The 56619-nt window shown below is 70.7% G+C and carries 54 protein-coding genes and 1 CRISPR repeat array (2 of these 55 only partly in view); of the genes, 28 read left to right on the plus strand and 26 right to left on the minus strand.

Annotated features, from left to right (window positions below):
* The 11 genes from AB0I60_RS04995 to AB0I60_RS05045 all read right to left on the minus strand — a co-directional run.
* On the minus strand, nucleotides 1–118 hold the 5' end (the start) of the coding sequence (locus tag AB0I60_RS04995) for a glycosyltransferase (RefSeq protein ID WP_360725913.1). It extends 959 nt beyond the left edge of the window; the window shows 118 of its 1077 coding nt (coding positions 1–118); its start codon is at nucleotides 116–118; the stop codon falls past the left edge of the window.
* Nucleotides 103–564: a DUF6884 domain-containing protein gene (locus tag AB0I60_RS05000; protein ID WP_360725914.1), complete on the minus strand. Its 462-nt coding sequence runs from the start codon at nucleotides 562–564 to the stop codon at nucleotides 103–105. Before AB0I60_RS05000 ends, AB0I60_RS04995 begins: the two co-directional genes overlap by 16 nt.
* Nucleotides 561–1118: an SUMF1/EgtB/PvdO family nonheme iron enzyme gene (locus tag AB0I60_RS05005; RefSeq protein ID WP_360725915.1), complete on the minus strand. Its 558-nt coding sequence runs from the start codon at nucleotides 1116–1118 to the stop codon at nucleotides 561–563. The genes AB0I60_RS05000 and AB0I60_RS05005 overlap by 4 nt, the downstream gene beginning before the upstream one ends.
* Before the next feature lie 5 nt (nucleotides 1119–1123).
* Nucleotides 1124–2089 carry a Retron-type reverse transcriptase gene (locus AB0I60_RS05010; RefSeq protein WP_360725916.1) on the minus strand — a complete coding sequence of 322 codons (966 nt, stop codon included), beginning with the start codon at nucleotides 2087–2089 and terminating at the stop codon, nucleotides 1124–1126.
* 15 nt (nucleotides 2090–2104) lie between these two features.
* Complete coding sequence (queC, locus tag AB0I60_RS05015) at nucleotides 2105–2809, minus strand: 7-cyano-7-deazaguanine synthase QueC (protein ID WP_360725917.1); 705 nt, start codon at nucleotides 2807–2809, stop codon at nucleotides 2105–2107.
* Between the two features lie 6 nt (nucleotides 2810–2815).
* Nucleotides 2816–3298: a hypothetical protein gene (locus AB0I60_RS05020; RefSeq protein WP_360725918.1), complete on the minus strand. Its 483-nt coding sequence runs from the start codon at nucleotides 3296–3298 to the stop codon at nucleotides 2816–2818.
* Between the two features lie 225 nt (nucleotides 3299–3523).
* Entirely contained in the window at nucleotides 3524–3769 is a 246-nt protein-coding gene (locus AB0I60_RS05025) for a hypothetical protein (RefSeq protein ID WP_360725919.1), read from the minus strand.
* 1776 nt (nucleotides 3770–5545) lie between these two features.
* The gene (locus tag AB0I60_RS05030; RefSeq protein WP_360725920.1) at nucleotides 5546–6043 is read right to left on the minus strand and encodes an NUDIX domain-containing protein; all 498 of its coding nucleotides are present in this window, start codon (nucleotides 6041–6043) and stop codon (nucleotides 5546–5548) included.
* A 68-nt stretch (nucleotides 6044–6111) separates the two neighbouring features.
* Nucleotides 6112–6951: an endonuclease/exonuclease/phosphatase family protein gene (locus tag AB0I60_RS05035; protein ID WP_360725921.1), complete on the minus strand. Its 840-nt coding sequence runs from the start codon at nucleotides 6949–6951 to the stop codon at nucleotides 6112–6114.
* Entirely contained in the window at nucleotides 6942–7595 is a 654-nt protein-coding gene (tmk, locus tag AB0I60_RS05040; protein WP_360725922.1) for a dTMP kinase, read from the minus strand. The genes AB0I60_RS05035 and tmk overlap by 10 nt, the downstream gene beginning before the upstream one ends.
* Nucleotides 7592–8725: a radical SAM protein gene (locus AB0I60_RS05045; protein ID WP_360725923.1), complete on the minus strand. Its 1134-nt coding sequence runs from the start codon at nucleotides 8723–8725 to the stop codon at nucleotides 7592–7594. Before AB0I60_RS05045 ends, tmk begins: the two co-directional genes overlap by 4 nt.
* 232 nt (nucleotides 8726–8957) lie before the next feature.
* Between AB0I60_RS05045 and AB0I60_RS05050 the strand changes: the two genes are divergently transcribed.
* Nucleotides 8958–10016: a LysR family transcriptional regulator gene (locus tag AB0I60_RS05050; RefSeq protein ID WP_360725924.1), complete on the plus strand. Its 1059-nt coding sequence runs from the start codon at nucleotides 8958–8960 to the stop codon at nucleotides 10014–10016.
* 331 nt (nucleotides 10017–10347) lie between these two features.
* Here the strand turns inward: AB0I60_RS05050 and AB0I60_RS05055 are convergent, their stop codons facing one another.
* From AB0I60_RS05055 to AB0I60_RS05070, 4 genes are all read right to left on the minus strand, one after another.
* Nucleotides 10348–10671: a DUF6355 family natural product biosynthesis protein gene (locus AB0I60_RS05055; protein WP_360726810.1), complete on the minus strand. Its 324-nt coding sequence runs from the start codon at nucleotides 10669–10671 to the stop codon at nucleotides 10348–10350.
* A 373-nt stretch (nucleotides 10672–11044) separates the two neighbouring features.
* Complete coding sequence (locus AB0I60_RS05060; protein WP_360726812.1) at nucleotides 11045–11629, minus strand: Scr1 family TA system antitoxin-like transcriptional regulator; 585 nt, start codon at nucleotides 11627–11629, stop codon at nucleotides 11045–11047.
* A gap of 195 nt (nucleotides 11630–11824) precedes the next feature.
* Nucleotides 11825–12151: a hypothetical protein gene (locus AB0I60_RS05065; protein WP_360725925.1), complete on the minus strand. Its 327-nt coding sequence runs from the start codon at nucleotides 12149–12151 to the stop codon at nucleotides 11825–11827.
* Nucleotides 12148–12432 (minus strand): zinc finger protein, encoded by a 285-nt coding sequence (locus AB0I60_RS05070; protein WP_360725926.1) that lies wholly within the window; start codon nucleotides 12430–12432, stop codon nucleotides 12148–12150. Before AB0I60_RS05070 ends, AB0I60_RS05065 begins: the two co-directional genes overlap by 4 nt.
* A 298-nt stretch (nucleotides 12433–12730) precedes the next feature.
* Here AB0I60_RS05070 and AB0I60_RS05075 point away from each other — a divergent pair, with 298 nt between their 5' ends.
* Nucleotides 12731–13615, plus strand: a complete 885-nt coding sequence (locus tag AB0I60_RS05075; RefSeq protein ID WP_360725927.1) for a helix-turn-helix transcriptional regulator — start codon at nucleotides 12731–12733, stop codon at nucleotides 13613–13615.
* Nucleotides 13612–13818, plus strand: a complete 207-nt coding sequence (locus AB0I60_RS05080; RefSeq protein WP_360725928.1) for a DUF397 domain-containing protein — start codon at nucleotides 13612–13614, stop codon at nucleotides 13816–13818. Before AB0I60_RS05075 ends, AB0I60_RS05080 begins: the two co-directional genes overlap by 4 nt.
* 17 nt (nucleotides 13819–13835) lie before the next feature.
* On the opposite strand, the gene AB0I60_RS05085 is transcribed toward AB0I60_RS05080, so the two are convergent.
* Both AB0I60_RS05085 and AB0I60_RS05090 read right to left on the minus strand, forming a co-directional pair.
* Nucleotides 13836–15131, minus strand: coding sequence for an FAD-binding protein (locus AB0I60_RS05085; RefSeq protein ID WP_360725929.1), 1296 nt, complete (start codon nucleotides 15129–15131; stop codon nucleotides 13836–13838).
* Nucleotides 15132–15140: 9 nt separating this feature from the next.
* Nucleotides 15141–17417: a tetratricopeptide repeat protein gene (locus tag AB0I60_RS05090; protein ID WP_360725930.1), complete on the minus strand. Its 2277-nt coding sequence runs from the start codon at nucleotides 17415–17417 to the stop codon at nucleotides 15141–15143.
* A 249-nt stretch (nucleotides 17418–17666) separates the two neighbouring features.
* Here AB0I60_RS05090 and AB0I60_RS05095 point away from each other — a divergent pair, with 249 nt between their 5' ends.
* A complete protein-coding gene (locus AB0I60_RS05095; protein ID WP_360725931.1) occupies nucleotides 17667–18323 on the plus strand; it encodes an A24 family peptidase in 657 nt (218 codons plus the stop codon).
* A 174-nt stretch (nucleotides 18324–18497) separates the two neighbouring features.
* The gene (locus AB0I60_RS05100) at nucleotides 18498–18938 is read left to right on the plus strand and encodes a hypothetical protein (RefSeq protein WP_360725932.1); all 441 of its coding nucleotides are present in this window, start codon (nucleotides 18498–18500) and stop codon (nucleotides 18936–18938) included.
* Nucleotides 18939–19170: 232 nt separating this feature from the next.
* On the opposite strand, the gene AB0I60_RS05105 is transcribed toward AB0I60_RS05100, so the two are convergent.
* Nucleotides 19171–19560, minus strand: coding sequence for a hypothetical protein (locus tag AB0I60_RS05105; protein ID WP_360725933.1), 390 nt, complete (start codon nucleotides 19558–19560; stop codon nucleotides 19171–19173).
* Between the two features lie 79 nt (nucleotides 19561–19639).
* Here AB0I60_RS05105 and AB0I60_RS05110 point away from each other — a divergent pair, with 79 nt between their 5' ends.
* The 10 genes from AB0I60_RS05110 to AB0I60_RS05155 all read left to right on the plus strand — a co-directional run bounded on the left by AB0I60_RS05110 (nucleotide 19640) and on the right by AB0I60_RS05155 (nucleotide 26524).
* Nucleotides 19640–19774, plus strand: a complete 135-nt coding sequence (locus tag AB0I60_RS05110; RefSeq protein WP_360725934.1) for a hypothetical protein — start codon at nucleotides 19640–19642, stop codon at nucleotides 19772–19774.
* Between the two features lie 123 nt (nucleotides 19775–19897).
* Nucleotides 19898–20605, plus strand: coding sequence for a hypothetical protein (locus tag AB0I60_RS05115; protein ID WP_360725935.1), 708 nt, complete (start codon nucleotides 19898–19900; stop codon nucleotides 20603–20605).
* Nucleotides 20605–21507 (plus strand): chromosome partitioning protein, encoded by a 903-nt coding sequence (locus AB0I60_RS05120; RefSeq protein ID WP_360725936.1) that lies wholly within the window; start codon nucleotides 20605–20607, stop codon nucleotides 21505–21507. The genes AB0I60_RS05115 and AB0I60_RS05120 overlap by 1 nt, the downstream gene beginning before the upstream one ends.
* Nucleotides 21508–21602: 95 nt before the next feature.
* Nucleotides 21603–22976: an ATPase, T2SS/T4P/T4SS family gene (locus tag AB0I60_RS05125; protein WP_360725937.1), complete on the plus strand. Its 1374-nt coding sequence runs from the start codon at nucleotides 21603–21605 to the stop codon at nucleotides 22974–22976.
* Nucleotides 22964–23890, plus strand: coding sequence for a type II secretion system F family protein (locus tag AB0I60_RS05130; protein ID WP_360725938.1), 927 nt, complete (start codon nucleotides 22964–22966; stop codon nucleotides 23888–23890). Before AB0I60_RS05125 ends, AB0I60_RS05130 begins: the two co-directional genes overlap by 13 nt.
* Before the next feature lie 5 nt (nucleotides 23891–23895).
* On the plus strand, nucleotides 23896–24789 hold the full coding sequence (locus AB0I60_RS05135) for a type II secretion system F family protein (protein WP_360725939.1): 894 nt from the start codon (nucleotides 23896–23898) through the stop codon (nucleotides 24787–24789).
* Entirely contained in the window at nucleotides 24779–25030 is a 252-nt protein-coding gene (locus AB0I60_RS05140) for a hypothetical protein (protein WP_360725940.1), read from the plus strand. Before AB0I60_RS05135 ends, AB0I60_RS05140 begins: the two co-directional genes overlap by 11 nt.
* A 5-nt stretch (nucleotides 25031–25035) precedes the next feature.
* Nucleotides 25036–25485, plus strand: a complete 450-nt coding sequence (locus AB0I60_RS05145) for a TadE/TadG family type IV pilus assembly protein (protein WP_360726813.1) — start codon at nucleotides 25036–25038, stop codon at nucleotides 25483–25485.
* A 119-nt stretch (nucleotides 25486–25604) separates the two neighbouring features.
* Nucleotides 25605–26012 (plus strand): TadE/TadG family type IV pilus assembly protein, encoded by a 408-nt coding sequence (locus AB0I60_RS05150; RefSeq protein WP_360725941.1) that lies wholly within the window; start codon nucleotides 25605–25607, stop codon nucleotides 26010–26012.
* An 86-nt stretch (nucleotides 26013–26098) separates the two neighbouring features.
* A complete protein-coding gene (locus AB0I60_RS05155; RefSeq protein ID WP_360725942.1) occupies nucleotides 26099–26524 on the plus strand; it encodes a hypothetical protein in 426 nt (141 codons plus the stop codon).
* A gap of 97 nt (nucleotides 26525–26621) precedes the next feature.
* On the opposite strand, the gene AB0I60_RS05160 is transcribed toward AB0I60_RS05155, so the two are convergent.
* Nucleotides 26622–27668 (minus strand): hypothetical protein, encoded by a 1047-nt coding sequence (locus AB0I60_RS05160; RefSeq protein WP_360725943.1) that lies wholly within the window; start codon nucleotides 27666–27668, stop codon nucleotides 26622–26624.
* Nucleotides 27669–27922: 254 nt separating this feature from the next.
* Here AB0I60_RS05160 and AB0I60_RS05165 point away from each other — a divergent pair, with 254 nt between their 5' ends.
* The 12 genes from AB0I60_RS05165 (at nucleotide 27923) to AB0I60_RS05220 (ending at nucleotide 42255) form a co-directional block, all read left to right on the plus strand.
* A complete protein-coding gene (locus tag AB0I60_RS05165) occupies nucleotides 27923–28345 on the plus strand; it encodes a hypothetical protein (protein ID WP_360725944.1) in 423 nt (140 codons plus the stop codon).
* Nucleotides 28346–28506: 161 nt separating this feature from the next.
* On the plus strand, nucleotides 28507–31566 hold the full coding sequence (locus tag AB0I60_RS05170; RefSeq protein WP_360725945.1) for a transcriptional regulator: 3060 nt from the start codon (nucleotides 28507–28509) through the stop codon (nucleotides 31564–31566).
* A gap of 1301 nt (nucleotides 31567–32867) precedes the next feature.
* On the plus strand, nucleotides 32868–33026 hold the full coding sequence (locus tag AB0I60_RS05175; RefSeq protein ID WP_360725946.1) for a hypothetical protein: 159 nt from the start codon (nucleotides 32868–32870) through the stop codon (nucleotides 33024–33026).
* A gap of 32 nt (nucleotides 33027–33058) precedes the next feature.
* The gene (locus AB0I60_RS05180) at nucleotides 33059–33319 is read left to right on the plus strand and encodes a hypothetical protein (RefSeq protein ID WP_360725947.1); all 261 of its coding nucleotides are present in this window, start codon (nucleotides 33059–33061) and stop codon (nucleotides 33317–33319) included.
* Nucleotides 33316–34539, plus strand: a complete 1224-nt coding sequence (locus tag AB0I60_RS05185; protein WP_360725948.1) for an AAA family ATPase — start codon at nucleotides 33316–33318, stop codon at nucleotides 34537–34539. Before AB0I60_RS05180 ends, AB0I60_RS05185 begins: the two co-directional genes overlap by 4 nt.
* A 49-nt stretch (nucleotides 34540–34588) precedes the next feature.
* Entirely contained in the window at nucleotides 34589–36385 is a 1797-nt protein-coding gene (locus AB0I60_RS05190; protein ID WP_360725949.1) for a VWA domain-containing protein, read from the plus strand.
* 77 nt (nucleotides 36386–36462) lie between these two features.
* On the plus strand, nucleotides 36463–36720 hold the full coding sequence (locus AB0I60_RS05195; RefSeq protein ID WP_360725950.1) for a hypothetical protein: 258 nt from the start codon (nucleotides 36463–36465) through the stop codon (nucleotides 36718–36720).
* Entirely contained in the window at nucleotides 36717–37451 is a 735-nt protein-coding gene (locus tag AB0I60_RS05200; protein WP_360725951.1) for a hypothetical protein, read from the plus strand. The genes AB0I60_RS05195 and AB0I60_RS05200 overlap by 4 nt, the downstream gene beginning before the upstream one ends.
* Complete coding sequence (locus AB0I60_RS05205; protein WP_360725952.1) at nucleotides 37448–37795, plus strand: hypothetical protein; 348 nt, start codon at nucleotides 37448–37450, stop codon at nucleotides 37793–37795. The genes AB0I60_RS05200 and AB0I60_RS05205 overlap by 4 nt, the downstream gene beginning before the upstream one ends.
* 78 nt (nucleotides 37796–37873) lie before the next feature.
* Nucleotides 37874–39142 carry a hypothetical protein gene (locus AB0I60_RS05210; RefSeq protein WP_360725953.1) on the plus strand — a complete coding sequence of 423 codons (1269 nt, stop codon included), beginning with the start codon at nucleotides 37874–37876 and terminating at the stop codon, nucleotides 39140–39142.
* Between the two features lie 950 nt (nucleotides 39143–40092).
* Nucleotides 40093–40477: a CRISPR direct-repeat array (repeat unit 37 nt; unit sequence GCAGCGCCAGCCCTTCGGGGCTGGCGAGGATCGCAAC).
* 632 nt (nucleotides 40478–41109) lie between these two features.
* Entirely contained in the window at nucleotides 41110–41817 is a 708-nt protein-coding gene (locus tag AB0I60_RS05215; protein ID WP_360725954.1) for a DddA-like double-stranded DNA deaminase toxin, read from the plus strand.
* Nucleotides 41818–41820: 3 nt separating this feature from the next.
* Nucleotides 41821–42255, plus strand: a complete 435-nt coding sequence (locus tag AB0I60_RS05220) for an Imm1 family immunity protein (RefSeq protein WP_360725955.1) — start codon at nucleotides 41821–41823, stop codon at nucleotides 42253–42255.
* 327 nt (nucleotides 42256–42582) lie between these two features.
* Here the strand turns inward: AB0I60_RS05220 and AB0I60_RS05225 are convergent, their stop codons facing one another.
* Nucleotides 42583–43176 carry a hypothetical protein gene (locus AB0I60_RS05225; protein ID WP_360725956.1) on the minus strand — a complete coding sequence of 198 codons (594 nt, stop codon included), beginning with the start codon at nucleotides 43174–43176 and terminating at the stop codon, nucleotides 42583–42585.
* A gap of 720 nt (nucleotides 43177–43896) precedes the next feature.
* On the opposite strand from AB0I60_RS05225, the gene AB0I60_RS05230 reads away from it, so the two are divergent.
* A complete protein-coding gene (locus AB0I60_RS05230) occupies nucleotides 43897–46008 on the plus strand; it encodes a tetratricopeptide repeat protein (protein WP_360726814.1) in 2112 nt (703 codons plus the stop codon).
* Nucleotides 46009–46447: 439 nt separating this feature from the next.
* On the opposite strand, the gene AB0I60_RS05235 is transcribed toward AB0I60_RS05230, so the two are convergent.
* The 6 genes from AB0I60_RS05235 to AB0I60_RS05260 all read right to left on the minus strand — a co-directional run.
* A complete protein-coding gene (locus AB0I60_RS05235; protein ID WP_360726816.1) occupies nucleotides 46448–47437 on the minus strand; it encodes a bifunctional lytic transglycosylase/C40 family peptidase in 990 nt (329 codons plus the stop codon).
* Between the two features lie 57 nt (nucleotides 47438–47494).
* Nucleotides 47495–48565: a replication-relaxation family protein gene (locus tag AB0I60_RS05240; protein WP_360725957.1), complete on the minus strand. Its 1071-nt coding sequence runs from the start codon at nucleotides 48563–48565 to the stop codon at nucleotides 47495–47497.
* A gap of 92 nt (nucleotides 48566–48657) precedes the next feature.
* Nucleotides 48658–51195, minus strand: coding sequence for a DUF87 domain-containing protein (locus AB0I60_RS05245; protein WP_360725958.1), 2538 nt, complete (start codon nucleotides 51193–51195; stop codon nucleotides 48658–48660).
* Between the two features lie 123 nt (nucleotides 51196–51318).
* On the minus strand, nucleotides 51319–53265 hold the full coding sequence (locus AB0I60_RS05250) for a DUF87 domain-containing protein (protein ID WP_360725959.1): 1947 nt from the start codon (nucleotides 53263–53265) through the stop codon (nucleotides 51319–51321).
* Nucleotides 53265–54524 carry a PrgI family protein gene (locus AB0I60_RS05255; protein WP_360725960.1) on the minus strand — a complete coding sequence of 420 codons (1260 nt, stop codon included), beginning with the start codon at nucleotides 54522–54524 and terminating at the stop codon, nucleotides 53265–53267. Before AB0I60_RS05255 ends, AB0I60_RS05250 begins: the two co-directional genes overlap by 1 nt.
* Nucleotides 54521–56619 carry the 3' portion of a hypothetical protein gene (locus tag AB0I60_RS05260; RefSeq protein WP_360725961.1) on the minus strand. 112 nt of this gene lie beyond the right edge of the window, so 2099 of the gene's 2211 nt are visible here — the last part of the coding sequence; the start codon falls outside the window, past its right edge; the stop codon is at nucleotides 54521–54523. Before AB0I60_RS05260 ends, AB0I60_RS05255 begins: the two co-directional genes overlap by 4 nt.

Genomic DNA, 56619 nt, shown 5'->3' on the forward strand with positions numbered 1-56619 from the left:
CGGCGAGGGCCTCCCAGGCATGGGTACTGGAGCTGTGGTTGTTGCCATGCCGCAGCAACTCCTCCCGCAGCGGCAGAGGGCCAGGGACGAACTCGGACGTGGTCACAGCCAGCCCCACCCGGACAACACTGCGCTCGTCCCGGCCCAGTCGACGGGGTCGGGCAGCACCGTCAAGGTCAGCGGCGGTGCATGGTCGAACAGGCACTCGGCGGCGGCCAGGTACAGCGGCTTCAATACCACCAGCACGTGCCGCAACGCCTCGGCCCGCAGGTCGGTGGTCAGGCGTGCGGACACACGAGCCCGGAGCGCCTGTGCTTCGCCGCGGGTACGCAGCTTGTGCTCGTAGGTGCCCACGAGGTCGTCGGGGTGCAGCAGGCCGCATGCGCCGGACAGGATGCGCAGCCGTGCCCGATGCTCGGGTGCGAGGTGGTCGCGCAGCCGGGGCGTGAGCGCGCCCTGGTACAGCTCCAGCGCCGGGACCGGGGTCGTGGTGACCAGCTTCTCCCGGCTGCAGGAAACGATGATCAGTCCCTGCTCGAGGTCGAGCCTGCCGGTGGGAGTCATGGCTGACGCACCACCCGCAACCCGATGCCCGGCGAAGCCAGTTCGGCGGGCGCGGCGTTGCGGAAGGTGTTACGCGCGTACAGCACGGACGAGGCATAGGAGCTGCCGCGCAGCGTGACGCCGCCGCCCATCGTGACGCGGGCGGTCCACTCCCACACGTTGCCCGCCACGTCCAACAGCCCCTCCGGGGTCGCCCCGTCGGGGTGGGCGTCGACCGGGCAGGTGGTGTCGAGGCCGCAGCCACGCAGATTCGCCAACTCGGGCGTCCAGTCCTGGTCGCCCCACGGCCAGCGTCGCCGGGCGGGGCCGCCTGCCATCCACTCCCACTCCACCGAGGTCGGCAACCGCCCACCCAGGACGCGGGCGATCTCGGTGGCCTCGGCATGGGTCATCCCGGTGACCGGGTGCAGCCCGCGTTCACCACCGGGCTCCCCGCGAAGCTGGGCGCGCGTGATCGGGGTGCACGTCCACAGCAGCGTGCCGACCTCGACCGGCCGGGCATCGTCGCCGAATCGACATGTCCCGCCGGATACCTCGACCCACTCGATCTTCATGGTGCTCAGCCCCCGATCAGGAACAGGTCTTCGACGTTGGCGCGCGCCCGCACGCGGCTTTTGGACTCGTTGGGCCGCATCCCGAATCGGACGAGCGCCTCGGCGATGACGGTGAAGGCGACGCGGGCTTCGGTCTCGTCGGCGACGAAGGCGGCATAGTTGTCGGCGAACCGCACCACGCGCAGCCCGCCCAGCAGGGCGTCGGGCCGGGACAGGCGCAGGTTGATCAACAACGGCGCGAGCCCGGAACCCGGCGCGATCGGGTACGGCATCGCGGCCAGCGCGGTGCGCACCCGATCGAGGAAGGTGCCGTCGTGGACGTGCTGGGCACACCAGTCGACAACCTGCTCGACGGTGGCGCCCTCGGACACCGAGGCCACGTCGATGTCGGTGACCGCCCGCAATCCGGCCGCGACGTGAGCCGCGGCGTGGCGCAGCGCGGTGATGCGGTTGCGGCGAGGCCGGTAACCGGACACCCAGTCGGCCAGCACCTGCGTTTCCAGGATCGGCTCGATCGCGTTGCGCAGCGCGCGGTGCACCAGCCGGTCGATCATCGTGGGCACGCACGCCGTCATCGACTTGCCGGTGTAGGTCGGGAAGGCCACCTCCCGTACTGGGCCCGGTCGCCAGGTGCCCTCGGCCAACTGCTCGGCCAGCCGGGGCAGCAGTTCGGAAGCACGCCGCCGCAACTCCCCGAGCGTCATCCGGTCCGCGCCGGGCGCTGAGGTGCGCCGTCCGCACTGCCGCAACGCGGTACGCAGGCGCTTCTCGTCCAGCAACGGCATCAGCGAGTGCGTCTGCAGGACAGGGGTTGGTGCCACAGCGGGCGGGTGCGCTAGGGTCGGCTCCGCTTGAGCGGCAGGCACGATCCCTTGATCACCGAGAACAGGCTCGCAACCCAACACGCGCGAGCCCTGGACGAGGGAAAGACGGCCCCGTTCAAGCCCAGGGTCGGCGGGCTTCGCGTCCACGATTCCCACGCTCCTTCACGCGGCCCGGTACACGGTGGGGTCGGTGATGCCGTTGTCGCGGAAGGCTTCTTGGCGTTCGGTGCACGTTCCGCAGGTGCCGCAGTGCACCTCTCGTCCCCGGTAGCAGGACCACGTGCGGGCGAACGGCACCGCCAGCGCCTCGCCGAAGCGCACGATGTCGGTCTTGGTCAGCGTCAGGAAAGGGGCAAGTACCTGGAACCCCGGCACCAGCAGGCCCTCGTTGGCCGCCTGCACGCTGCGGGCGAACCGCTCCACGAACTCCGGCCGGCAATCGGGGTAGATGGTGTGGTCCCCGGCGTGCGCGCCGAAGGCGACTGCGTCCGCGCGCACCGCGACAGCGACCGCCACGGCGATGTCGAGCATGATCGCGTTGCGGTTCGGCACCACCGTGGCCGCCATCGACTCGTCGGTGTAGTGCCCGTCGGGCACCGCCACCGAGGCGTCGATCAATGCCGAACCGGTCAGCAGCGCGCCCAGGCTGGTCAGGTCGATGATCCGGTGCGGGCTCAGGAGCAGCCGTGCGATCTCGGCGGCGTGATCGAGTTCGACGCGGTGGCGTTGTCCGTAGTCGAACGAGACCAGCGTCAGGCGGCTGTGGCGGGCGGCCAACCAGTAGGCCAGCACGGTGGAGTCCAGGCCACCGGAGGCGATGACGACCGCGTGTTCAGGGTGCCGGTGCTCGGAGTGGTCGATCGTCATGGCCGGTCACCACGTCCGCGTGAAGGTACGCCGAACCGCGCCGACAACGGCTCCCCAACTCGGGAGTTCCTCGCCCGGCTCGGGGCGCTGCAACCAGCACATGCCGCCCTCGGTCGTGCCGGAAGCGGGCAGCGCGACCGTGTCGCCCGGCTTGTACCACCCGACCTGGGCGGCCATGAGGTCATCGACGGTCGACTGGCGCATGGGCGTGCGCGGCTGGGTCAGGAAGACCCAGTCGGCCGCCTTCTTGCCGGGCACGACGATGATCGGCGCGCACATCATCGCCCGGACGAGCTCGTGGTTCACCTCGCTGCCGAACCCGGCCCGCATCACCAGCGCGTCGACCGTCTCGCCCAAGCGCAGCTGGACTTCGCCGGTTTGCGAGTCGATCGTGGTCGGCCAGCTCAACAGGTTGGTGTAGTACCGCAGGAGGACGCTCGGCGCGATGACGTCAGGCTGCCGGGTGTCGGTCGCGGTTGCTGTGGTCATGAAAAGGCTCCCGTCGTGCAGGGGATGGTGCGGCGGAGCCGAGGCGCCTCAAAGGGAAAACCCCGGCCCCGCCGTGACGAGGACGCGGCACTTCATGGCCGCGCGGATCGCGCTGATCAACAGTCGGCGCGAGTTCGTGAATCAGAGGAAGTCAGGCATCGCTCCGACCTCGTACCAGCCGACCTGACGTGGAGCGCGCGGTCGTTGGCCGGTTGCCGAGACGGCTCACGCGGCTTCGCTTTCCCTGATGAAGCCCAAGCCGTGCGTGCCGACCGTCGCCAGCGCGTGCGACAACACCGGTGACGGCGGCTGCTTCGGCTGACGCCAATGCCTACCGACGTAGGGCGACACGGTCTGGCTGTGTCTGCCGGACGTGGTCTCGGAGCGTCGTTGCCGGAACATCCGCCATAGCCGGCAACCGACGAACATCACAGCGGCGATCGCCGTGATGACGGAAGCCAGGGGAATCACGTGGACCCACCTCGCAGGGCGGGGATCGCGACGGAACCAGGTATCGGGGTCGTGGTTCCGCCGCGACATGGCGGTGAAGCGGGGCGCTCCGCGTCGGCTGGGGGTTGACCGCCGCTGTACTGCTTCACCGTGCTCGCTGTACCGGTCTCCTCGGAGAGGCCAGGCCCACCGGGGGTAGGGGTGGCGGCCACCTCAAGGGCCGTGGCGAGAACGGAGCGGAACTGCCCGGCCTCAGCGGCACCGAGCCTGGCGACCTCACCTGGGGGTGCCATCACTACGACGTCCGAGCCACGCACGAGCACCGTCAGGCTCCGAGGGCGGCCGGTGATATCGCGGCACGTCACCACCCAAGGTCCATGGTCGTTCATCGTGCGTCACCGCCTCGTGCGGTGGTCCAACTCCGTACCCACACCGGCTGCACGAGAGATTTTGCACAGCGAGCTTTGTTTGTGGGCATCGCGGAACCGCGGGTTCCGCGAATCGCTGGGAGAGCGTCATCATCTACCCCGTAACTCAGCGAGTCCCGATTTACTTTTGTCCCTAACTGCCGCTACTCCCATAGCGTCGAGCGCTCGGTTGTTCACCGGCCGAACCGGAGCGACGGGCAACGGTGCAGGTAGAACCGCTGTTGACCCGCCAACGCAGCTAAACGTCCGCCGCGTGGCGCGAACCAGAGCGGGGACGCAGCGGCGATGGGGCGTCCAATGGGCGGCGGGGCATGTGACCTGCGGATTTTCCAATCTGGCACGTTTGTGTCAAATGGGTGAATCCGTGTAACACGCTGCGCAATGGCCCAGAACTGCGGGGCATGATGGGACAACTTGCGATGGCCGCAGTCAGTGTCGAACCACACGAACAGGGACACTCCGCAAGCCGACTCGCTTCAAACTGGTCAAGATCTTGAGATCCTGGGTGCCCTTGACGCGAGTCGCGCTTGACCTGCGCAAGCTGCAGCGGGCGATCCTGGAGCCACCTGCGCGGAGGGTGTGGCATGACTGTGCGGCGACAGAACCTCGCGGAACGTTGTGAAGCCCTGGGGGTACACCATGAGGCACTCACTAGCAGGATGGGGCCGACCGTTCCACGATCGCACGCTGGGAGCGAGGCGGTCATAAGCCGCAGCCTTGAATGCGGCTGAACTTGGCGAAGGCACTCCAGCGCCACTCGATCGCCTCGTTGCCCTTCCGGATGGAACAGTTCCACAGCACACAATCACATCAACGGTTGCGCCCCGAACCCCAGCGGGGCTGAGCCACCTTTACGGTCAGCAAGTCGTCGACGGCATCTTTGCAACGGCTCAATAGTGGAGGTCTCCGACCGTACAATCGGCGGCGGTGCCCTGTATCCGTCGGCGGCAGCGATCGGACACGAAGCCTGCGATACAACCGCTTCGTTGCACTCGGCGAGGATGGCCCATCAGCTCCGGGCACTCGGTAGCGTGTCGACCCTGACGCCGAAGACGAGGAACTGTCCTCTTTCCTTGCTGCTCTGGCCGGCCTCTCGGACTCCTCCAGGGAAGCCACTAGCGTGGTGTCGTCGTGGCCGGTATGAGCGACGACGAGGCGAGTCCCCTCTACGTCGCGGAGGACCCTACCGTCGCGTTGAGGAGGTCGGCGAAGTCCCCGGCCCCGTCCTCGGGGCACTCCCGCCGCCAAACGATGATCGACGGTGCGAGTTCCTCGGTCGGGAGCAGCCCGCGTGGTGACGTTGCGGTATGCACTTGCTCGGTCGTGCCGCCCGGTCGGCGAAGCCGGGTGGGGTCGGCGTGCCTGCTGGTCAGCCGGCGAGGGTGAGAGGTGTGGGGCTGAACCGGTCGTCGAGCAGGTCGTCGAGCAGGGCGGGCAGTTCGGCGGGCAGCAGTTTGTCGCGGCACTGCCGCAGCTCGTCGGCCGGCCACCAGCGCCGTTCGATCAGCCCGGCTTTCTCGTTGTCGGTGGGTTGGAGTGCGGCTTGCGGGGCGGTGCCGGGGGTGTGGCCGAGGAAGACGTGCTCGATGCGGTGGTGGTCGCGGCCTTGGTAGCGGAAGCGGGATTCGCGCACCCATAGCTTGCGGCCGAGGGCGGGCAGGATGATCCCGGTCTCTTCGGCGAGTTCGCGTCGCGCGGCATCGTGCAGGTCTTCGCCTTCGTCGAGGCCGCCGCCGGGTAGTTCCCACCAGTGGTGGGCGGGGTCGGCGGGGTCGAGGGCGTGGATGAGCAGTACGCGGTCGGCGGGGTCGAGCAGCAGGACGCGGGCGCCGATGCGGGGTGTGACGGTGCCGGGTGAGGCGGTCATGGGGCGGCTGGTCCTTGCGGTCTGGGCTGACGGGTGGTCCGGCGGCCGACCGTGGACCGGCCGGTGGGTCAGAACAGTGTGGGCTCCGGCTCGGCAGGTGTGGCCGCTGTGGCGGGGTTCGACGTTAGCAGCGTGTCGGTGGCGGTCAGCGCCAGGCGCACGGCGAGTCCAGAATGGTCGGTGAACCGGTAGCCGTCGGCCGTGGGTTCCCTGGTCTCGTGGATGTACTGGCAGCCGGTGAGCCGCTCGGCCAGGGCGGTCGAGCCGTGGGCGTGGTCGTAGCGGTAGCCCAGGTCCGCGCGGCGGGCCCAGCTGTGCTCGACCCGGTCGGGGTGCAGGTGCCGGAACAGGTCGAGCAGGCCATGTCGCGTGGTGAGGCCGGTGTAGAAGGCGTACTCGAACGGCGCGAACTGGCCCCGGTGTGCCGGGGTGTGGGTGGGCTCGAGCACGTTGAGGTCGCCGAGCAGCAGCAGCGGCGTCTCGCTTGCGGTGGCGTCCAGGGCGCGGTCGAAGTGGTGAAGCCAGGTCTTCTTGCGTTCGGTCTTTTCGGCGGTGGCGTCGCGGGAGGGGACGTAGGCGGCGACGACGCGTACCGGCCCGTCGGTGGTCTCGATGGCGACCCCGGTTGCGCGGGCGGGCAGGTAGTCCAGCGCCGCGCCGAGCGGGTCTGGTGTGGTGGGCAGCCTGCTGACGATCATCACGCCGAGTTCGCCGGGCGCATGGGCGGGGAAGGTGACCGCGTACCCGGCGGTGGTGAACGCCTCGGCGAGCAGCCGGCTGCCTGCGGTGGCCTTGGTCTCGGTCAGCACCAGCACGTCCTCCGGCCGCTCGGCCAGCCAGCGGAGTTGGCGCCGGGCGCGGTCCAGCGAGGGGGCGCCGACGTTAACGGTGATCAGGCTCAAGGACATGCCGCACTCTTCCCGGTCAGGAGCTGGTGGATGAGGGCCACGATCGTCGCGGCGATCGGTGAGGGCGGGTCGGCGGTGGCGTCCAGCGAGGCGACCGGCCAGCCCCGCTGTCGCAGGTCGGCCACGGCGTGAACGTACAGGTCGGTCTCCAGCCCGCTGTTGTCCTCGGCGCGCTCGAATCGGCTGTGCCCGCCGCGGGTCCGCAGCCGGGCGTCGATCACGACCGGATCGCCGGTGAGGACGACCGACAGGTCCGGCCGGTAGACGCCGTGGTTGAGCTGCCACACCACCTGCGGGGACAGTCCGTCGAGTCCTTGCAGCACCAGCGAGGAGGCGACGTAGCGGTCGCACACCACGACCCGGCCGTCCTGCAGCGCGGGCAGGATCTCGGTGGCGAGCTGGTGGTGCCGGTCGGCGGCGCACAGGCAGGCCAGGGCCATGCCCTGGTAGGTGTCGGTGCCGTGCCGGGCCAGCTCGCCCAGTGGGGCGCGGGACGGCTGGGCGGTCGCGTGCACCGGCACCCCGGCGGCGGTCAGCGTCTCGGCGACCAGGCGGGCGGCGGTGGACTTCCCGACCCCGCCGGGGCCGTCCAGGGTGATCAGCGATCCCGGCAGGCGACGCTCGTGCACGATCAGGCCGGTCATGCGGGCGTCAGCGGCAGCAGCCGACGTCCCTCGCCGTGGTCCTTCACGCGGTCGTCGACGACCGGGCACTGCCCGGTGTCGACGTCGCCGACACGGCCGCCGTTCGCGACGACGGCGGCCGGGCAGCCCTTGCCGCAGCCGGAGTCCATGGGGCACGCCGTGCAGGTGGGGTTCGCGCCTACCTGGTAGCGGTCGTGGAAGCGGTAGTCGTCCAGCCGGGCCGCGATGTCGGGGTCGGGGTCGGTGAGGATGTTGCCGACGATGAACTCGGTGTCGGCGTGCCGTGATCGCGGGGTGCGGGCGGCGAACACCAGGTACGGGCACACCGTGACCTCGCCGGGGGTGAACACGTAGATGATGGTCCCGGCCTCGCACCCGGCCAGCGGCCGGCCGTCGGTGTTCGGGAAGCGGATGTGTGCGATGTCCATGTCCGGGCCGTCGAACGGCACGGTCAGCTCGAAGATCTCCCGCATGTGCAGGGTGGTCTTGGCCAGCCTGTCCTTCGACTTGACGCCGCGGCCCATGCTGCCCAGCGGGTTGAGCAACACGTAGCGGGCCCCGTTGGCGCGGGCGAACGCGCACAGCCGGGCGTACTCCTCGTTCTGGGCCAGGGTGTTCGGTGTGCACAGCAGCCCCTGCAGGATGCCCGCGCGGCCGAGCTCCTCCACGGTGGCCACGGTGACGGCGAAACTGGCCCGGTCGCCCCGGAACCTGCCGTGCGAGTCGGCGGCGAACCCGTCCAGGGACACGTTGCAGTGCACGCCCAGCTCCACCAGCGCCGCGATCTGGATCGTGGTGAGAGTGGTGGCGTTGGTGCAGATCCCGACGTCCATCCCGGCCGTGCGGAAGGCGCGCACGATGTCCAGGAAGTCCGGGTGGATCGTGGGTTCCCCGCCGGTGAGGGTCACCCGGCGGACGCGGCACTCGGCCAGGCGCGGGATCACCTTCTCCACGACCTCGGCCAGCGGCATCTGCCTGCCGACCCGCGTGGCGGACACGAAGCAGTGGGCGCAGCGCAGGTTGCAGTCCTCGTTGATCTGGACCAGCGCCTTGCGGAACGGCTGCTCGACGGTGGTGCGGAAGTAGCAGGACGAGGCCACCTCGCCGGTGGCGATGCTGCGAGCGATCACGCGGAACCTCCGCCTTCCCCCGGACGCTCCTCGTCGGGCGCCACGGTCGGCGAGCCCGGCCGGACCCACCACACAGATGTTCGGTCGAACAGCACCGGGTCTTGAGCTTTCCGTGCGAACATTGACAAGACAGTTCGGCGGGACGGGCGAACAACAACAGTCCGACTGTCCGAGCGGACAAGTGCCCTGTCAGACCGGGTGCGTGAGAGCTGTGGCGAAGCGGGGAGGCGTGGTGCCGGACACCGGAGACGACGACCAGGCGGCGGAGCTGCTGGCGGCGCTGCTGGGCTGCCCGCCGGAACTGCTCGACATCAGCCTGGACCAACTGCGCACTCTGGCCGTCGTGCACACCACGGGCACCGCCCAGCGCGCCGCCCGCGCACTGGGGCGCGAGCAGTCCAGCGTGCAGAAGCAGCTTGACAACCTCAACAAGGCCGCGACCCGCTTGGTGGGCGAGGCGCTGGTGGTCAAACAAGGCCGGGGCAAGGACTTCCTGTTCACCCCGTCCGGCGAGCAAATCGTCGAACTCGCGCGGGAAACCCTGCTGTCGTGGACCGACAGCCTGCACCGCACCCGGCGCCGGGTCGGATCCACCGTCACCTTCGGCACCACCGAGTTCACCGTGCACTTCCTGGGCGCGGTGTGGCCAGCGCTGCGTGAGGACTTCGAGCGCAGCGGCGTGCAGCTCAACATCGAACACGTCCGCACCCGCGACCTGTGGCGCAAGCTCGACGGCAAGAAGGTCGACCTGGTGTGCGGCAGCTTCGCCGCCGAACCCGGCCACCCACCCGCCCTGGACTACGACTTCCTGGAATGGCACCGCGAACGCGTCGCCCTGCTCACCAACCTGTCCGCCCGCGAACTGCCCGACATCCCCGTCGGCGCCGGGCGGCTGCCCGACCTGCCGCTGCTCGCCCCGACCGCCGGACTGCTCGCCCAGTTCCTGGGCCGCTGGTACGGCCCCGACTACCGCGGCGTACTGCACATCATCGCCGACATCGACTCACTCAACTACGGCCTCAACCTACTCACCAGCGACCTGCTGCACGGCTGCCTGCTTACCACCGAACGCGTCGCCGACGCCGCCCTCGAAGGCCGCCTGCCCGGTCAGGGCCTACGCAAAATCGACCTCGCCGAGGACTACCAGCCCCGCCTCGAGATCGTCACCGGCCTGTTCGCCCGCACGGGCGAACGCGACCGCTACGCCGCCGACCACCCGCTCAACCTGCTGTGGAACGCCTTCGCCGACGCGACACCCACCCGCACCCTCCCCACCGCCCTCCCCGGCTGAGCCCATGCCGCCCGTCCCCACCCGGACAGAACCGGCTCGTCATCGGCGACAACCCGGCCCAAACCACAGCAGGACCGCAACGACCCCAGACGACGACTGATCCCTCGACTCGGCGGGGCAGGACGGAACGATCGTCCTGCCCCGCCGCCTCACGTTCGAAAAGGTGTTCCGCCGGCGGGCCCACGAGTTCGTGCCAGCGCGTAAGCGGCGATGCTGGTGCGTGAGCACGGCCGCGACCTCCGACGCCATGATGGTGTCGGCGGCGCTCACCGCGTGCTCGGTCCAGTCCGCTGCGGCCCGGATCCACCGTAGACGGTTTAGCACCATGGTCCTACACGTCCGGCTGGGTAAGCGAGCACATCGTGCGCCCGTCGACGACCAGCAGTCGAGGCGGCGTTGGGACGTAGTACGCGTTGGCGACGACGTCGCCGTCACCGGCTCGGAAGAAGGGCCTGGAAGCCCAGGGCGATACGCATTCAGCGTGATGCCGCCCGCTACGCCAGTCAACTCGGATCAGGATGAAGGAGTCGCCGCAATGCCCGTACCGGGACAACGCGCCTTCCGGATCATTGGGTGTGCGGTGGAAGCCGCACGTTGAAGAAGCGGCTGACCGCGCTGCTTGTGGCGACGCGGGCGGAGTTGCTACGACGAGCATCGTCACTGTGGCTATCGCAGGAAGAAGTGTGCTAACGATTCGTTTCACGGGTACCTCCTTGGAAGCTTTTCTGGTGAGCTTCCGATTCTGAGGCGTTGTCCCGCGAGAGTTGAACGGTTTTCTCGATTCGAAAACAAAAATATAGAATAGAAATCAGAACATGGTGGCGAGTAGTCCGACCCGCTCAAGGTCGAGCCCGGTCGATGCGGGCGCGCTGCGAACCGTCCAGCACGTCGACCTCGTCCGGCGTCGTCATTCCGTGTGTGCAGTGGTGCCGCGCTCGCGTCGGGCAGCACTCATGAACAACTTGCCACCGAGCTAGGTGGCAGCGCCAAGCATCATCGATGCGATGCAGTTGCTGCTATCAGTTGGATTAGCGGGGTCGTCTATGCCGGGTGAACTGGGCGAGCTGTTCGAACAGCGTGTGCGCCGCCAGGAGGTGGTCTGGCTCTTGGGTGAAGCGTGCCGCGTGGACGTAGGCGTAGAAGACGACCGCTGTGCCGTCGGGCAGGGAGAAGCGGGTCAGTGGGTGGTGCTCGATGCCGGGGTATACGCCTGCTGCGTGCTGAAGCACCCGGAGGGTCACGTCGCGGCGGTCGACGGTTGCGCTTTCGAGGACGTAGGCTGTGCAGCGATCGGCATCAAGACGTCCAAGGGCGGGGTTTATGCCGAGCGGCGCGAAAATATCGATCCGTTCTGAGGCGCGACACAGGACGTCGACCATGCTCGTAGCCAGGGGGCCCCACGCGCACTGCACTGTCGGGTCGGTCACCAACTCATTCGTGAGCCCTTTCTCTAGCCGATTTACGACGGCGGGAAACTGGCTGCTGCGCGCTGCGAGGTCTGCCATTGTGAAGCCGGCGGCTTCGCGGACGCGACGCAGTTCGATTCCGAGGAGGCGATTGCACAATGATGCCTTAGGTGTCGGGGAAAGCAGATGCTCATCGCGCCCGATCATGTTCACTCTCCGGTGTTCGTGGATCGATGCCGAAGGCAACGTCTAGAGAATGGGGCGGCAGGCACGGGCTTCCTGCCGCCCCGGTAGCCGACTCTGTTCGGCGCTCTGCGCACAACGTTCACGCGGGGGCGGCGTGTCGGCTGTGCGTGGCGGCGTGCGAACCGAGCCGGATGGTCTCGAGTAAGCGAGCTGTGTTCAGTGATTTCGAAGCCGGTGGCGTGGACGGCGGTCGATCGTGTCGCCCTGGGCGAGCTGGAACTCGAGCAGCACACGACACGGAACCGGTGTTCGGCGCCACCAGCGGCCGACGCGGCACTGGCGGCAGTGGCCGTTCGCGTCGGGTGTGTGTTGTGCGAGAAGGGCCCGCAAGCCCGCGACCAGTCCAGGAAGCCGGTCTCGTGCGACTCCTGCGGCGGTGTGGTCGTCGCCGTCAAGCACGATGTCGCATGTCGTTTCGAGGTCGGACCAGAGTTGATCCTGGATTGCCGCGAACACCACGTGGTTGTTCTGTACCACGATCATGATCGACCTCGACGAGAACCGTGTTGCCCCGCGGTGGTCGGTACGGTGTCCGCCGCCTTGCGAGGCCAAAGGAAGACGGGGATGCCCTCCTGTTCCCGCCACGTCCGATCGCAGTCGCTACAGGTGGGCCAGCAGCCGTCAGGGCAACGTGGCGGAGGGTCGTGGGGCACCTTTATGGCCACTCCGCACAACGTCTGGCCCTCGTCGTTGGCTGCCATGGAGTCCGGGATCGCGTGACGACGGCCCTGGAAGGGCAGCCAACGGAACGGTCGGATGCCCATCAGGCACGACCTGGAAGGGAAGTCGAGTCGAGGTTCGCCGTCGCTGTTGGTCGGCTGCGGCCGAGTGCAGAGGTGACAGCGAAGAGGTCAGTAGCCATGGTGATCGTCACTTCGGGTCTCCTCGTTACGCTTGGTCCTTCGGTAGTCACGTGGCGCAGCACCAGGGTTGGTCGCAACTTGCGCATACCGCAAGTGCGAAACCCGCAACTTGCTGATTGTTCACCCGGTTGGGCTACCTGCTGCGGTGAGTGGCGGCCGTAGGCTGCTGTTCGAGGAATTCGGTGAGGGAAGGGTCGGCGTGGCCACGGAGAACATCCCGCCCAACGTGCGCAAGCGGCTGGCGGCCAGGCTCAAGGAACTGCGCGGCGACCGCCGCCAGGAGGACGTCGTCCGTGCGCTCCAGGCGGTTCCTGGCAGTGGCAAATGGTCAGTCACCAAGCTCAGCCGCATGGAGAACGATCAAGCGCGGGTGCAACCCGATGTGGTCGAAGACCTCCTGGCCATCTACAAGCATGACGACCCTGAGGAACTGACGAGGCTGAAGCTGTGGGCGCGAGCAGCCCGGGACAAGGGCTATTGGCAGAAGGGGCGACGAGGTCTGCCGGACAACATGGCGGACTTCGGCGAGTACGAGGAACGGGCGACCGTACAGCGGGTCTGGGAGCCGATGCTCGTGCCCGGCCTCTGCCAGTCGGAGGGCTACGCCCGCGCGGTGATCGCCGGAGTCGAGCCGAGCATCGAGAACGATGAGTTGGAACGGCGCGTGGCCACTCGGATGGCCCGGCAGGCGGTTCTCACACGTGAAGATCCGCAAGAGCTCTGGGTGCTGCTGGACGAGCGCGTACTCCGGGCGCGGATCGGCACGACCGACGTGCGTGTCGAACAGCTTCGGCGCCTGGTCGAGCTGGCTTCCTGGAGCAACGTGTCACTGCGAGTGGTGGGACCTGACGCCGGTGCGCACCCCGGTCTGTCCGGCTGGTTCACGATCTTCGAGTTCTCCGACGACACGGCAGACGTCGGGTACACCGACGGCCCTGGAGGGAGCCTGTATCTCGAGGACTCCGAGGACGTGCGGCGCTGTACGCTGACGTTCGGGCACCTGCTCGGTATCGCCCTCAACCCGGCCGACTCGATCGCGTTGATCGACAAGGTGATCGAAGAGTTGGAGCGTGAGCCTCGATGATCGAAGACGCGGTTCTGTGGCGCAAGAGCAGTCGAAGCGGTGGTAGCAACGGCGGCGGTGGGTCGAACTGCGTCGAGGTCGCGTTCTTCGACGGCTCGGTTGGATTGCGGGATTCGAAGCACCCTTACGTCGACATCGTGTTCGGCACCGACGCTTTCGGCACGTTCGTCGCCGTGGTGAAGCGCGACGGATTCGAGCAGTAACTCGACCTGCACAGGCTTCAGTCTGCGATGTCGTCGACGTAGACGGTCCCTCCGACGGCGACGACCCGCTGCTTGAGCCGCAGGTTGTGAGCCAGCATTCTCGCCAGGGCGTTCGTGTCGCCTGACGGCGCGGTCTTGAGCAGAGCGAACAGGAACGCGGTCGACGTGTCGGGGAGTCGGAACTGTGGTGTGGTGATCCGAGCCCGAAGTATGGGGTAGAGCAGGACGTGGCCGGTGTCGCCGATATCCTGGGCCGTCAGTTCGGTGAGTGTCTCGGACACGATGTGCTCGGCGGCGTGGTCGGGCAGGAACAGGTTGATCCACGGATGGGGCTGTTGCCAGGGTCCTGCTGCGCGCAGCCGGCTCACGTCCTCGGCCAGACGGTTCTGGAAGCCGTGGTAGGTGAAGTCGGTGATCTCCAAGGCGTCGCGTCGGTCGCTCAGTCCGCCCAGCAGGCGTTCCTCGGAGGGCGCGGTGGGCGGGGTGAAGTAGCTGACGCCGTCGATGAGGGGCACCCATGTTCCGTCGATCGCCTTGATCTGGCCTTCCAGGTGGTGGAATCGCCCCTCGGTCATGAGGGCGCGGTGGTCGGTGAGGAAGGTGCCGATGTCGTCGTAGCGCAGGCGGTGGAGGCGGGCGTGGGTGTACGCGGCGACCAGCCGAAGGGCGGCGCGCACGATGACGCCGCGGCGGCCCCGTCCGGCGCGCAACGCGTCGAACAGCTCCGGCTGGTGCGTCGGTGAGCAGGTGACATGTGTGCCGTCGGGCGTGACGACGTCGAGTTCAGTGATGTTGTCGGTCTGCAAGCCGTGGTGGTGAGTGGCGCCGCTGATGCCGCCTACGGACAGAGTGCCGCCGACCGATAGGTCGAGGTAGTCGGTCAGAACCGGTGGAGCCGCCCCTGCCGGCAACGTCGCCTCCAGCACATCGCTCCACCGGGCACCCGCGTCGACGATGATCTCGTGGCGGGTGACGTGGTGGACCGTGGTGAGCCCGCGCATGTCCAGCACGAGCCCGCCGGGCGCTTGGGCCTGCCCCCCGGTCGAGTGCCCTTCGGCCCGCGGCACCACCAGAATTCCGTGCTCGTGCGCGAACCGGAGCACTGCAGCGACATCCCGGACCGAGTGGGGACGCGCGACGCCGAGTGGTCGAGGGTGGTCCGTACCGCGGCCGAAGTCGTCCACCGCCCACCTCAGCGCCGATTCAGCGGTCGTGACGATGCCGTCAAGGACGGGGAACGGCAGGAATCCAGCTACGTGGTGCTCGGACAATCGGTGATTGACGAGGTCGAAGTACCAGGTGTGATGGGTCACGGCACCCTTTCAGGGCTGAGGTTCCGGGCGTGGTGCCGGAACCGGTCCGTTGTGCAGCGCGGCCAGGCGGGCACGGATTCCCCTTGCTCGAGCGTCACCGAGATCCTCGAACATCTGAACCGCCTCTTTCCACGCGCGACGGGCGTCGTCGTCTTCACCGAGTTCGTGCTGAACGTCGCCCAGCTTGCGCAGCAGAGCGGCCCGGCCCCACAGATCGACCACCGACTCGCTGGCGGCCAACGCTTCTTCAAGGTAGGCAACGGTGCTGCGCAGGTTTCCCATGTTGCGGTGGACTTCCCCGATTCGGTCCAGGGCACAGCTCTCGGCTTGGCGGTCGCCCAGCTCGCGCAGTACGGTGACGGACTTGTCGAAGCCGTCGAGCGCAACGTCGTACTTGCCGAGGGCACGATAGGCGTCCGACAGGTACGAGTTGACGACGGCCCACGACCACCGCTCCCCGATCTCTCCGGCCAGGTCCAATGCCCAGCGGTAGTGCTCGACCGCTTCGTCGTGCTCCTCGTGCGCTTGGAGGACACGCCCGATGCCGACATGCGACCACAGCCGGCCCTGAGGGTTCTTCAGGCGCTGGCAGATCTCCAGAGCCTCAGTGACGCACTGCATTGCCTCCTCGAACCTGCGCTGGTCGATGTAGCCGTTGGCGAGGTTGCTCAGCAGGAATGCCTGCGCGGTGACGTTTCCCTGTCGCCGCGCCTGGTTCAGGCTCGCCTTGAGCGGCACCAGCCAGGTACTCCAGGGGTTGCGCCAGTACAGGTAGTCGGTCAGCACGAGCGGTAGGCCGACGGCGACTGTGTTCAGTTCCAGGGCTGTCGCCTGCCAGGTGGCAGCAGCCAAGTTCGTCAGCTCGGTCTCGCACCACATCACGGCGTCACCGGGAGTGGCGAAGTGCGGTGGGGCGTGTCCAGTGTCTACGGACTTGAGCTGGGCGAACGGACGGTCGGGTGACATGGCGTGGCTCGCCGCGGTCGCCGCTTGTAGGTACCACTCCAGCAGGTGCCGGCGAGCGGCGGCGATCTCCTCGACCGACTCCGTGGCCTCGACCTGCTCGGTCGCGTAGTCGCGCAGCAGGTCGTGGAACCGGAAGCGGTGAGGGCCGACTTCTTGCAGCAGGTGTCCGCGAGCGAGCATGTTGAGCAAACGTGCGGTCTTGGACGGTTGGCCGGGGGAGAGCACCGTCGGACAAGCGACGCCGAACTCCCGGCCGGGATGGAGGCTCAGCAATCGGAATAGGCGGGCGGCGTCGGCGTCGAGCGCTCGAAACGACCAGGAGAACACCGCGCGGACCGCCGCGTCGACGTCGTCGTCGGACGAGAGCACGTCCAAGCGCTGGTCGACATCCGACAGCTCCTCCGCGAGCCCGGTGAGGGTCAGGTGTCGGCTGGAGGCGATGCGCTCGGCGGCAATCCGAACCGCCAACGGCAAGCCACCGCAGAGTTCGACGATCTGTTCGGCGGCTTCTGGTTCCGCGTCGACGCGGGTGCCGCCGACGACGTCGCGCAGCAGCGCCAGTGCATCGGCCCGGTCGAACGGATCGATCGTTACGCAGAATGCGCCGTGCCTCACGGCCAAGGCCGCCAGCCGCTGCCTGCTGGTGACGAGCACCAGGCAGCCGGGAGCGGCGGGGATGAGAGGTCGAACCTGGTCAGCGTGGCTCGCGTTGTCCAGGACCAGCAGGGTGCGGGTGTCGGCGAGCCTGGTCCGTAGCAAGGCGGAGCGGCTCTCTGCGGTGGCGGGCATCGCGTCCGGTGGGACACCGAGCGCCTTGAGGACGTTCTCAAGCACGTCGGTGGCGTCGACCGGCTCTTCGTCCGGCGAGAAGCCGTGGAGGTCGGCGAAAAAGGCGCCGTCGGGGAAGAGGTGCTTCACCTCGTGTGCCCACCCCAGCGCCAGCGAGGTCTTCCCGACTCCGGCTTGGCCGTCCAAGGCCATGACCGTGGCCGAGGTGAGGTGACGGCGGTGATGAAGCTGGTCATCGAGTGCTCGCAGGACGGCGTTTCGGCCGATCAGCTCCGGTGACGGCGGAAGCTGGGCGGGGCGTGGGCTCCGTCCATGAGCTGCGCGCTTGGTGGTGACCTGCACCAGGGCGGTCAACGCGCCATCGGTGGCCAGCGCCGCATCACACGCTCGGGCGAACGCCTCCGTCGGAGGCTTCGTACCGTTCTCGACGTTGCTGATGTGGCTCGAGCTGAAGTGACTCAACTGGGCCAATGCGCGCAGCGTCATCGTGCCGCGAAGCCTGCGCAGTTCCTCGCCGAAGGCACCCGGCATGGCAGGTGTCTGCTCTGTATTCGCTATTCCGTTCATCCGAATACGCCTCCCCCCTTGTCCGCCCCCAGAGCGCCTGGTCACCGTGGATATCGGCAGCCGTGTCGTAGTCAGTGATCAATGCAGGACTTGAGGATATGCGTGCAGAGCATGGACCGACGGGTGAAGCGGTGCTACGACACCACTATCGAGTGAACGGCGAGCTGCTTGAGGTGCAGTCGGTCACTTTCCGTCACTGGGAGAAGGTGTGAGATGGCAGATCCGTTGGAGTGGTCGGCCTGGGGGATCGTTTGTGGTCCGATGGCCAGGGCTCAGCTGATGGCGGTGATTCGCCAAGACGATGTCGGATACCAGCCCTCGGGCGTACGGCAGATCGTTGCTTCCCGAGACAGCGTCACGACCGGGTTGGTCTTCGCGGCCGGGTTGGCAGTGCTCACCCACCGGCTCGCCGGGGCCTTGCCGATGGTTGCCTCGGCGTGGCTGGTGACGGTCGGAGGTCAGTTGATGTTGATCGACTGGGTGTTCCACCGGCTGCCCAACCATCTTGTGGTCGCGTTGTTCTTGGGCGGTATGGTGATCTTTTCCACCGCAGCGGTGCACGGTGGCAACGTGACGGCATTCGTGAGGGCTGTCCTAGCCGCGACGGTCGTGTTTGCTGCGGCATTGATGACCGCGCTCATCTTTCCTGGATCTCTTGGAGCGGGTGACGTCAAACTGCTGGGAGCGGTCGCGCTCTTCCTCGGCTGGGCCGGTTGGCTACAAGTGCTGCACGGGATCGCGCTCGCGCTACTTCTGGGGGCCGCAGCGGGCGCGGTTCTGTTGGCCACCAAGCGGATCTCTCGTGACGACCGCCTCGCTTTCGGCCCAGCGATTCTGGGCGGAGCCCTGCTGACCATCGTCACGCTCTGAGCGACACGGAGGCCGTCGATGTTCCTCGGAATTCAAACTAAGATCAATAGGACGAGTGCGCGCGGTTCGTTGTTGGCCGCCCTCGTCATCTTCTCTGTGACCGCTTGTGGACCGTCGAGCTCTAACCTGCAGACAAGTGCAGCAACTGGAGTGGGCGCTTCCTCCGGACCTTACGTGTCCACCTACACGCCTGATTCAGCGGACGAAGCCAAAAAGTCGGCGCTCGACGTCTATCGAGCGATGTGGCTTAGCTATGCCGAGGCCGCCATGACCTCCGATTGGCAGTCTCCGAAGCTGGGGCAGTTCGCTACCGGGACTGCGCTATCCTCGATGACTCGCGGCTTGTACGGCGACCACCACAAGGGCGTGGTTTCCCGAGGTCGGCCGGCCCTCAACCCTTCCGTCTCGTCCAGCAAACCTGCCGGAACTCCGACGAAGATCATCGTGACAGACTGCGGTGACTCGACGCACTGGACGAGGCACTACGCCGACAGCGGTCAACCGGCTGATGAAGAACCCGACGGCAAGCGGCGTATCAACGCCGTGGTGGAGAAGCAGACCGACGGTTCGTGGAAGGTCGTCGAGTTCGGTGTGCAAGAGGTGGGGTCGTGCTGAAGCGAGCGTTTGCAGTCGTGGCGGGGATGCTTCTCGGCAGTGCGGCCCCTGCCTTCGCAGGCCCGTGGGGGAACGTGGACTGCAGTCAGGCGCCAGTACCGGTGTGCGATCTTGAAGCAGGCAATAGCCAGAGGCCGCAGCAGGGTTGGGAGCCTGATCGTCCCTTCGGGACGGACCTGGCTGCAGGCGATGGTGATAACCCCTTCGCTGGATGCAACTACAAGCCGGTCGACTACCAAACGCCGGAGGGACAGCCAGAAGGGCCGGGTGGTTGGTTCATGGTGTTGTGCTCGCCTGATGGCAAGGACCCGTTGTCACACGGGCCGGTTTGGGTGAAGAAGGCGGGTGTCGCGGCGGTCTCGCCGGCCGAGTTGGCGAAGACCGCCCACAGCAGGTTGCGTTTGCCGGCGGCGGTGATCGCGGCCAGCCCTGCAGGCGACCAGTTGGTCAACCTGCCGACGTGGTTGTGGTTGCAGGGTGGGTGGAGCGAGGTCTCGGCGACGGCGTCGGTGCCGGGCGTCTCGGTGACTGCGGTCGCGGCTCCGACCTCGGTGACCTGGACGATGGGTGATGGCTCCACAATGGCCTGCAGGGGTGCGGGAACGCCATACACGGCGGGCACCGACCCGCAGACTTCCTCACCTGACTGCGGTCACGTCTACCGTCGATCGTCGGCGAGCCAGCCGGGGCAGGTATACCCGGTGACGGCGACTGTGCACTGGACGGTGACCTGGTCCGGTGCGGGCCAGGGCGGGACGTTCCCGGACATGACCACGACGGGCAGCGCAATGTTCCGCGTGGCGGAGTCCCAGGTGCTCAACAACGGCGGCGGCTGACCGCGCCATTGTCTCCTGGCGAGGCATCTCCGCATAGCTCGTAAAGCGATGACCACCTGTTCCGCTCGCTGGCAACCCACTGGCGACGCGGCGCACTACCCCCATGCCTTTGGAGGTACCGGCGTGAGTACCGACACCACGACCCGGCCCGGCACCGACCGAGCCACGAGCATGGCCAACGGCCCCTGGATCAGCGACGGCAAGCCTTCCGCCTCGCGGTTGCGCATGACAGGGCGCCGCCGCAGCGTGCCGTACCTGCTGCTCGGCGTACTTCTCGTCCTGTCCTGTGTGGGCGGCTTCGTGCTGATCTCGCTGAGCTCCGGCGATCGGCAGGCCGTGCTCGCGTTGGCCCGTAGCGTGCCGGTGGGGCATGAGCTGACCACGCGGGACCTGCGGCAGGTCAACGTCGCGGTCGACCCCGGTGTGGCGGTCGTGGACGCGGACCGGGCGGCCACGGTGGTCGGCCGGCCGATGGCCACCAGCGTGTCGGCCGGGGCGCTGCTCACCCCGGATGCCGTCGGCGGCGCCGCGCTCCCGGCGAACGGGCAGGCCATCGCCGCCCTCGCGCTCAAACCGGGTCAGGTTCCCGCGGAGGTCGGTCCGGGAGTGCGGGTGTCGGTGGTGGTCGTGTCCGGCCAGGCGGGAACCGCGACCGGTCCGCCGGCAACCGGCGGCACGGTCTGGCCGGCGGTGGTGACCAGCGTGACCACCCCGGCGACCGACCAGAACACCGTGGTCTCGGTGCAGTTGTCCGAGGCCGCCGCGCGCCAGGTCGCCGCGGTGCCGGCCGGTCAGTTGTCGATCGTGATGCTCTCCGCTGGAGGTCGCTGATGTTGATCTCGATCCTGTCCCTGAAAGGTTCACCGGGCGTCACCACGCTGGCCGTGGCCTTGGCCGCCCGCTGGCCCGCCCCGGCACGCCCTCTGGTGGTCGAGGCAGACCCTTCCGGTGGCGATCTCGGCCTGCGGGTCTCCCTGTCCTCGACTCCGGGCCTGGTGAGCCTGGCCGCCGCTGCACGCCGTGGCGGCGACGCCGACCTGGTATGGCGGCACACCCAGCACCTGCCCGGCGGCCTGCCGGTGGTCTCCGCCCCGCCCGATGCCGACCAGGCCCGTGCGGCGCTGGCGGCCCTGGCTCCGGACCCGACCGGTGGGCTCGGTGTGCTGCGCGCGGCGGCCGACCGGCCGGGCGTGGTGGTCATCGTCGACTGCGGGCGCGTGGACCCCGGCTCGCCCGCGCTGCCGATCGTGCGCGCCTGCGACGCGGTCGTGCTGCTGTCGCGGGCCCGCGCCGACGACCTCGCGCACCTGCCGCGCCGGCTGCCCACGATCGCCCGCTGGAGTCCGAACCCGGTTCTGCTGCTGGTGGGCGAGGGCTACTCGACCGCCGAGGTCGCCCGCGAACTCGGCGTGCCGCCGCTGGGGCGCGTGCCCGACGACCCGAACGGCGCGGCCGTGCTGTGCGGACGGCCGAACACGCTGCGCTGGGGTCGCAGCGGCCCCTCACATTCGGCGCTGGGCCGCTGCGCCCACCGCGTCGCCACCGAACTCGCCACCCGCGAGCACCCACCGGCCGGCCGGCCACAGCCCAGGCCCGCTGAGCCGATGCCGCAGGTTCCGATCCTGCGCGCGGTCCCGGGCGTGCCACCCGGCGCGGTCTCGTCCAACGACGTCCGCGTCGCACCGGGCCAGGCCACCGACCCTCGTGACCAGCAGGGAGGGCAGGCGTCGTGACGTACCCGACCGACCGGTACCCGGTGCCGCCGCGCCCCCACCAGCCGTCCAAAACCGCCCCGTCAGCTAGCGCCGCACCGGGACCCGACGCTGGTGTGCCGCCGCTGGGATGGACCATCGACGAGGACACGGCCGGCCTGTCGGCCGCCACCACGCGGCTGCGGCAGCACCTGCGGGACCGGTTGACCGACGAACTGCCGCAACAGGTCGCCGATCAGCAGAACCGCACCGGGACGACCGCCACCCGCGAGGCTCGCCGCGAGCTGGCGCGCGGCATCCTCGACGAGGCACTGCGCGTGCACACCGAGACCGAGCTGGCCGCGGGCCGGCGACTGCTGCCCCGCGAGGTCGAGCAGCGGGTCGTCGGTGAGGTCGTCAACGAGCTGTTCGGCATGGCCGGGCTGCAGCCGCTGCTGGACGACCCGACCGTGGAGACGATCAACGCCAACCGTCACGACCGGGTGTTCGTCCAGTACGACGACGGCCGCCGCGCCCCGGTCGCCCCGATCGCGGGCTCGAACGAGGAGCTGACCGACCTGGTGCGGCTGCTCGCGGCCCGTGCCGGCAGCCAGGAGCGGCGGTTCGACCACGGCTCCCCGGCGGTCAACCTCCAGCTCCCCGGCGGTGAACGGTTGTTCGCCGTCATGGGGCTGACCGCGGGCGGGGTGACCGCGCTGTCGATCCGCCGCCACGGCTACCTCACCGTCACCCTGCCCGAGCTCCGACGCCGAGGAACCCTCGACCCCGGCCTGGAGGCGTTCCTGCGGGCGCTGGTCAAGGCCCGAAAGAACATCCTGATCACCGGCGGCACCGGCGCGGGCAAGACCACCCTGCTGCGCGCGCTCGCCAGCGAGATGGACCCGCTGGAGCGCATCGTCACCATCGAGGACGCCTTCGAACTCGGCCTGGACCACGACCCCGGCATCCACGCCGACGTGACAGCCTTCCAGGCCCGCGAGGCCAACGTCGAAGGCGAGGGCGTGATCAGCCAGGCCGAACTCGTCCGGTGGGGCCTGCGGATGAGCCCGGACCGGGTGATCGTCGGTGAGATCCGCGGTCCGGAAGTCATCCCGATGTGCAACGCCATGAGCCAGGGGAACGACGGCTCGATGGCCACCCTGCACGCCTCGTCCTCGAGGATCGCGTTCACCCGCCTCGCCTCCTACGCCGCCCAAGGCGTCGAGCGGCTGCCGCTGGACGCCACGAACCTGCTGGTCGCCTCGGCCGTGCACTTCGTGGTGCACCTGGCCCGCGCCGAGGACCACCGCACCCGTGTCGTGTCCTCGGTCCGCGAGGTCGTCGGCGCCGACGGCCCACAGGTGATCTCCAACGAGGTCTACCGCCCCGGCCCCGACCGCCGCGCCCGCCCCGTGGCCGGAGCGCTGCGCAGCGACACCCTCGACGACTTGGTCGACGTCGGCTTCGACCCCGGGGTGCTGGATAACCCCGAGGGCTGGTGGACGCCGTGAACATCACCCTCAGCCCCACCACGGCCGCCGCGGCGCTGCTCGGTGTCGGCACCGGGCTCGGCCTGCTACTGGCGGTCCTCGGCTGGCGCGGAACCGGCCTCCAGCGTCGGCGACGCACCCGTACCCGCGCGGCGGGGACCGTCGACCAGCGCCGCGGTCTGCGGATCGCGCTGGCCGTGACCGCCGGGGTGGTGACCGGTCTGCTCACCGGCTGGGTCGTCGGCGCCGTCCTGGCCGGCCTCGCCGCATGGGCGCTCCCGCGAGTGCTGGGCCGCGACCCCGAGCACGCCCGCAGGGTCGTGCGGATCGAGGCCATCGCCGCCTGGACCGAGATGCTCCGCGACACTCTGTCGGCCGCCGCCGGGCTCGAGCAGGCCATCCTCGCCACAGCGCCACTGGCGCCCACGGCCATCCGCGGCGAGGTCGGCGAACTCGCCGCCGGGATCGAGAACGGCGACCGGCTCGCGCCCGCGCTGCGCCGTCTCGGCGGACGCCTGGACGATCCGGTCGGCGACCTGGTCATCGCCGCCCTGCTGCTGGCCGCAGAACAACAGACCCGTCGGCTCGTCGAGCTGCTCGGGTCGCTGGCCGACGCCGCCCGGGGGCAAGCCTCGATGCGGATGCGCGTCGAGGCCGGCCGCGCCCGCACCCGCACCTCGGTGCGCGTCATCGTCGGCACCACCGCGGCTTTCGCCGTCGCCGTGGTGCTGCTCAACCGCGATTACATGGGTGCCTACGACAGCGCCGCCGGTCAGATCGTGCTGCTGGGCGCCGGCGGACTGTTCGCCGTCGGGTTCGCGTGGCTCAACCGCATCGCGCGCGTCGCCCGGCCCGACCGGTTCCTGTCCACCGCCGTCCACCAGGACCCGGCGACCGGACCGGCACGGGGTCTCGTCACCGCGAGGCAGGAGTGACCGCCGTGATCACCTCCATCGCCCTGGGAATCGGGTCCGGGATCGGCCTGTGGGCCGTGGCGGTCTACCTGTTCCCGCCACGACCGGCCCTCGGCGCGGTCCTGGCCCGCGCCACCGCCCCACCCGCTCCGGCACCCATCCTGGTCACCGACGACACCGGCTGGGCCGCCCGGCTCGGCCGACCCGCCGTCGCCCCGCTGCGCGCATCGGGACTCCCCGGCCCACGGTTGGCCAAGGATCTGGCGGTCATCGGCCGCTCGACCTCGACCCACCTGGCGGAGAAAGCCACCCTCACCGTCGCCGGGCTGCTGCTGCCCGTCCTGCCGACCGTGGTCCTCGTCGTGGCCGGGCTCGGACCCGGCTTCGAGTTCCCGGTCATCGCCGGACTCGTCCTCGCGGCCGTGGGGTTCGTTCTGCCGGACCTGCAGGCCCGCTCCGACGCCGCGAAGCTGCGCACCGGGTTCCGCCACGCGCTTTCCGCCTACCTGGACCTGGTGTGGATCACCCTCGCCGGAGGAGCCGGGGTCGACAGCGCGCTGGGCGCCTCGGTCAACATCGGACGAGGGTGGGCGTTCGAGCAGATCCGCCGTGCCCTGGACACCGCCCGACTGACCCGAACGACGCCGTGGGCGACGCTGCGCCAACTCGGCGAAGAACTCGACGTGACCGAACTCGCCGAACTCGCCGCGTCGGTCAGCCTGGCCGGCACCGAGGGCGCCAAGATCCGCACCTCCCTGGCCGCCAAGGCCGGAGCGCTGCGCACTCACCAGATCACCGAAGCCGAGGGCGACGCCCAGGCCGCCACCGAACGCATGAGCCTGCCGGTGATGGCGCTGTTCCTCGGCTTCCTGACCTTCATCGCCTACCCCGCGCTCACGCAGGTCCTCAATGGACTATGACGATCCCGTGCGGACAACGACCGAACCTGAACGGCAAGGGAAGGACAACACGATGCGCACACACGTGGAGGCATTGTGGACAGTGCTGCAGACACGGTGGGAGGAGCTGCGCCGCCAGCCGGAGGCCGGGTACTCGACCGAGACAGTCCTGGTGACCGCGCTGCTGGTCGTGGCCGCGCTCTCGGTGATCGCGATTGTCATCGCAAAGGTCGCCGAGAAGGCCAACGGCATCAGCATGTGATCACCATGAGCCATACGCGCAGTGAGCGGTGCCCGGCGACCCGCGCCGGACGGCGCCGGGTCCGCCGAGCGCTGCGCGGTGACCGCGGCTCGGTCAGCGCGGAGCTGGTGATCGCCATGCCGCTGTTGTTGCTGATGCTGCTGGCCATTGTGCAGTTCGCGCTCTGGTCGCACGCCACCCACATCGCCCAAGCCGCCGCTTCGCAAGGGCTCGCGGCGGCACGGTCCCAGAACGGAACCGCCGCGGCCGGCGCAGCAGGCGCGCGGCACCTGCTCGACCAGCTCGCGAGCGGCCCGCTCACCGGTTCCACCGTCACCTCGGATCGCAACGCCGCCTCGGCCTCGGTACGGGTCAGCGGGACCGCGACCTCGGTCGTGCCGGTGCTGAGCTTGACCGTCCACGCCGAAGCCGTCGGGCCCGTCGAGCGCTTCGTCCCCGATCTGGACGGAAGGTGATCGCCATGGCCCGACAGACCATGCCCCCTATACCGCACACGCACCCAGCACGGTGCCGCGACCGCGTACGCCCCGGTCGGGGAGGGTGGGCGGCCTGGTGGCGTGCCGACGACGGCTCGGTGGCCGCCGAAACCGCCATCGCCGCGCCGTTCCTGGTCATGCTGCTGGTGTTCATCGGGGTTGTGATCCACCGAGGGGCGGACGCCCGGATCCGTATCGACGACGCCGCCCACCAGGCGGCGCGCGCCGCCAGCATCGAACGCACCCCCACGGCCGCGACGACTGCGGCCCGGTCGACCGCGGCCGGCGCGCTGTCCTCGGCGGGGGTGGCGTGCGCGTCGTTGTCGGTGAGCACGTCGACCGGCGGCCTGCGTCCCGGCGGCGCGGTCAGCGTGACCGTGTCCTGTGCCGTCGACTTCGGCGACGCGCTCATCCTCGGCGTGCCCGGCGGCACGACCCTCTCGGCCACCTCCGTCGAACCCGTGGACCTCTGGCGGTCGACACCGGACACCGGGAGCGAGACATGAGTTGGCGAGCCCGGCACTCGCGGCGCAGCCGGTGGTCGACCCGGTGGCGCACACGCCTGCGGTGGTGGCGTGCCGACGAGGGCCGGGTGACCGCGTTCGTCCTGGCCTTGACCGCCGCCATCCTTGCCTTGGCCGGCCTGACCCTCGACGGCGGCCTCGCGCTGGCGGCCAAAGTACGGGCAGGCGGCCAGGCCGAGGCCGCCGCCCGCGCCGGCGCCCAGGCCATCGACCTCGTCGCCTACCGCGCGACCGGCACCCTGCAGCTCGTGCCTGCCCAGGCGGTCGCCGACGCCCAGGCGCACCTGGCCGCCGAGGGCGCCTCCGGCACGGTCACCGTCTCCGGCGACACCGTCACGGTCACCGTGACCGCGTCGCACACCACTCAACTGCTCGGCCTGGTCGGCATCGGATCACTCCACGTACACGGGCAGGGCAGCGCGCACCCGCAACAAGGAGTGGCGGCGGAAGATCGCGGGTTCCCGAACCCCGAAGCAGGGATCGGCAGGAATTGACGTGAGAGACATCAGGGAAGCCACAGCAGATGGACAGAAGCCCCCGACCGGCGTGTGCTGTGGCCGGCATCGTCCGGCCACAGCGTCGCCATCCGGCTCAGTGGATCGGTTTCCCGGGGATGTCGTCGATGTGGAGCCGCCACCAGTTGTCGTCGACAAGCAGGTGCAGGTCGGGGCCTCTGCCGTGGACCCGGGCTGTGCCGGGCAGTGGCTGCCCGTCGGGTCGGACCAGCCGGTACTCGCCGGTCACGTGCAGTCGGTCGTCGCTCAGGACACCGACGACCAGCCTGTCGTGGTCAGGCCCGTAACCGCCGTACAGCGCGATGCGGGAACCCCCGACAGCAAGGGCCTTGGCCCCTTCGATGTCGTTGTGCCATCCGGTCACTGTGCCGTTGTGGATCCGTACGACGGGAAAATCGGTGTAATAGCAGGTCCACGCTGTGTCGCCGTCGACGTTGAGCGCGTAGCAATCGCTGATCCCACCCCACGTGCGGGCCGCCTGCGACGGGTATCGCCAGTCCTGGGCGAAAGCGGCGGAGAACCGGGTCAGCCCATACGACCCCAGGGGCTCACTGCCCTCGTCGCCCCAGCCGAAGTTGCCGAAGATCCCTTCGTCGAAGTAGCCCACCCAGATCTCGCCCCGGGCAGTGGCCTGGACGTGCTCGATGCCGTCGCCGAAGGTGTGTTCGGCCAGCACCGCTCCGTCGGAGTCGTAGACGATCGCGTTGCGGTCCGGGCCCTCCGGCCGCCACCGGCACCGGGCACCCACGACCAGAAGGTTGCCGTCGGGCAGCGGCTGCACCTCGGGATGTGCCAACGGCAGACCGGCAAGCCCAGCGGCGACGACCGTGTCCGGTGCGTGCACGGTCACTCGTGCCGTGACCGGCCGCGGCGCTCGGGCGTGGGGGAGGGTCGCCCATCCCTGCTGTGTCGTGACCGACCTCAACGCCGACAGGTCCTCAGCCGCCGACCACAACACCACAGCCTCGCCGGACGGGCCGACCGACACGGATACCTGCACATCGTTCTGCTGTGGCGCGACAAGTCGCGCGTGATGACGGACCCGGACCGCAGGCAGCGCCATCACCACCGCACGCCGCGCCGCGTCCCTCTGCTCACGCTGCCGAGCCCGATCGTCATCCACCGGCGCATTCGATCACGCCGCCGGCGGGACGACCCACTGGAATTCCGCGGTCGGCAGCGATGGCGCTGGTCCCCCCGAAGCCCGCCCGGTCCGCGAGGTCGCCCGAACCGCAACCCACCCTGCCCAGACGTCGCCGGTGACCACCCCCGTTCCGGCACGGCAGATCGTCAACGAACCCTCGGCAGTCCGAAGAACCGACCCGTGACCACACCCTCTTCCGTCATGGACACGGCAGCGCAGAAAGGGACAGCAGCATGGCAACCCCTGAACAGATCCGCCGTCGCGTCGAGGAGACCGACCTCGCCCGCAGTGCCCGCAGGGCCGCCGCCGCGCAGCAGGTCGGCGAACTCGCGGGGCACCGGGCCGCCATCCTCGCCCAGCTCGCCGAGGTCGAACGCGCGCTCGGCGAGGTGGTGGCCGACGCCCGGGACGTCATCGACGTCGACGAGTTGGCGACGTTCACCGACCTCAAGCCATCCGATCTCACCGGATGGCTCGCGGGGCACAAGCCCGGCCGCGGCAGGCGAAGGAAGGCCGCGACCACCGGCGCGCAAGGTGACGTACCCACCCCGTCCGGATCGAGATCAGCAGCACCCGAGCGGAGCCGCGACTCCGGCGAGGGATCGGCCGCTGGCGGAACGGACACGTCCGACCAGCCCATCGTCCGCGCGAGCTGACCCGTGCCCACCTTCATGCCACTTGCGAGCCACCCGAAGCCTTCCAGGAAAACGAGCACGTCATGGCCGCGTCACCGCAACCCTCCAGAAGCAGGCAGCACACATCGTCGCAAGGTGCTGCCGGACGGACACTCGGCGCGCTCGGCCGGCTGGTGCGCGGCGTGCCAGCGGCCACCGTGCTGGCCGCGCTGCTGGCCGGGCTGCCGTGGGCGTTGACGCACTTCGTCGGCTGGCCCCTGCCCGACCACCTGCCCTCCTGGGCCGAAGTCCAGGATGTCCTGCTCGGCCCGATGACCCCCACGTTCCTGCTGGACGTCCTCGCCTGCCTGACCTGGCTCGTGTGGGCCTTGTTCACCCTCGACGTCGCCCGGTGCGCGGCCGGGATCGCCCGCGGCACCCGGATGCCCGACCTGTCCGCGGCCGGACCGGTGCACCGCATCGCGGCCGTGCTCGTCGGCGCGGTCCTGATCTCCCTGCTCGGTCACCGCGCCGCACTGCCCGCCACAAGCCCCACAGCGGGCGGTCCCGCAGCCGAGATGGCGGCGGCTCCCGCCTGGAGCACACCCTCGGAACAGGGGGGATTCGCGGTGGCGCGACCGGCCGCCCACCGCGCGCCGGACCATCGGGGTGCGACCGTGGCGGTCGGGCAGCCCGGCCGCGCGAAATCCGCCGTGGTGCGTCCGTACGACCCCGACACCGGCGTGTACGACTCGCTGTGGCGGATGTCCGACCGCACCCTCGGCGACGGCGACCGCTGGCCGGAGATCTACGCGCTCAACAAGGGCAAACCCCAACCGGACGGCGGCACCTTCACCCGCCCCGGCCTGATCTTCCCCGGCGAGGAGATGGTCCTGCCCGACGACGCCACCGACGGCACTCCACCAGCCACCGCCCCGGTGCCATCGCCGACAACCCTGCCCCCTGCCCCCGAGCCACCGCCCGGCAGCACCACGACACCGCCTCCTCCCTCCACGACCCGACCACCCGCCACCACCGGAGCCCCACCGACCGCGCAGGCACCACCGGCGACCCCAGCGCCGCCGAGCACCGACGCGGCGGGCGAGCCGGGGATCGGCTGGGGCGAGGACCTGTTCGTCGGCCTCGGCCTGGCCGCGGCGGTCGGCACCGCCCTGGTCGCGGCCCGGCGGCGGAATCGACGCCGTTACCGGCCGGGCAGCGGCGACCGCAGCGACCTGCCCGTCGCTCCGGTGGTCTACCGGCTGAGGCTGGCGCACCTGCGCGCCGACCACGACACCACCAGCGCCGACGACGAGGTGGGGCTCGACTGGCCGACCGGACGCCCACCACGCGTACCGGCGCCGCCGCTCGTACTCGGCACCCATGCCGCCGACATCCTCGACGACCAGGCACCGGTCTTGCCGGTCGGTGTCCGCGACGGCCGCGAGATCGCCGTGGACCTGGCCTCCGCGCACGGCCTGGGCCTGCTCGGCGCGGGCGCGACCGCCGCGGTCCGTGCGCTGCTCGTGGCCATCCTGAGCACGGCCGTCAGCACCACCCGCAGGCGGGCCACGGTGATCGTGCCGGTCGAGGACCTCGCGATCCTGCTCGGCCGGCGCGTGGCGCAGGCACCGCTGCCGGCGGGCATGCGGGTCGTGGCCGACCTCGACGCCGCGCTGGACATGCTGGAATCCGAGACCCTGGTGCGCGTCGGACAACGTCCGCCCCCCGGCCATCCTTGGGGACCTGTCGTGTTGGCGGCCCGTGCACCCGGCCGCCAGGCCCGCAGGCTGCAGGCGGTCGTGGACAACGGCTCGACCGTCGGCGTGACCGGGCTGCTGCTGGGCCAGTGGAGCGCCGGGGTGACCGCCTACGTCCGCGACGACGGCACCGTCTCCGCCACCAGCCCCGGCCTCGGCGAGCCGCTGCGGGGCGCGCGTGTGTTCCGGCTGGGCGACGATCACCTCGCAGACCTGCTGGACCTCCTGCGTCACGCCGACCCCGGCGACGAGCCCGAGTGCACCGACACCGCCGGCGACGAACCGGATCCGGCTGTCGTGCCGCGTCCTCACGTCGTCGTGGCCGATTCCGCTGCCGTCACCGTCGAGCCCTCGGACACCGTGGTCGACCTCGGCGCGCGCACCGCCGATCGCGGACACGCGGTCACCGAGGACACACTCGCCGAGGCCACGACCCAGGCACCGGCCACCGCCGGAGACCTGGAACTGCTGGCAGTGAGCGGGGACCAAGACCGGCCCGGTGCCGGTGAGTACGAGATCCCCAGGCCGGACACCGAGCCCGGTTTCGGGCGGCATCCCGTCCGGCCTGTCCGACCCGACGTCGCCGACCCGGCGACCCGGAATGCCGGTGGAGGCCACCGGCACGACCGGCCGGCGGGGAGCCGGTTCCAAGGCCCCGCCGGGCCGCACGAGCGGTGGTCCGCGCCGTTGCGAGTCAGCGTGCTCGGGCCGGACAGGGTGTGGTGGCGTCCCCCTCCGGCGACACCCGGCGGCGAGGCCGCCGAACGTGAGATCACCTCGGCATTCCAGCCGCGGCTGCGCGAACTGCTGGTCTTCCTGGCGCTGCACCCCGACGGCGCCAGCCGGGAGACGCTCATCGCCGCCCTGTGGGCCACGAGCCCGCCGGAGCGGACCACCAACGCGATGAACACCGCGCTCTCGCGTCTGCGCCGCGCTCTGGCCGCCGCAACCGGCAACGCGTTGTCCGACCTCGTGGTGGTCGGTGACGGCCGCTACCGGCTGGACGCCGCCCTGGTGGAGGTCGACTACCACCACTTCGCCGCCGCCGTGACCGCCCGCCGCTCCGCTGTCACCGACGCCGACCGGGTCGAGGCGTACCGGCGGATCGTCGACAGCTACACCGGCCCCCTGGCCGACGGACTGAGCACCGACTGGATCGAGACCGCACGCGAGGCCATCCGCCGCGACGCCATCGACGCCGTCGCCGCCCTGGCCCGCGCCCTGGTCGAGGACGACCCACAACAGACGCTGGACCTGCTCGAGATCGCGCGCGCGTTCGACCCGCACAACGAACTGATCTACCGCGACATCATGCGCCTGCAGGAACGCCTCGGACAGCTCGACGCCATCCCACGCACCCTGACCCTGCTGACCGCACGGCTCGCCGAGATCGACGACCGGCCCACGCCCCAGGCCGTCGACCTGGCCGACCGGCTACGTCGCCGCCACGACGCCCCCGGCGAACCGAAACGGACGGACCGCGGAAACAGCCGGGCCGGATGAACCCCGCAGCCACCCCCGCGCGCCGCGTCGGGCCACCCGACTCCGCCACCGGCACCAGGCCGACATCCGGGGGAGTGGAACCGGCCGTCACCGGCCGGAGGGCCGAGGACCACGACATCCTCGGCAGTGGCCGCCTCCGCACCGTCGGGACGGCCGTGCTCGTGGGTCTGCGAGAGCAATCCCGGACGGTCACAAGTCCACTCACTCGAGGACTCTGCCGGCGTCGACGAAGTTTCATTCCAAGTATTTTGGAGGCGAGGGTTCTGATCAGGCGTATTTTCCGCTGTGCGCACGAGGATGCTATCGTGCGGTACGGCCTGTTTGTGCCCCCTGATTATCGCGGATGGAATACGAGTCGATTGTGGAAAGAGTCTTCGTCCGCTGCGGCGTATCATTCCGGAGTGCCGGGGCGATGGACACTCGCCGGCCTTCGAGAAGGTCCTCCGGTTCGGGCGGTCCACCGCAGATCCTGTCGTTCCGGTCCGTCGCCGCGTCCCCCGTGTGCACGGACCGGGTCCCGCCGCACGCCCGCTTGTCACGCACTGCGGCAGCCCTGTTTTCCGAGGCCGGCGTCGCGGGGAACACTCGTGCTCGGCGCGAGCACTTCGTCGAGCCTGTCCGCCTCCGGCTGCGGAGTCGCGCTTCACGCGCCGCGCCGAACGTCCGAACTCGCCGATCGCGTACCTGCTCGCCCCACCGTCGGCGAGGAGTCACTGTGGGTAGCCGATATGGAGATCGACACTGCGTACGGTCACTTCCGTCGGGGGTGCACACGGGGGATCACATGGGGGATCAGGTTGGGGATCCTGTTAGAACGCCACCCCCTCCGATCGGCGACGATGCCGGTCAGGTGGCCTACAGGGGAATCAGCTGGTATCCCAGACTCGCTTGGCCACAAGCCGGTGGACACATCGGGGCGGGCGTGGCCGGTCGTCGTCCCGCGCGTGCGTGCGGCCCCGCCTACTGTTCTGCGGTCCCGTCGCCATTCCGGCCGGCCCGACTCCTTCGTCGGCTGGTTCTTCCCTCCTGAGCTCCCCGTGTCCCGGCGTCCGGCTCGTCCGCCTCCGGCGGCCCGCCGACCTGCGCGAACATTTCCGGATTCCGGTCGAATTCAATAGGGCGGCACGGTTTCTCATTTCGGTGGTGTTTTCCGTAGCCGGCCGTAAAGAGTCTTGTAAATAAGCTGCCGGATCTATTGCGGACCGCGCGCCGCCGAGTCATAATTGAATTGCAGCTAGGGGGACGGAAATCAAACCGAATGCCACGGCCGGCGCGAGCCATGTCGAAAAAGGGAGCCGATCATGTGTTATGCCGACACCGCCGCGAATGACGACGGAACCGTCACCGCGTTCTGCTACTGCGGTTGGTCGACGGTCCGCGCCACGCCGGAAGCGGCGGACGACGCCGCCGTATGCCACCGGGCGGACATCGACGACGTCGAGTCGCTGCCCGCCGACTGACCCGCCGCCCGCACACCGGAAAGGAACGCCCGATGACCGCGCCCACCCCACACCCGGAAGCGTCCGACCTGCGCGCCCTGTTGCACGGTCGCGGCTTCGTCGCCAGTCCGAGCGGGCGCGTGCACCGCCACGCCGCGACCGGTGCCCGTGTCGTGATCGACCGTGCCGACCCGATCGACCTCACCGTCCACGCGTACTGCGGGGCATGGCGCGCACGACTGACCGGGGCGCCGTTCCCGGTGATCGCCGCGACCGTAGACGCCGCCCTCGTCCGGAAGGACCGCTCGCAATGACCGCCACGCCCACCCCGCCCGCCCCGGCACCGACCAGCCCGGCGGGCACGCCGAAACGTCTCGGCAGCGGTGAACTGCGCGCGATGGTCGCCAAGATCCTCGCCGACAACGCGGGCACCGGACTCACCCCGCGCACCATCGCGCACACCCTCAACCGGTCGTCCGGGGCGGTCGGCAACGCGTGCAAGGCGTTGGCGGACCGGGGGGAGGCCGAGGTCGCTTCCAGGTTCCCGCTGGCCTACCGGGCGACCGCGACCACGGCGTCCGCCGCCGCGCCCACGATCACCCCCGCCCCACCGCGCACGCCCCGCCCGAAGACCCCGAAACCCACGACCAGCGCACCGACCGCCGCGCGCGCGACCACGCCCGCCCCGTCGGGTGCGGGCGGGTCCGCCGCCGGGGCGGGCGTGGTCACCGGTCCGGTGAAACGCCCCAACGGGATGGACTACCACCCCCGGCTGCTGTCCGGGATTCCGGACGTGACCGCGTTGCGGCGGTTGCGTGACGCCGGGGTCGCCGCGCTGTTGTACGGACCGCCCGGCACGGGCAAGACGTCGGTGGTGGAGGCGGCGTTCCCGGACTGCATCACGGTCCAGGGCGACGGGGACACCGTGGTCGCAGACTTCGTGGGCGACTACACCAAAACCCCGGACGGCGAGTTCGTGTTCGTGCACGGTCCGCTGGTCCGCGCCATGCGGGACGGGGTGCCGTTGTTCGTCGACGACGCGACGCTGATCCCGCCGACCGTGCTCGCCGTGGTCTACCCCGCGATGGACGGACGCCGCCAGATCGTGATCAAGGCCAACGGCGGCGAGGTCGTGGACGCCGCGCCGGGGTTCTACGTGGTCGCCGGACACAACCCCGGCGTGCACGGGGCGGTGCTCACCGACGCCCTCTCCTCCCGGTTCTCCGTGCAGGTCCGGGTGTCGTCCGACTACGACCTCGCCGACCAGTTGGGCGTGGATCGCAAGGCGGTGCGCGTGGCACGCAACCTTGCCACCCGGCAGGAACGGGGCGAGGTCGGGTGGGCACCGCAACTGCGCGAGTTGTTGGCGTTCAAGAAGATCGCCTCCGTGCTGGGCACCGACGCCGCCGCCGGGAACCTCGTGGGCATCGCGCCGGAAGAGGACCGCGCGATCGTCGCCGCCGTGGTGCGCGACGCGTTCGGGCGCACCGTCGCTCCGCTCGCCCTCGGCGCGCGCATCACGCCGAAACCCTGACCTCCCGACCCACCACCGAACCGCGACCGTCCCGAAAGGACCCGTAACCGTGAGCACCCACTTCACCGCCGACCCGACCGCCACCGGTACCGCCGTGTTCCCCGCCCGCCCCGAGTGGCTCGCGCTGTCCGCCGCCTTCGCCGACGAGGTCCCGATCATCGCCGACCGCGACGACCTCCTGGTCACCGTCGCACCCGGCGCGGGCGGGGGTGCCCCGGCGTGTTTCTACCCCGCCCGCGCGCTGATCGAGGTCGACGGCGACCACCTCGGGGTCGACCCCGCCACCGTGGACCCCGCCAACCTGTCCGACCGCCCCCGCTACGCCCCGGCATGGGGTGCGCTGACCCACGAATGCGGGCACGCCAAACACACCGTCTGGGCACCCCCGGACGACGCCCCGCCCGGCGTGGTCGCCGCCGCCATGCTGCTGGAAGAGCCCCGCATGGAAGCCGCACAGATCCGCCGCCGCCCCGACGACCGGCACTGGCTGCGGGCGTGCGTGAAAGGCATCGTCGCCGCCGACCTGCACCTGTTCGCCGACCCCGCCACCGCCCCGCAGATGACCCCCGCGCACGCCGCGCACACCGCCGCGCTGTTGCTGGGACGGGCGGACGGCGGGGTGCTCACCCGCGCCGAGGTCGCCCCGGTCGCCCGTGTCGTCGCCGACGTGCTCGGTGCGGACGTGGTGGACAGGTTGCGGGCGGTGTGGCGCACGGCGTTGCGCACCGCCGACGACGACGGCGAGACCATGCTCGCCCTCGGGCGGCAATGGTGCGAGATCCTCGGCACCGACTTCGACACCCCCGCCGACCCGGACCCCGGCGCGGCACCCGACCCGTCCGGCACCCCCGACCCGTCCGGCGGCACCCCCGGCACCGGTAGCCCCGACACCCCCGCCCCCGACCCGTCGCCGTTGGCGGACGCGATCGCCGCCGTGCTCGACAAGGTGGCGGCGAAGGTGGCGCGGGAGAAGGCACCCGAGGACCCCGTCGCCGTCGCCGCCGCCGCGAAGGCGGACGCCGACGCCGCCGAGCAGGAGGCACAGAAGGCGGCGCGGCGGGTGTTCGCCGCCGGCGGTCCGCGCACCGGTCGCACCCGGCTGGCGGGCACCCGCCCGCCCACGCCGGAGGAGCGCACCGCCGCACGGGTGTTGGCGCGGGCGTTGGACACCGCCGGGGTCCGTGAACGGGTCGCGGTGAAGTCCACCTCGGAGGTTCCGCCGGGGCGGTTGCGGATGCGCGGGGTGCGTGCCGCCGAAGCCCAACGTGCCGCCGGGGCGGTCGTGACCGCGCACCCGTTCACCCGCACCACCCGCACCCCGGTCACCGTCCCGCCGTTGCGGGTCGGGGTGGCGTGCGACGTGTCCGGGTCGATGCGATGGGCGTGCGCGCACGTGGCCTCGGCGGCGTGGATCCTGGCCGACGCCGCCCGCCACACCAGGGTGCCCACCAAGACCGCGAGCGTGATCTTCGGCAACCACGTGCGCCCGCTGACCCACCCCTCCCGCCCGCCCGCCGAGGTCACCGAGTTCGAGTCCAACGACGGCTGGGAGGACATCCCGGTCGCCCTGGACGCCCTCGACGGTGCCCTCGGGCTGTCCCGCCCCGGCGCGGCGCGACTGCTGGTCATCGTGTCCGACGGCGACTACCGCCACCAGCCCCGCATCGACGGGCAGCGCAAACTCGACCGGTTGCGCGCCTCCGGCTGCGCCGTGCTGTGGCTGACCACCGGCACCCACGACACCCCGCTCGACGGGTCCACCGTGCACGTGCTGACCGACCCCACCACCACCGCCCGCGCCATCGGGCACGCCGCCACCGCCGCCCTGCGCGCGACCGCCCGCTAGCCACACCGGTCCGGGGCGGGACACCCCGCCCCGGACCACCCACCCCACACCAACCCACGACCAACGAGGTGACCGCCATGGCCTACAAACACCCCCGGACCGTGGGCGACCTGATCGCCGCCCTGTCCGGCTACGACCCCGCCACCCCGCTGCGGATCGCCGCCCGACCCGACGAGCCGATGGAGCACCTTCTCGCGCGGGTCGTGTGCACCCCCGACGACGCCGCATCGTGGGGTGTCCGCCCCACCGACCCGCCCGTGGTGTGGCTCGGCACCGGTGAGCAGGTCGACTGCCTGCCCGCCATCGCCGCCGACGCCCTCGGGTGGTCGGCATGACCACCACCCCCACCGTGCCCGCGGAGCCGCCCTCGGCCCGCGAGGACAAACCCCGACGCATCCTCGCCAGAGTCCTCGCCCACACCGCCGGACTGCCCGCCGAATGGGGAGTCGCCACCCCGCTCGCCCCCACCCGGCACCTGGTCCTGGTCGACGGCGAGGGACGACCGGTGGCCGGCATCGCGCGGGAACGCGGTCCGGCATGGGACTACGTCGTCTTCCCCGTCCGCCCCGACGGCCTCGCCCCGCTCTCGATCCCCTCGGAAGCCGGCGACTGGATGACGGTGCCGTACCGGACACCGCCGGCCGAGGCGGCGCGGACCATCGCCGCAAAGCTGCCGCGATACCGCGCGCTTCAGGCCACGGTGCTCGCGCTCGCGCGCGAGCGCGACCACCGCCGAGCCGAGGCCGTGGCAGCCGTCACCGCGGCGGCCCGACGACTCGGCGAGCCCGACCCCCTCGTCCGCGCCCACTCCGACAGCGCGCAGTGGGAACCGCTGGCCTACTGGCAGGGCACCACCACGGCCGTGCGGGCGCTGCGCGACGGACGGATCTCCATCGAAATCACGGCGGCGGCGACAGCCGACGACCTCGACACCGCCCTCGCGGAACTGGCCTCCGCGATAGGCGCGATCGCCCCCACACTCCACACCGCACTGCCCACCGCCGCAGGACAGCACCCCGCCGACCCGAACGACACCCGACACGACACCGAAGGAGAAGGCCGATGACCGCCACCCCCGATCCGCCCGAGGCCGAAGTCGTCGCACGCAGCTCCACCGAGAACGGCTGCACGGTGACCTCGATCACCTACGACCCCGCCGACGCACAACAGGTCTTGTACGGCACCGTCATCCGCGACGGCGTGCTCGTCGGCAGCTACTACTGCGCCGACCGCATCCGCCAGCAGGACTGGCGGATCGTCACCGCCGACGGTCACGAGCTCGCCGTCGACGGCACTCCCGTCCGCCCGTCGGACGAAGGCTCCGCCGTCATCGTGCTGACCACCATCCTCACCGCCCCCGCCCACGAGATCGACCGGCTCCTGCGCGACGCGACCCGCCCACCCCGCTGACCCCCCGGACCCGACGCCGCTCCGGAATGGACACACGACGCGGATCCCCTGCCGAGAACCCCCGCGAAGGAGAAGACGATGACCACCCGGCACACCCCGCCCGACACCGAGATCGTCGTGCGCCGTTTCACCGCCCACGGCTGCACGGTGACCTCGATCGTGGCCGATCCCGCCGACGCGCAACAAACCCTGTACGGCACGGTCACCCGCGACGGCGTGCTCGTCGGCAGCTACTACTGCGCCGACCGCCTCCACCAGCGGGACTGGCGGATCGTCACCGCAGTGGACTCCCGCCACCTCACCCACCACGGCCGGCTGCCCGATCTCGACCACGCCGCCGCCGTATGGCTGTTGACCCACCTCGCCACCCGCTCCGACCACACGACACCCACCACGCGCGGCACCACGCCGTACGCCACCGTGCACGACGTGGACACCACCACCGCACCCCGGCTCGCCGACCGCGCGGTGCGCGCCGCCCGCGCCCACCACGCCGCAGACCCAGACGGCTTCCACCGCCGCCACGACACCCAGGAGGCATGGAACCGGTGGGCACGCCGCGCCCGCGTCGCGCGCACGATCGCCAGCGCCCTCCACGTCCCCCTGGACGCCGTGCTGATTACCGACGACCCCCACCGCGTCTACCCCACCCGCACCGGCGACGTCCCCGCCGACCTCATCACCGTCACCGACCCCGCCACCGGCCGGACATGGCGGTTCACCCCCGACCACACCACCCCCGGACAGGCGTGGCTCCTGCTCGCCCCCTGCCCCCGCTGCTCTGCCGAGGCACCCCTGACCCGCATCGCCACCCTCGCCGACCTCGGCGACCACCTCGACCCGGACAGCCCCGCACCGCCACCCGCCCACACCCACGACTGCACCCCCACCCCGAAGACCGGACGCGCCGAGAAGACCACCGGGAAACCGACCGGCAGCGCCGCCACCACACCCACAGCGCCGAAATCGCCGGTCGACGACGACCGATCCCCGGCCGGCCGGGCGACCGACGAAGCACCGAACCCGAGTACGCGACCCGCCTCGTCCACACCGGCGGACGTGCGCCAGCGATGCCCCGACTGCGACGTGGCGGTCGGTGAAGCCCACGAATACGACGAGCACGACGGCGGCTGCGACATCGCCCGCTGCCTCGTGACCGGCTACCAACGGCTGATGTGCAACCTCGACCACGACTGCGGACGCGACGTCTGGACCGGCCGGTGGCCGGGCCACAGCGACTGCGAACGACTCGGCTGGATGATCGACCCCAGCGTCCCTGACATCGAACGCCTCTACACCCAGGCGATATGGGACAGCGAGCGCTGCCAGTGGATCGCCCGCACCTGACCCCGCCCGGCGGAAGCGGGCGCACTACCGTCACCAGCGTCTCCTGCCACAGGAGCGCCCCGGTGAGGGCTGTCGTACCGCACGCCGCCGGCGACCCACCGGCGATGTTGCCGGCGACGACTCCTCACCCCAGGCCGGCAGTGGCGTCCGCTTCGTCCCGGGTCGTCCGGGCGACGTGCCTGCGTGCACCCCGTCGATGCAGACGACGATTAGGTCCGCAGCAGGCATGGAACTGGACGGCGCTCGCGTCCCTGCTCGCGTCCCTGCTCGCGGCTGTGGCGGCCGGGGCCGGAGTGGTCTTCACCGGCCTGTCGCTGCAGGCCACCCGGGCGCAGAACGCGGTGACCGAGCAGGGGCAGCTCACCGACCGATTCACCAAGGCCGTCGACCAGTTCGACCGCACCGGGGCCGACCACCTCCGGGCCCGTCTGGGCGGGATCTACGCGTTGGAACGTCTCGCCCGAGACTTGCCCCGTGGCCAGCCCGCCGTCGTCGAGGCCCTGTCGGCGTTTATCCGCAGCGCCGCGCTGCGGCCCTACGGTCCCGGCAGCATCACCAACGGACCATGCCCGGAAAGCCCCCGTCGACGCCCAGGCCGCTCTGACCGTCCTCGGTCGACGGACACCACCTACGACCGGGGTACCCGTATCGACCTAGCCAGGACATGCCTCGCCCGAGCCGACCTCGCTCACGCGAACCTGACCGTCGACAGGCACGCGCCGAAGCGCGAGGACCTTGCGAGCCCACTACGGTCGAGCGCTGAACCGGAGACCCGGGTCCTACCGCAGTCTTCGCAGCCAGACCCGACAGCGTGCTTCCTACTTCGGAACCACAAGTGTGACGCGACACGCCGACAGGTTCCGAACCGGTTCTCGGCGTGTCGTCCCGAAGGGCGAGATAGTGCTTCCTCAGCGCTGGCCATGACCCCAGGTTTAGGCTGGTGAGGCAGGGCAGCGCCAGCCCTTCGGGGCTGGCGAGGATCGCAACTCCGACGCGGCGGCCGGGTCGTGCAGCTCGTAGCGCAGCGCCAGCCCTTCGGGGCTGGCGAGGATCGCAACACCTTCGTGGACGCGGTCGGGATGCCGGTCATCTCGCAGCGCCAGCCCTTCGGGGCTGGCGAGGATCGCAACGCCCGCGCCGGGCTGTCAGAGAATCGGCGGCAAGCAGCGCCAGCCCTTCGGGGCTGGCGAGGATCGCAACCTGGACTCGCTGCAGAGCATGGATGACGGGCTCGGAGCAGCGCCAGCCCTTCGGTCTGGCGAGGATCGCAACACCAGTCCCTGTTCGCGCGAAGGGACGCACAGCGTCAGCCCTTTGGGGCTGGCGAAGGATCGCTACGGTTACCTCCACAGCCTCCCGCCTCTCGCCGACCTACAGCGCGCACGAGTACGTCGAAGACGACGTCGCACGTTGCCTCGCCGCCAGCCATCAGCGGCTGATGTGCACCCTCGTCCACGACTGCGGACGGGACACTTGGACCGGCCGGTGGCCCGGCGACTCCGACTGCGAACTGCTCGGCCGGATGATCGAACCCGGCCTGCCCGACCTCCGCCGCCTCTATACCGAAGTTGTATGGGATCCAGAGAACTGCCTCTGGGGCGCGCACACCTGAACCCGGCCTGCCGACGAGCGGCCGACCCTGCGCAATCACCAGCGACCTCTGCCACGAGGCCGCTGGTGGTGTGCTCGTGCCCGCTTGATCCATTCCCGAGACCGGAAACCTCACGCCCCGCCGCAGGATCTGGAGTTGTGTCCTGTTCGCTTCACGGCTGTCCCTCGACAGTGTCCGGGACTGGCCGCAGCGCGGGCGAGGCGGCCGGGTGTAGAACGCCGATCCGAGGTACGACCCGGCCGGGTTTCCCTGTAGAAATCCGGGCTTTGTCCTGTTCCGGGCCGACCGGCCACCTCGCCGGCGCGGTACCCGCGCCTCTGGGAGGCTGCTTCACGAGTCCGCGATCGGGGGTGGGATGGCATCGCTGGGAGAGGTGGCGGCGGTCGTGGCTGCGGCCTGTGACAAGGCATCGCAGTCGAAGGACGCGTTGGATTCGGCCGAACAGAATGTCCAGGACGCCTTGGTGCTGTTCGTGCACGCCACGGAGGGAGACGGGACCGGCGAAGCGGAAGTCGTCTCGGAAAACCTGCGGGAGGTGTTGAAGGGGTGCAAAGACCTTTGGCAGGCTCTGAATGCCGGGATGCGGCACGCCCAGGCCGTGCTGGACTCCCTTGTCGGCATCGGTTCCGGCCGGTCGGCCACCGCCGCCCAGACCCCGGTGCGACAACCGACCCGAGTGCGCGATGCGCTGGCCGCGCTGCCGGTGCGCAGCAGGACCAACCGCAGGACCGACGGCATGGTGCTGGGCCGGGGTGGTGCGCACGACCGGCGCACCGTGAGCGGTCGGGACGAGGACTTCGGACAGGCCGCCGACACCCTGCGCGGCCTGGGGCTGGCTCCGGCGCGGGGCGACCTGTGGGCGGCGGAGCATGTCGAGGTCAAGGCGGCCGTCCACCTCCGCCGACACGGGGCCGACGTCGAGACCCTCGTGGTGAACAATCAGCCTTGCGACACCGGTCCGTGGTCGTGTGACACCCTGTTACCGCAGGTCCTGCGACCGGGCCAACGGCTGATCGTGCACTGGCCCGGCGGGACGAAGCACTACCGAGGAAAGGCGCCGTAGCCGATGCCCGTGGTCCTGACCGTCGCCTACCGGCACGGGCGGCAGCCGACGATCCTGCGCGACCGCGCCGACATCGCCGCGTTCGTCGACGAACTCCTGGCCGCCGGGTGGGAGTACACCTCGGCCACCGTCTACGCCGTCGAGGAGGACACCGATGGGCAACCCGATCATGAGCTGGTCGTGGGCGCCGACGCGGAGACCGGCCTGGGCGCGGTCCGCTATGCCGGAGAAGTCGAAGACGACCCCGACTGCGGTGAGTGGTTCAGTCGCGGTGACCGGACAAACCCGGACGGCGTCGAGTTTTCCTACTTCGGCACCGGCCACATCTGGCCCGCCGACTCCGAGGTGTCCCTGGACGTCGTCCGCGACGCCCTGGCGGAGCTGCTGGACACCCACGGCCGCCGGCCGGCCTGCGTCGCCTGGCAACGCGTCGACTGACCCGCGCCCGCATGGGCGGTACGACCGCACCTGATGGCCGTCCTGGGATCGATAGTGGCGCCGGCTTGCGTATTCGGGTCGGCCGCGCGGTCTTGATTCACCCGAGCATCTCAGTGGGGCGCGCACCATCGCGCCGCCACCGAGGTGCGTCGACAGCCGAACGTTCCGACTGCCGACGCGAAGGCATCGCAACGAATCGCCGGTCAACCACCGTCGACGGGCATCCGTGGTCCGTTCCTCGGATGACGTGAGCGCAGGGGAAGCGGGTGTGCCCTCACGGGGGACCGTGAGGGCACACCCACGCAGCCATCCCTGTACACGGTGGCGCTACGCGCTTGTGCCGGCTTCCGCATCGGCAGCGGCCAGGGAGTACTTCTTCGGCTTGTCGCTGGTGCGCACGGCGTAGCCGCTTGCGACCAACTTCTCCAGCGCGTTGTGAACGGCACCCGAGGACCGATCCAGCGCCTTGCCGATCGCGTTCGGGCTGAAGTCCTGACCTGAGTTCTCCCGAAGGTAGTCCTCGATCATCCCGCGCAACGCCCCCGATGCCAACCGCTCGCTTTTCGGCTTCGTCTCCCCGTCCACCTGCTCCTCATGCGCCCCACCTGACTCGTCGTCCGTGGGCTGCTCGTCGGTCGGCTGGTCGTCCGTGGGCTCTTCGGCGGTCGTGATCGACCAGCGGTCGGCGGGGCGTGATCCCCCGTCAGCAATTCCGGGGGCGCGGGTGACGAGATTGTCGCGTTCCCAGCGGGTGAGGATCTTCGGCGCGGTGGACTTGCCGATCCCAGCGGCGACCGCCAGCGCGGCAGCTGTGCTGCCGGGATTGTCTTGCAGTGCCTGCCACAGTTTCTCCTCCGTGTCGGTGCGCGGCTTCGCAGGGTCGGGGACAGCTCGCAGCGTCGAGTCGGTGTTAATGGACATGGCTACCTCGCAGGAGGTGATGTGAGGGTGGGTGGTCATGCCCCGGCCGGAGCGGGTGCGGCCCCCGGTGCGCATCCGGTGGTTTCGGGCCGCATGACTATGGACGCTTCCTTGCTGCCATGAAGTCAAGCGGAACGGCCGAACAAGATCGTCTGTCTCTTGTGGACGGTTTGTAATTACAGGCGATAGTTGTCACTTGCAGACGGTAGTTGTCACCAAGATCCGCTTTTCCGCCCTGTCGGCGCTGTTTCGCGTGCGACACCACCTCTCCAACGCCGGCCTGCATGGTGCGTGACCGTCTTCATACGGCTGGTGCCCGGCCCGTTCGCCACCGCCGCCTGCGGCCGGGTCGACCTGCCACGACGAGGTTTTCTATGTCGGTATCACCGCTGCTGGGGAATTCGCCGGCTCCGACCAGGCCGTTGTGCGCGAGTTGGCCGTCGTCGCGGAGCCGCTCGACGGACTGGGTGTCCTCGGTGCCGGTGGAGCCGAGACCGGCAACAGTCACGCCTCACGTGCTCTGGAACGTCGGTGTTCGGCCACGTGCCCGCATTCCTGCGGTGTACTGGCGAGCTGTGGGCCTGAAGGTGTGCGTGGCGCTGATCGAGCTGGTGGAACCGGGATGAGGTGGGCGTGGCGGACGCGGCAGCCGGTGGTGACGCCGCCGGTGGCGAGGTATCCGCCGGGACCGGTCAGCACGCGGTCGTGGCAGATTCGGGGATGGTGGTGCAGGCCGGTCGTGACGCGACGGTCACGGTCCAGCAGCCGGTGCGGCGGGTGGTGCCGCGGCAGTTGCCCGCCGCGCCGGCCTTGTTCGCCGGGCGGGGCGCGGAGTTGGCCCGCCTGGACCGCGTGTTGACCGCCACCACGGCACCCGCCGACCTGGGGGCGGCGGTGCTGGTCTCGGCGATCGGCGGTGCCGGGGGCATCGGTAAGACCTGGCTCGCCCTGGCATGGGCGCACCGCCGGCTGGAGCGGTTCCCCGACGGACAACTGTTCGTCGACCTGCGCGGGTTCAGCCCCACCGGCGAGCCGGTGCAGCCGGCGGTGGCGGTACGCGGGTTCCTCGACGCCCTGGGCGCCGACCCGAACCGCCTCCCCACCGACCTCGACGCCCAGGCCGCGCTCTACCGCAGCCTGGTGGCCGGGCGACGGATGCTCATCGTGCTGGACAACGCCGCCACCAGTGAGCAGGTCGTGCCGCTGCTGCCCGGCTCGCCGTCCTGCACGGTGCTGGTCACCGGCCGTCACCTGCTGGCGTCGTTGATCGACCGGCACGGCGCCCGCCACCTGCCGCTGGACGTCCTAACCCACGAGGAGGCGCGCGGCCTGCTGGCAGCCCGTCTGGGCGCGGACCGTGTCACCGCCGAGCCCAGGGCGGTGGAGGAGCTGATCGGGCTGTGCGGGGGCCACCCGCTGGCTTTGACGATCACCGCCCGCACCGCCGACACCCGCCCCGAGGTTGCGTTGGCCGAGGCCGCCGCCCAGCTGCGCGACCTCGGCCTGGAAGCGCTCGACCACGACACCGACCCCGCCGCCAGCCTGCCCACGGTGCTGTCCTGGTCCTTGCGCCGGCTCACCGACACCCAGCGCACCGTGTTCGCGCTGCTCGGGATCGCCCCCGGTCCCGACACCACCCCGCCTGCCACCGCCGCCCTCACCGCTCTGCCCGAACGCGCCGCCCGTAAGGCGCTCAGCGCGCTGGAGAACGCCTCGCTGCTGGAACGGCGGCCGGGTGGCCGGTACGCGATGCACGACCTGGTCCGCCGCTACGCCGCGGACACCGCCCACACCACCCTGTCCGGGCACGTGCGGGAAGCTGCCCTGACTCGGGTGGGGAACTTCCACCTGCACACCGCCCACGCCGCCGACCGCCTCCTGGACCCCCACGGCCCGCTCGTGCGGCCCAAGCCGCCCGCGCCCGGCGTGCACCCGCACCCGCTGCCCGACACCGCCGCGGCGCTGGCCTGGCTGGACGCCGAGCACGCCACCCTGCTGGCCACCCAGCGCACCGCCACCACCCTCGGCCACCACCACACCGTCTGGCACCTGGCCTGGAACCTGCACACCTTCCACCTCCGGCGGGGACACCGGCACGACGCGGTCACCACGTGGCAGGCCGCACTGGACGCCGCCGACCACCTGCCCGACCCCGCCACCCGCAGCCGCACCCACCGGCACCTCGGCAACGCATACTCCCGGCTGGGCCGGCACGAGCAGGCCATCACCCACCTGGAGCAGGCCCTCGACCTGGCCCTGCGCCACCACGACCCCACCGACCAGGCCCACGCCCACCAGGCGCTCGCGCTTGCCTGGGGACGACGGGGGGACGACCGGCAGGCCCTGGAGCACGCCCACCACGCCCTCGCCCTCTATCGCGCCCTCGACCAGCCGGTGTGGGAAGCCGACGCGCTCAACGTGGTGGGCTGGTACGCCGCGCGGCTGGGCCGGTTCGACACCGCCCGCGAGCACTGCCAGGCCGCCCTCGCCCTGCACCGACACCACCACAACCCCGGCGGCGAGGCGGACACACTGGACAGCCTGGGCTATATCGCCCACCACACCGGCGACCACCATCAGGCCCTCGACCACTACCACCACGCCCTCACCCTGCACCGCGACCTCGGCAATGCCTACCTGGTCGCGGACCACCTCGACGGCGTGGGCCATCCCCACGCCGCCCTCGGCCGGCACGAGCAGGCTCGCACGGTGTGGCGGGAGGCACTGGAGATGTACCGGGACCAAGGCCGCGATGTCGACGCCGTACGCGTCCAACGCCAACTCGACGACCTCGGCAACACCCCAGACGCTAGTCCGGACGACACCCGCTGACCCGCCACGCACGGCGGCACGAGGTAAGATCTGATCTTCGCGAGCGCGGGATTGACACGTTCCGCATCGGCTTGAAACCACTGCTCACAGGATTTCGTCGACAACCCAGCGACACCACCGTTCCACGCGCTGGCCGGTAACAGGGGCCGTGGTGGTGGTCGACGATCACGGCGTCGGTAGCGCGCGGGCTGACCTCGCGCAGTCACCACTCGGTGGTCCAGGCCAAGGTCTCGGGGCCGCTCTTCCGCTGCTCCGGTCGCCGGACAGACGGCTGGATCGTGGTCGACGCAGGTGACAGCCATGACCTGTATTCAGCGACAACAAGCGCTGGCACCTCCACATCGGACCGCACGTCGTGGTGGTCCTCCGGTGACAACCACGACTCTGTAGTCACAGTTGCGGAGACGTCGGGACCGTTTCACCACGACGGTCCATCCGATCAGTTGGCCTGTCGTCCTGGTGCTCTGTCGTGGGCGGGCGTGTCTAGCGTCCTGCGTTGGGAAGCGGCGGTGGAGGAGGATGCCGGGCGGGTCGCTCCGGCGTAGTCGTCGCCGTTGTAGCGGTGGTTGTCGATCTGCACGGGTTGGCCGAAGGTCGGGGCGTTGATCATCAGTCCGCCTCCGATGTAGAGGCCGACGTGGTGGATGTTGCCGAGTGTGCCGTAGAAGACGAGGTCACCGGGCAACAGCGGCTGTCCGGTCGGGACGCGCGGGCCCGCGTCGTACTGGGTTTGCGCGGTACGCGGAAGCGTCACTCCGGCGGCGGCGTAGGCGGCCGTGGTCAGTCCGGAGCAGTCGAAGCCGGCGTGTCCGCCGTCGGGGCCGTTGCCGCCCCACACGTAGGGCAGCCCTCGTTGTCCGCAGGCGTAGTTGATCGCGGCGAGGGTGATGGCGTTGGGGGCGTGGATGGCGTTGCAGTCGCCGGTGCCGACGCCGGCTGCGGCGGCTTCGGCGTACGTGCCGGCTTGTTGGAGGACCTTGTCGACGTACCAGTCGGCGTGGTTGTAGGCGAAGATCGCCGCCCGCAGGTCGCCCCGGCGCACGCCGTTGTAGCAGAGCAGGAAGGCCGCGGCGTGGATGGCGTCGTGCGGGTTGTACCGCGAGGGTGGGCTCGCGCCGCCGGGTGGGATCTGGTGGGCGGCGATGACGCCGTTGAAAGTCGGTGTGAGGAACTGCATCGGCCCGCCGGCCCCGGCGAAGTTCTCGCCCTCGGTCACGCCGGGTTCCTTCAGACGGCCGTGATCGGTCTCGACTTTGCCGATCGCGGCGAGCACGGTCCAGTCCAGGCCGGGACAGTCCGGGGCCGCGGTGACATAGAGCAGGCAGTACTCGGGCGGAATGTCGGCGATCGGTTTCGTGCAGTCGATGCTGGTGTTCGAGGAACTGCCGAAAAGTGCGTCCACCACGGCACTCACGCTCTGGCCGATCATGACAGGGATGAGCAGCAGGATGGCCGCAGCCCCGATAGCGATCTTGGCGAGCACCTCTCACCACCTCCCCGGCCGGCCTGCCCCGCGCGGCGCCCGTGAGCTGGTCGAGGTAGGCGGCATCGGCGAGGGCGGCGGCGACATCGGCTGCGGCGAGTCCGCACCCGCCGGGGCCTCCTCGTTGGGCGTGACCGGCGGCGGCACGTGCGGCCAGGTGTCGGGCAATCCCGATAGCGGTCGCCGGGACGCTCCGGCAGTAGCGTTGAGCGGAAGCCAGACCTCGTCGGCCGGGCTCGGGTGGGCGGCCTCGGGGTTGAGCAGCTCGGCCGCCGCGGTGGCGATCGGCACCGAGCGCCGGTCGTCGAGCTCGCGCCACGCCTTCGCAAGCAGCCGGCGGGCGGTGGCCTCGCGCCGCGAGGTCGGCAGCCACACCAACAACGGGGTGGTGATACCGGTGGCTTGCGCGAGGGCGGCGTAGCCAGCCAGTTTCCCGGCCAGCTTGCTCAGCGGCTCGGTGCCGAAGTCGTACTCGAGGAACCACTCGACCTGCCGTTCACCCGACCTCCAGCGGCCGTAGCCGTCGGGTTTGATCAGGTCACCGAAGTGGCGGGCGCAGCGGGTCTCCGACCACCACGCCGCCAGTTCAACCTGCTCGCCGGGGTGGGGGTGGTGAACGCGATCGACCAGGGCGGTGAACCACTCGTTGACGCCGACGGTGTGGGCCAGGCGCAGGCTGTGGGCGACGCCGACGACCCGGTCGTGCCGGTAGCCGAGTTCCTTGGCGTCGAGGCCGTCCTCGGCGGCGAGCACGGCCGCCCCGGCCGGCGCCAGGACGTAGTGCATCGGCGCGGTACCGAGGGTCACGAAGGGCTGGAACCGGTCGACGACGCCCCACAGGTAGAGCTCGCGCAGCCTCATCCGCCCGGATCGGAAGCTGGGGAAGGCGAGCGCGGTGATCTGGTGGGCGGTGAGGACCTTGTGTTCCCAGAGCATCCGGGCGATCCACTTGTCGCGCGGGGTCAGCCGCCACGCCAGCACCGCCTGGTGCTCGGCGGTGTTCGCGGCGCGCGAGGTTGGCCGGGCCGGCTTGTGGCCGCGCAAAGCACGCTGCCGGGTGGGATTGGTGATCATGGTGGGCACCTCCGGGTGGGCAGGGCGAAACCGCCTCGGTGCGAAGCGCGCCGAGGCGTGATGGGCGGGTGAACGAGCGGAAGAGCGGGCGGTCAGCCGTTGCGGCGGGGGTCGGCGCTACGCGGGCGCGCGACGGGCTCGTTCCGGTTGGCGGGTCGGATCGGACCTGACAAGCTGCGTGGCGGCCGGGTGCCGGCGGTTGCGGGCCCGCCGGTGGCGGCCTCGGTCGCGCGAGTCCGCGCCGTGCGGCGCGCCACGCCGCGGATCTCCTGTGCCCTGCCGGGGACGGCGGGCGGGAGGGGTTGGGTGAGCATGGTGAACGGTTGGGCTTCCTCGCCGTTGAGGACGAGGCGGACGGCGGCGTGGTAGACGCCGAGGTGGGCGAGGTCGTGGTCGGACAGCCGCGGTGCGGTGTGGCGGGACAGTTCGCGGGAGTCTTCGGGGCTGGCGTTGAAGAAGATCTTCGAGCGGGCGTTGGTGGACATGCCTTCGCGCAGTTCGCGGGGGAGCTGGCCGAGGTGCTGGTGTGCCAGGGTCATCGCGACTCGAAACCCGCGGGCCTCGGCGAGCATGTCCTCGATCGGGTAGGGCAGGTTGAGGAAGTTGTGGCACTCGTCGATGACCAGGCTCGCGTCCCGGCGTTGCCGTTGCGGGGTGCGGGCCCGGCCCGTGGTGGCCTGCCACGTGCGGGCGACCACCAGCGACCCGACCAGCCGCGTGGTCTCCTCGCCCAGCGAGCCCTTCGGGATGCGCACCAGACAGATGCCGCCGTCGAGGACCTGACTCATGTCCACTGTGGAGGCACCACCCGCGATCGCGTCCCGGACAAAGGGCCGCAAAAGGAATGCACGCAGTTTGTTCATCAGCGGGCTGATGACCTGTGAGCGGGAGGAGTCGGTGAGTTCCTCGTACCAGGACCAGAACCCGCGCAGCACCGGGTCGGTGATTCCGGCGGTGACCCGGCTGCGGAACGCCTCGTCGGCCAGCAGCTTGGGCAGGTCTGCCAGGGTGGCAACGCCTTCCTGGCTGCGCAGGGTGAGGCAGGCGGCGCGCATGACGTCGTCGGTGCGTGGGCCCCAGAACGCTGAGTAGACCCGACGGAACACGCTGACGAGGTTGTCCACCGTCAAGTCGGTCTCTCCGCCGTCCAAGGGGTTGAGGCACGGCGGCCGGGACTTGCTGTCGGCGTCGAAGATCACCACCCGGTCCGCGGCGGAGCGGGGCAGTCGTGTGAGAACGTCGCTGACGAGGTCGCCCTTAGGGTCGATGAGCACGATCCCTCGGCCTGCCTCGGCATCTGCCAGAATCATGTTGCCCAACAGGGTCGATTTGCCCGAGCCGGTCGCGCCCATGACGTGCAGGTGGTGGCGGGCGTCGGGCACGCGCAGGGCGACGGGGCGCTGATGGCCGGTGTCGGTGACCCCGAGCGGCTTGGCCTCCGGGCCCGGCGTCGCGATTCCAGGCGGCGGGGCGATGGCGCGGGCTCCGGCGCGTTGGATGCCGGGGATGGCCTCGTCGGTGGGCAAGTGCGCGATCGCCGCCAACTCCGGCACCGACAACAAGTCGCCGCGCCCGAGCCGTCGGGAGTCCACCACGGTGCCGGGGTCGCGAATGCGGTTACGTGTGTAGTGGTTGTGCTCGGTGTAGGAGGCGAACGACGCCGCCAAGGCGTGAGCCCGTCCGCGGGCCACTTCCCGCGCCCGGCGGACCTCCGCCTCATCGGTGTCGGCGGGCAGCAGGGTCGCCACGGTGTAGCGCACGACCGTCTCGAACTGGCTGCCTCGTTGCTTGCCGACGATCGCGCGGTTCTGCGCCGCGTATTCCAGCGAGGTCTGCGGGTCGCTGTGCAAGGCCCCGGTCTTCGTCCACGCGGAAGCCGAACGCCGCGAGCGGCTGCCAGTGCCGGGGGTGATCGCGTCGAGCAGGCGCCCGACCAGACGAGTCGAGCCGCCGGTGTGAACCCGCCGGGCGGCGCGCCGCGCCTTCTGAATGCGGCGGCCGGTAACCGGGCGAGCCAGCACCTGCACACAGGCGAACTCCTCACGCCCGAGACCGACCGGCGCGCCGATCAGGGCGCGGATCGGGTCGGCGTCGGCATCGCTGCGGATCGGTAGCGCCTCGGGGCGCGCCAGCCGCAACTCGCCGCCGACTACCAGCCGCCGCTGCCCCTCGTTCGGTGTCGGCAGGGCTGGCTCAGCCGGGCCGACGCGGGTGTGCGCGCCCGGCCAGGCCGCCTCTACGGCGCGTTCGACCAGGCCGGGCGGGATGAGGCCGGGTACCCACAGCCGGATAGCGACCCCGGCCTCGGAGAACACGTACTCGCACGCCACGTGCGGCTGGCCGGTGAACGCCCGCCGCCACCCAGGGCGCAGCAGCCCGACCAGGTTCGACCACAGTGCCGCCCCGCCCGCGGGATCCACTTGGGGTGGGGCGAGAACGGTGATCTGACGGGCGTCGGCGAGCAGCAGCTCGTGGCAGCGCCGGGCCCACCACCGCCGGCTGAGCACGATCCCGGTGACGAGCACCGCGAGGACCGGCGCCGCGAACGGGGCCCAGTCCAGGGCGAGGTCCCGCAGCCGGGCCAGCAACGCGAGTAGCGCGCCGCCGGGATCGCGCAGGTAGTCCTCCATCCACCCGGCGGCGACAGGGGCCGTCGAGTGTGGGCGCGCGGTAGTGAGGAGGGGTAGTTCCGGCGGCTGGTCGAGGGCAGGCGGTACCCACGTCAGTGTTCGGGGCAGCATGAACGAGTCCCTTCACGGGAGAGGTGCGTACGAGGCGTGGCGCGCGCCCGCTCGGGCGGCGTCGAGGTGGATCTGGTCGTCGTCGGAGTCGGAGCCGAACTCGTCTTCGTCGAAGCCCAGGTCGACGAACGCGGCCTCGTCGACCGGTTCGGCGGTGTCGGCGTAGGCGGCGAGTTCGGCCGGGTCGCTGGTCACCAGGTAGTGCTCCGTCGGCGAGGCGATGCTCTGAAACGCCACCCTCTGGGTACCGGCCGACAGCAAGCCCTGGCCACGGTCGGCCGACAGCAGGAACGCGCGCTCCCCGGCGGAGAGGTCGAAGATCCGGGTGATCTCGTCGATGGCCTGCGACGCCTGCCGCAGCAAAATCTGGGTGGCCGCGTTGGTCACGACGGCCTGGCCCAGGTCGCTGCCGAGGACGTCGGCGGTGTCCTGGGTCGCGACGGTCAAGCCGGCCCAGTGCTTGCGGGACGCCTTGGCCATGCGGAAGAGGAACTCGGCGCCGGACTTCTCCTTCATCAGCAACCATGCCTCGTCCACGACGACCAGGCGCGGGCGGCGGATGGCCGGGTCGGACACCCGCCGCCACACCGCGTCCAGAGTGAGCAGGGTGCCGATGCCCTTCAGCTCGTCGGGCAGGTCACGGAGGCTGAACACCACGAGGCTGCCTTCGGGGCGGACGCTGCTGGGCCCGTCGAACAGAGAAGAGAACCCGCCCTCGACGAACGGGTGCAACCTCGCCGCCAGCCCACCCGCCGCCCGGTCGCCGGCCTGCCCGGCGACCGCGAGCCGGTCGCGCAGGACCCGCAGTGTCGGGGACGGCCGGGTCCAGGTGCGGGCGTCGGCGGTGATCCCCACGCTCTGGTAGGTCGCGGCGATCGCCCGGTCCAACGCGGCCCGCTCGGCCGCCTCCGACTCGCCGCCGACGAGGACGGCGATGACGGTGTGCAGGAACAGGCTGCGTCGCACGAGCGCGTCCTTTGGCGCGGTGCGGCGGCCGTCGGCGCGGGTGTGGATCGGCAGGTCGAACGGGTTGAGGCGGACGCCTCGCGCGCCGAGGTGGACGTAGGTGCCGCCGACGGCGGCGGCCAGGCGGGCGTACTCGTCCTCGGGGTCGACGACGGCGATCTCGATGCCCCGGTACAGCGATCGCAGCAGCTCCAGTTTCACCAGGTAGGACTTGCCCGCGCCGGAGCGGCCGAGGATCACGCTGTTGTGGTTGTGCATCCCGTCGCCGAACCGGTCCCAGTGCACCAGCCCTTGGGAGCCGACGTTGTAGCCGTAGAGCACCCCGGACGCCGCCGAGACCGAGGTGGGGTCCGGGGCGGGCAGGTCGGGGCTGGTGAACGGGAACGCCGCCGCCAACGCCGAGGTGTCGAACGTCCGGCGCATCCCGATGGGGTCCAGGCCCATCGGCAGCGTGGACACCCAGCCCTGCAAGGACCGGTAGGTGGTGTGCTTGGCGTCGAGCAACAAACTCGCGCACAGCGACCGCAGTGCGGCCACCTCGTCGGCCAGCGCCTTCTCCGAGGCGGCGTGGATGGTCAGGTACAGGCCGACCCGGAACAGCTTCCCCTCACCGCGGGCCACCCTGGAACCGAGGTCGTAGGCGTCCTCGGTGGCGGCCTCGACCTGCGGGTCGTGAAGGCGGCCGTGGTTGGCGGTGTGCCGCCGCCCGGCCTCCAGCCGCGCGAGTTGCCTGCGCAGCCGCGAGGCGGCGGTGGCGGGGTCGATCGGCTCGATGTGCACCGAGACGTCCAGCCGGCCGGGATAGGTCAACAGCGGCGACAGCCAGCCGGGGTGCACCTCGCGCGGGAAGCCGATCACGGCGAAGCTGGCGACCCACTCGCCGCCGACCTCCAGGTGCCGCGCGGCCACCGACAGGGCGTCGGGGGCGAACGCGGCAGCCGCCGACGAGGCCGCCGGGTCGCCGCTGCGGGTCTTGCGTGTGCGGGAGGCCATCAGGACCGTCCCCTCTCGTCCTCGTGGTCGTCCGGATAGTCGTCGTCCTCGTAGTCCCAGTCGTCCCCGTACTCGTCGCCGTCCGCCGACTGCCCCGACGGCGCACGGCCGGGTGCCGTGCAGCTGTGCGTGAAGTAGGAGGCGTCGTCGAGGTCGTCCTGGGTGAGGTCCGCGCCGGAGGTGGTGATGACCTCGTCCGCGCCGGCCAGGCCCGCCGAAGGCGGCAGCAGGCTGTCGGGGTTGCACGCCGCGGTCAGCACCGCCGTGGCCTGTCCCGCGTCGAGCGGGGTGACCACGATCCCGGCCGGGGACAGCAGCTCGATCGCCTCGCCCAGACGACGCACCAGCCGCGACTCGGCCGCCCGGCGGGCACCGGCGTCGACCTGTCCGCCCGGCTGTTTGCGGCGCCTACCCGCCATCGATACGAGCACCGCCAGCGGGCCGGGCCCACCCAGACCGTCGGTCGGGCTCGCGAGGCCGAGCGGCTCGCGCAGCACGAGCAGCACCTGCCGCCGCAGCAGGTCGGACTGTTGCCCGAGCTGCACCAGGTAGTCGGCGTGCTCGACAGCGGCGGCCTCCAGCGCCGGGTGCGGCAGCCCACCCGCGCGCTCGCGCAGTTCGGCGACCTGCGCGGAGAGGTCGAGGCGTTCGGTGCGCACGAGCACCTGCACCGGCGCGGTCAGCGAGTGCAGGTAGCGGCCGAAGCCCGCGACCAGGGCCTCCTGCTCGGTCGGGGTCCGCAACGCGAAGTTCACCGTCGAGGCGACCGCGACCACCGCCAGGCCGTCGGCACCGAGGTCGACCACCCCGGTCTCGGTCACGGCCTCGGCCGGCAGCCGCAGCGCCGAGGGCGACACCTGCTCGGGCTCTCCGGCCCGGCCCTTGCCGCCCTTGCGGCGCCCGGCCGTCCGGCGGGCGGTGCGGTCGGTGTCCGGGGTGAGCCACGCGGGCGCGGGGCGCACGCCCTCGGGTGCGGCGACCTGGTAGCGGGGCGCGACCCGCTGGCGGATCGCGGCGACGAGCAGCTTGTCCATCGGCACGCCGTCGCGCTTGCCCAGGGCGAGCATCGCCGAGGCGGCGCCGACCGGGACCGCCACGGCCAGGAACACCGGGATCGGCACGAACGCGCGGGTGGCCGCCCAGACCAGGTAGAGCACCGCCCCGGCGGCGGCGAGGATCGCGAGTTGGCGTGCGGTCAGCGGTCCGAGCACGCGGTCGTGCATGTCGACATCGGCCGGGATACGGACGGGAGCGGTCATGACGATCTACCTCCTGGCTCCGGACCCGGCCGCGCCGGTGGCGACGGGGGCGGCGAGCCGAAGACCTGCGTGGGCGGTGGCTTGGCGGGTTTGGGCAGGTCCAGCGGCAACCGCAACTGCCGTCCGGCGCGCGGCGCGGGACGAGGCGGCGGCGTCGGTGCCGCCGGTGGCGGAACGGGTGCGGGCTCGGGGGTTCGGCGCACGCCGTCCAGGGGCAGCGGGTACTGGCCGCTACGGGTCGCCCGGTTGCCCTTGTACGGGTCGAAGGGGAGCTCCGGTTGGACCACCCGACGCCCGCTCGGGCGGGGACTCGGCGGCGGACTTGCCGGGCGCGGCACCCGGCGCATCCCGTCCAGGGGCAGCGGGTACTGGCCGGATCGGTTCGGGCGGTTGCCCCGGTAGGGGTCGAACGGCAACTCGAGCTGCTTGCCGCCGGCCGTGCGGGTGCGACGACCGCCGGTGTCCGCCCCGGCGGGTGTGGCCGGTGGTGGCGTCGTGCGCCGGACGTCCAGGGGCAGCCGGTACTGACCGTCGCGGCCGGGCACGGGCTTGTTCTCCGGCCAGTCCTCACCCAGTGGCAGCGCCAGTTGGCGTCCCCGGGGACCGAAGGACTTCGGGGCCGGACCGGGCTTCGTCTTCGGCGCGGGCCTGCCCGTCGGGCGGGTGCGGCGCACACCGGGCAGCGGCAGGACGTACTGCCCGTTCGCGGTCGTGCCTGCGGTGGCGTAGGGGTTGGACGGACCACTGCCACCGCCGGAAGTCCCGCCGCCGTCGCCGCCCCGGCCGCCGGACGGGCGAGGCTTCGAGCCCCTGCCGCCGCCGAGCAGACCGAAGGTCTTGTAGGCGACGAACGCCCGCACCAGCGATCCGATCAGACCACGACCGCCGCCCCCGCCGCGCACCGAGGACAGCACCCAGGACGGGATCTTGAACAGGATGTACATCAGCGCGAGCGCGACCAGGAGGTTGACCAACCCGGACGTGGTCGGGCCGAAGAGGGTGAACCCGCCGGGGGCGAGGAACACCTTCATCGCGGTGATCAACGTCAGGCTCTGGCCGACCTGGATCGCCAGGCAGCCGCCGTAGGCTTTCCACCACCAGTAGGCGATGCCCTCGGTCTGCGGCAGGGCGTGGAACATCAGCGCCAAAGGGGCCCCGGCGATGAGGATGATGGTCAGCGCGACCCGCACCACGTAGGTGATGAGCAGCGCGACGAGCATCCCGGCCAGGACGATGCCCAGGAGCATGATCCAGACGCCGCCGTTGAGACTGCCCAGCACGAGGTTGCGCAGCGTCTCGCCCGCGGAGTGCGCGTCGACCCCGCCGCCCATGATCGCAGCGACGAGCGCGTTGGCGATCCGGATGCCCGTGGTCGCCACCCACAGGCTCACGGCGCCGGCCAGGAACCCGACCACCAGGCGCGGCGCCAACTCCTTGATGGAGTGTCGGGTCTGGACGGTCTGGTAGCCCATCGCGATGACTCCGGCGATGAGCACCAACAGGCCGTAGGAGACGAGCAGGATCTGCCAGGAGTTGTCCCACAGCTCGCCCACGCGCGGCAGCGAGTCCGGCATCGGCGTGGTCAACAGCGTCCTGGACAACAGGTCCAGCAGCGGGTTGAGCGCCTCGGTGACGATGCCCCGGAAGAAGGCGTCGATGGCCTCGGTGATGCAGGCGCCGATGTCGGTGATCCCGCAGTCGTCCTCGGTGTGTTCGCCCTGTCCGGGCTGTCCCGTGCCGGGGCCGGTCGGCGGCGCGGCGGCCGTGCCGGGCTGCGGGATGCAGCCCTCGCCGGTGCACGGCGGCCTGGTCGCAGTGGTCGCCTGGTCGAGGCACTCGTACTGCAGCGACCCGGGAAGACAGGTGACCGAGGTCGGCGGCCCGGTCGGGACGGGCAACGGCAGCCCGGTCATCTGCGGTGTCGTCGTCGGCGTGGGCAGCGTGCAGATCGGCAGCGGCGGGGAGCCCGGACCACAGGGGTCCGGGTCGACCGTCGGGATCGGGATCGGCGGCTGGTTGGGCTGCGCCGCGGCAGCCGGGGCCACCGGTGTACTCGAGTCCGGAGCGAACGACGCCGAGGCGAGGGTGCCGCCCG

The organism is Actinosynnema sp. NPDC050436 (genome assembly GCF_040655415.1).
Taxonomy (GTDB): Bacteria; Actinomycetota; Actinomycetes; order Mycobacteriales; family Pseudonocardiaceae; genus Actinosynnema.

Excerpts from the sequence above, each read along its gene's own strand:
- AB0I60_RS05000 (WP_360725914.1), bottom strand. The coding sequence starts at position 564 with ATGACTCCCACCGGCAGGCTCGACCTCGAGCAGGGACTGATCATCGTT.
- AB0I60_RS05005 (WP_360725915.1), bottom strand. The coding sequence starts at position 1,118 with ATGAAGATCGAGTGGGTCGAGGTATCCGGCGGGACATGTCGATTCGGC.
- queC (WP_360725917.1), bottom strand. The coding sequence starts at position 2,809 with ATGACGATCGACCACTCCGAGCACCGGCACCCTGAACACGCGGTCGTC.
- AB0I60_RS05020 (WP_360725918.1), bottom strand. The coding sequence starts at position 3,298 with ATGACCACAGCAACCGCGACCGACACCCGGCAGCCTGACGTCATCGCG.
- AB0I60_RS05030 (WP_360725920.1), bottom strand. The coding sequence starts at position 6,043 with ATGACCGCCTCACCCGGCACCGTCACACCCCGCATCGGCGCCCGCGTC.
- AB0I60_RS05035 (WP_360725921.1), bottom strand. The coding sequence starts at position 6,951 with ATGTCCTTGAGCCTGATCACCGTTAACGTCGGCGCCCCCTCGCTGGAC.
- tmk (WP_360725922.1), bottom strand. The coding sequence starts at position 7,595 with ATGACCGGCCTGATCGTGCACGAGCGTCGCCTGCCGGGATCGCTGATC.
- AB0I60_RS05055 (WP_360726810.1), bottom strand. The coding sequence starts at position 10,671 with ATGCTCGTCGTAGCAACTCCGCCCGCGTCGCCACAAGCAGCGCGGTCA.
- AB0I60_RS05060 (WP_360726812.1), bottom strand. The coding sequence starts at position 11,629 with ATGATCGGGCGCGATGAGCATCTGCTTTCCCCGACACCTAAGGCATCA.
- AB0I60_RS05065 (WP_360725925.1), bottom strand. The coding sequence starts at position 12,151 with ATGATCGTGGTACAGAACAACCACGTGGTGTTCGCGGCAATCCAGGAT.
- AB0I60_RS05070 (WP_360725926.1), bottom strand. The coding sequence starts at position 12,432 with ATGGGCATCCGACCGTTCCGTTGGCTGCCCTTCCAGGGCCGTCGTCAC.
- AB0I60_RS05080 (WP_360725928.1), top strand. The coding sequence starts at position 13,612 with ATGATCGAAGACGCGGTTCTGTGGCGCAAGAGCAGTCGAAGCGGTGGT.
- AB0I60_RS05090 (WP_360725930.1), bottom strand. The coding sequence starts at position 17,417 with ATGCCGGGTGCCTTCGGCGAGGAACTGCGCAGGCTTCGCGGCACGATG.
- AB0I60_RS05095 (WP_360725931.1), top strand. The coding sequence starts at position 17,667 with ATGGCAGATCCGTTGGAGTGGTCGGCCTGGGGGATCGTTTGTGGTCCG.
- AB0I60_RS05120 (WP_360725936.1), top strand. The coding sequence starts at position 20,605 with ATGTTGATCTCGATCCTGTCCCTGAAAGGTTCACCGGGCGTCACCACG.
- AB0I60_RS05140 (WP_360725940.1), top strand. The coding sequence starts at position 24,779 with ATGGACTATGACGATCCCGTGCGGACAACGACCGAACCTGAACGGCAA.
- AB0I60_RS05145 (WP_360726813.1), top strand. The coding sequence starts at position 25,036 with ATGAGCCATACGCGCAGTGAGCGGTGCCCGGCGACCCGCGCCGGACGG.
- AB0I60_RS05165 (WP_360725944.1), top strand. The coding sequence starts at position 27,923 with ATGGCAACCCCTGAACAGATCCGCCGTCGCGTCGAGGAGACCGACCTC.
- AB0I60_RS05175 (WP_360725946.1), top strand. The coding sequence starts at position 32,868 with ATGTGTTATGCCGACACCGCCGCGAATGACGACGGAACCGTCACCGCG.
- AB0I60_RS05180 (WP_360725947.1), top strand. The coding sequence starts at position 33,059 with ATGACCGCGCCCACCCCACACCCGGAAGCGTCCGACCTGCGCGCCCTG.
- AB0I60_RS05185 (WP_360725948.1), top strand. The coding sequence starts at position 33,316 with ATGACCGCCACGCCCACCCCGCCCGCCCCGGCACCGACCAGCCCGGCG.
- AB0I60_RS05195 (WP_360725950.1), top strand. The coding sequence starts at position 36,463 with ATGGCCTACAAACACCCCCGGACCGTGGGCGACCTGATCGCCGCCCTG.
- AB0I60_RS05200 (WP_360725951.1), top strand. The coding sequence starts at position 36,717 with ATGACCACCACCCCCACCGTGCCCGCGGAGCCGCCCTCGGCCCGCGAG.
- AB0I60_RS05205 (WP_360725952.1), top strand. The coding sequence starts at position 37,448 with ATGACCGCCACCCCCGATCCGCCCGAGGCCGAAGTCGTCGCACGCAGC.
- AB0I60_RS05210 (WP_360725953.1), top strand. The coding sequence starts at position 37,874 with ATGACCACCCGGCACACCCCGCCCGACACCGAGATCGTCGTGCGCCGT.
- AB0I60_RS05215 (WP_360725954.1), top strand. The coding sequence starts at position 41,110 with ATGGCATCGCTGGGAGAGGTGGCGGCGGTCGTGGCTGCGGCCTGTGAC.
- AB0I60_RS05220 (WP_360725955.1), top strand. The coding sequence starts at position 41,821 with ATGCCCGTGGTCCTGACCGTCGCCTACCGGCACGGGCGGCAGCCGACG.
- AB0I60_RS05225 (WP_360725956.1), bottom strand. The coding sequence starts at position 43,176 with ATGTCCATTAACACCGACTCGACGCTGCGAGCTGTCCCCGACCCTGCG.
- AB0I60_RS05230 (WP_360726814.1), top strand. The coding sequence starts at position 43,897 with ATGGTGGTGCAGGCCGGTCGTGACGCGACGGTCACGGTCCAGCAGCCG.
- AB0I60_RS05235 (WP_360726816.1), bottom strand. The coding sequence starts at position 47,437 with ATGATCGGCCAGAGCGTGAGTGCCGTGGTGGACGCACTTTTCGGCAGT.
- AB0I60_RS05240 (WP_360725957.1), bottom strand. The coding sequence starts at position 48,565 with ATGATCACCAATCCCACCCGGCAGCGTGCTTTGCGCGGCCACAAGCCG.
- AB0I60_RS05245 (WP_360725958.1), bottom strand. The coding sequence starts at position 51,195 with ATGGAGGACTACCTGCGCGATCCCGGCGGCGCGCTACTCGCGTTGCTG.
- AB0I60_RS05250 (WP_360725959.1), bottom strand. The coding sequence starts at position 53,265 with ATGGCCTCCCGCACACGCAAGACCCGCAGCGGCGACCCGGCGGCCTCG.
- AB0I60_RS05255 (WP_360725960.1), bottom strand. The coding sequence starts at position 54,524 with ATGACCGCTCCCGTCCGTATCCCGGCCGATGTCGACATGCACGACCGC.